Source organism: Halonotius pteroides, from assembly GCF_003605635.1.
GTDB classification, from domain to species: domain Archaea; phylum Halobacteriota; class Halobacteria; order Halobacteriales; family Haloferacaceae; genus Halonotius; species Halonotius pteroides.
On record NZ_QMDW01000006.1, the window covers coordinates 1 to 54,679 of the forward strand.

Below are 54,679 nucleotides of genomic sequence, written 5' to 3' on the forward strand. Positions count from 1 at the left end.
CTCGCTGATTACAACCTCTCAACCTCTGCATCGGTCACTCCAAATATTCTAATATCAAATCTCAGGCATTTTTTCACCAGATTAGGCAAGAGCCTCTTCAAATTCCGCTTGAATATCTCCTTACTCCCCTCCCCCGGGTGTGTAGTGAACTCTACCAAAGAACATTCTGGGTGCGATCTTCTATATGACACCCCCGGGGGGTGTCGCGAACTATCAACATTCAGGCCCAACAGAAAGATCGAGGATCAATAACTTCACTATACACCCGTAGGTTCACGATGATAACTATACACAAGTTATAGATTGGCAAGGTGAATACACCCACCTTACTGAGAGGAACGAGCGTTACGACCGCCTCGGTCGGAACCGAGTGACGAACAGGCGGGTAATGAAACCGACATGAGCGAGTCACTAACCACACCACAATAGCATGGCCGGATATTCCACGTCTAACCACACCTTTTATAATAAAAACAATTATAAACGATTATACAGGCATTCAGAATGCTGGAAGTCCACCGCACCCACCGAGCGAAAATCTGTAACCGTCCACAGGTTGCAGAGTCGCTTGACCGTCATGGGTGGAGTGCCAGCAAACTCTGGAACGTCGCCAACTACCACTCCCGCGAAGTCTGGGAGGAGACGGGCGAGATTCCTGATCACGAGAAGTTGAAAGACGAGTTGAAGACCCATCCAACCTACAAGGGACTGCACTCACAGTCCAGTCAGCGGGTTCTGGAGGAACTCGCTGAAAGCTTCAACTCGTGGTACTCCTCGGACGACGACCGAGACAATCCGCCCGGCTACCGCAAAGAAAACCACTACGACGACCAAGGCCGCCGCGTCCACGAAGAACACCCGCGTTCGACGGTGACGTGGAAGCAAAACGGCATCAAACACGACACGAAGAACAACCGTGTTCGACTGTCAAAAGGTGCGAATCACAAAGAACACCCGAAAGCATGGGAGTACATCCTTGTCGAATACGAGACACGCCCCGGCGTTGAGGTTGATAACCTGCAACAAGTCAGAGCCGTCCACGACCAGCAGAAAGAGCGATGGGAACTCCATCTCGTCTGCAAAAACAAGATCGAGACCCCCAACCCTCCTGGCGACGAAGCAGCGGGTATCGACCTCGGAATCAACAACTTCGCGGCGGTCGCCTACAGCACCGAAGACGCCGACCTGTACCCCGGCAACCGCCTGAAACAAGACGGCTACTACTTCCCGAAAGAGATTGCTACGTGCGACAACAGCAATGGCGAAAGAGCCTCGGGACTCCACCACAAGTGGTCGGAACGCCGCACTCACTTTTTCCACAGTCTTGCGAAACACATCGTTGAACGCTGTGTTGAGAAAGGTGTTGGTCGCATCAACATCGGTGATTTGGCGGGTGTCCGAGAGGATGAAGACGGTAGCTCGAAAAACTGGGGCAAACATGGCAACCTCGACCTGCATGGGTGGGCGTTCGACCGCTTCACGAAGATTCTCACATACAAGGCGAAGGGTGAGGGAATCGAGGTCGTGGAAATATCAGAGCGTGACACGAGCAAGACGTGTTGCGTGTGCGGGAGAGAGGATGATAGTCAGCGCGTCGCCCGTGGATTGTACGTCTGTGAGTCGTGCGATGCAGCGTTCAACGCTGACGTGAGTGGAGCGGAGAACATCCGTCTCAACACCAACGATCAAAGTAACTCCGAGTCTTCGGCCAGTTTGGGCCAGGATAGGAGTACCGGCTGGTTGGCACAGCCAGCAGTCTATCTACATGACTTGTCCCACGGATTCTCACCGCGGGAACAAGTGGTAGACTGCAAACCCTAATATCCCAATCCAGCGGTGCGGAACCGTGGGATTCCTCCGCATTCAGGCGGATGGAGGATGTCAATTGTATGAAACTGGTGAGATCGCACTGAACCAAAGCGATGATCGCGTGACAGATAAGCATGCTCAGCAAGCTGAGGCAAAAGTCGACCGTCGTTCAGTAATGCGAAGTATCGAAGGGCTCACCCTATAGGATCATTTGGGACTTCTCGCACTCGTTCTGTTGGAATCCCAAGGAGAGACACCGGCTCGAACGAGGCAAGTGTATGCGACGTATCGGGATGTTTGTACGGAACTTGGGACGAACGACATCTCGTTGGATCGTGTCCGTGACCATCTCAAAGAGTTGGATTTACTGAGCGTAACGCAGTACTCAACGCGAACGGCGGGCTCCGAAGGTGGTCGCAAATACTTCTGGGAGCTGAATACCGATTTTGAGGCAACGATTGAGATGCTTGATTCGATCGATCGGCTCGATGGGGTGTTCGGCTTGGTGGATTGGTTCACGACGCACCCGGGGGTGGGAGGAGTGTATTTATTAAATAAGCATAACATCACTGCACTGAGGCTGTAGTGAACGTGTGGTATCTATGACGATCGTTGCCCGCCGTCGGTATATCAGAGCTTACCTGATTTGCTCCTGCCATCCAACGATCGAATATTTCTGGTGTGAGAACGAGTTGATTGACGTTTGTAAGATCTTTATGAGTCGTCGGTTCCGATTGAGTGTCAGAACGCCCATTCCTTGCGGGAAGAGAAGAAGTCTCTCGATGAACAAAAATAGCTATTTCTCGTGAACTGCCTTGGGGCAGTCGCCTTGACCGCCCGTACATCTGATCGCTCTCTGATTTGAGTGAGATTTTGGACTGTTTGTCGCCTTCCCCCACACTGCTATCACATGTACCTATCCTTCTTGTTATTATTATAAGTCGGTCTCTCGAACCCATTATCCGTTGTTGTCCTGCAATTATTTACATATCCACCGGTAAGTGGTAGAATAAAATACCAGGTGCACTATTAGGTACACATTATACTACTACTGACCGGTGTTCACAGCGAAAACTGTGGGTGTGACCCGAAAATTATCCACTAAGAACAGACACATTCGTACTGCAGTGACGCGTAGTCCAGAATGTATCGGTGGACTGCATCAGCAAGCGACAGCATTGCGTCGGCCTGTTCAGCACTGGCGACCGTTTCCCGATAGTACACTTTAGCTCGGTTTTGCTTCCACAGCTGTGCGAGGCAATCGGCAAACGCTTTGCTAAACAGATTTGCCGCTCTACCCTGTTGGTAGACCTCTGTATGTTCATATCGCAAGTCTTCCCCAGATGCGTGTCCACGGTATAAGAGATAGAACTGGATACTATGCTCGACAGCTACGAATGACGCCTCGATAACGACGGTATAATACCCATTCTGCTCACGAAGGGTTCGTGCGGCTTCGAGCAGCCGGCAGGCCTTCCGCAACTGAACGAGGGCAGCAGTAGAGACATCCAAGTCGGATTCGGCTGTTTGCCCACGAGTCTGTCTGAAGGCTGTTTCAGCATCAGTCAGTGCCTCATCCACGTAACTATTGTCCATCTGTCAATACCTCCGATTTGAGCTGTTTGAGGATATCAGAGTCATACAGCGTGATCCCAGTGGCAAAGATTTCGCGTAGTCGATCCCCGTACTCGTGGGCACTCTTGACGGATTCGACGAGGACATGGAATTTGTATCGGTCACCATGAAAATTCTCTTCGTTCAAATCAGATGTCAACTCGTCAGCGGTTTGCTGGGCTCTTGCCTGCATTCCCTCAACGAGAACGAAACAATCGATATCACTTCGCCGGTCAGCATTTCCACGGGCGACACTACCAAACAGGACGACACCGTGAATATGGGCAATCTTGTCAGTCAGCCCCGTGAGAAGTTCTCGTACTGGTGAATGAAATTCGTCCTGTGGAATCCGAATAACTGGATCGTCAGGCTTGTTGAGTCGACTTCGATTAATCCGAACGAGCTTTTTTCGCCCGGTGTACTCAATGTCGACGAAGCCAACCGTCTCAAGATCATCGACAGCCGACGAAATACTTCGGTGAGGATGATCCGTTGCCCGACTTAGATCCCGAATTCCAAACCCCGTGAAGGGATTGTCGACAAGTAAGCCAAGAACTTCCCCAGTACAAGCGTGACTGAAGATATCTGTCGACGGGACAGGAACCGGTAGCTCAAGTGATGCGCTATTCTGGATATTTTTTCTGCCCATAGATAGTTTATCTCCCCAATATCAAAGTAACTTGTGGAGGTTCCTATCGACTGTTTTGCATACGTCCAGGAGCTGACTCACATAGTGGCTGAGTACGAGTCAGAGATGATTTTTGAATCCCGGTCGTAGGTGGAGTCGTGTTTGGATATTCTCGGTCGGATCGAACAACGAGTTAACCAAAGTCGTAGTCGCAGGCTGGTGCACTAACATAGTCGTCACGACCAGTTCGATCCGGCACATAACAGGGTGGGTCGGACGGACGCTCGAATGCCGGGCCGCTCAGGAAGTCCCGATAAAACCACTGCGTCTAATGCGTCAAATGATCCCAAAATTGGCAAGTGTATTCGTAACAACACTCGACAGGGTAGGATGTGAGAGAACTCGTGGATCGAGTTTGCCCACTGCCGTCGATACAGAACACTCGACACGGTGGGGTGTGAGACAACTCATGCGATTGATTTTAATCACCGCCATTGATACAAGAACACTCGACATGGTGGGGTGTGAGAGAAGGAGGTTGATGCATGGCTTCTAATCAGCAGGAGAGCAGCTGTCAAAAGACATATTTGCAGTAGAAACAATATATTAACTACGAGTCGCAAACGCGCGGCCGACCAGCAACGCAACAACCACAAACCAACGGAGGTTACAGATGAAAATAGACCCACCACCAGACTACGAGGATGTGAACCAGGCGGCGATTGAGGACTGGAAAGCAGAGACAACGACACGAGAACGAATTCGCACTGTTGTCCAGCGGATCCAAGAGCCAACGTCAGCGGCTGCCATTGCTGAACAGGCATATGCGAGTGAACCTGTAGTTCGTGATGCACTCGCGGATCTGGCTGATCTCGGAGTCGTTGAGACACTTGAGACTACCCAGGGGACGCTGTACAAGCGCAATGATCACATGTACATCTATCGGCAGGTAGTCAAACTCCACGAAGCATACGACGAAGATGAACTCGTGACAGAACTCCAGACCATCAAGGAGACGGTTAATACGTGGAGAGACAAGCACAATGTCGAATCTCCTACCGAACTCGCCCAGAAACTAGAACCGGATGATACAGAGGGTTGGGAGGATCACACCGCTTGGCAAACCGCAGAACAGAACCTGTATCTCACGAAGGTAGCGATCAGCTTCTATGATGCCAATAGGGTTCTTGCTTGACGATGGCTGATCTGAGAGGTGATACCGGCCCAATCGACTACGACGCGCTCGTAAACATTCGAGACATCTTCCTTGACACTGAACCACTCGTCAGTCATCACAGTCTCGACGGTCGGCTTGATCCACAGCCTGAGTTGACCGTTACAGTCGATGCTGGATTCGGTTCGAGTCCGTGTGGGCGTTTTGATGTCGTCTGGACAGAAAACGAGTGTTACAATTTCCATTACCGCGGAGATACTGGGATGGAGTTTCGATTCGATCGGCATCCCGAACCAAATGCCCCACCAAAGCATTTCCATACACCTCCGGATGCAACATCGCGGGTTCCATCATGTATCGATGTTGAACCGCCAGAGCTGGTCACGAGGGCCATACTAAAATGCTGGCGCACAGCGTTGAGTGTGGACAATCCCTCAAAACTCAACTCCGTCTCAAACCCACCCTGAACTGTCTTGAGGATAAGATCTACTCAAGTTGACGGACTGTCTGTGAGGAGAACAATTTCAGAATCGACAACACCAGTATTTCCAATGGCATCCCCACTTTGGCGAACAGCCACACCCCCACCCCACCGCTTCCGCTGTTAGACCACAACAAGAGCTGGTCTCAACAACAGACTCACCGAAGTCATCGATTTAATTGGAGTCTAACAACGTCGACAATCCACTTCGGATCGCAGCAATAGACTGCTCCAGCCGATGTTCTTTGTACTTTCCACCGCCTTTCCCGCGATTGTGCTCAGCTGAACTGGCGATCCCCAGTTGCGCTAATTCGCCAATATAGTCACGTACCGACCGTTCCGAAACGGGACTCATTCCTTCTGAATGAGCTACATTTCGATACGCATCCACAACCTCCCGTGTCCGTGCTGGCGTCTCACCGCGTTCGTGGAGTAGCGTCAGTGCGTACAATACGAGCTTCCCGTGCTGGGAATAGTTCTGTATGCCCTCTACCACCTGGTCTGTCTGGACACGTTCACGAGCGTCCTCGACGTGTTGTTCAGTCACCGTCTCTGCCCCATTTTCCCGAGCGACATCACCAGCCTCCAACAGTAGATCCAGTGCCTTCCGTGCGTCACCGGAATCCTTGGCTCCGTAGGCTGCGCACATTGAGACGACCCCGTCTTCAAGAACATCATCCTGAAACGCGACACGTTCGCGTTGTTCAAGCACAAGCCGAAGTTCATCGGCATCGTAAGCACTGAACGAAACCTCCTTCTCACAAAGTGACGACCGAACCTTCGATGACAGTTGATTTCGGAAATCAAGGTCATTCGAGATACCGATTACGCCGAGTCTCGCATCGGTGATATCCGCATTTGAACGCGCACGCGGCAGTTTGTAGAGAAGTGAATCATCCTCAATGTGGTCGACTTCATCGAGAACAATGAGCACTGTTCCCTCACAGGCATCGAGTTCATCGAAAAGGAATTCATAGACACTTGCCTGAGGATATCCCGTGTTCGAAATCTGTCGGCCAGGTTCCCGAAGTTCGTTGACGAGTTTCACCGCCACCTGGTAGGATGTGTTCAGCCCATCACAGTTGACTTCGATCATCGTAAGCGCAAGTCCTGGGACGTTTGTAGCATCTGTTTGAAGCGTACGGAGAAGGTAGCGAGTAGCTGCTGTCTTTCCTACCCCGCTTTTTCCGTAGAGAAAGATGTTCGAAGGGGTCTCTTTATTAATAACCGGTTGAAGCGCGGCGTGATACTGACTGAGTTCTTCATCGCGGCCGACCAGATCATCCGGCGTCCACTCCTCAAGAAGTGCTTCGCGATTCTTAAAGATGGAGTTGTTTGGCACGAACGAGAAATCGCCCATGATACCGACAACTCCTACGATATTTATAAAACCAATGGTTCCGTTGTTTCTGTTGTTAGCGTTTCTTTATATAATTTTGACCCCACCGCTTCCGCTGTTAATCGAAAATAGCCCCCTCAATAATATGAGTGAGTGATTTGAGCAAGTGTAAAACAGTATTCACGATGCTATAACAGCGGAAGCAGTGGGGTGGGTGTACCCGCGTCACGGAAAGTTGTCACGCTAACAGCGGAACCACTGGGGTGTGAAAGTTCACCAGGCCACGAGCCCTGGTGCGCTAACAGCGGAAGCAGTGGGGTGTGAGTGTTCCTTACACCGCATGGATTCGCGTTCTGTGAGCGGTATCACAAAATTCACTTCTTCATTATATACCAGCAAGGAGCAGATCAGCTGATTTCGAAGATCGCCGTGTCAGACAGACTCCACAGCAAGCTCCCACAGCAACACATTTCCAATCTTTTTACTTTCTACTTTATTCTCTTCTTCAAGAATATTGAGTTTAAGATAGGCCGTACGGCGGTCACAACCAACGGATTCAGCTATATCGGTCGTACCAGTTGATTCGAGTTCTTTCAGGGCCTTGATAAAATCTTCTTTTGGGTATTCCTCGGTAAATTTCCCACTTTCTTCGTCTCGCCCTCTCTCGGCCATGTATTCTCTATTATCATTGCGCCACATATGGTTGCTGGACTAAACCCATTAGTCGATTAGCCAAAGGTATTTACCAATAGACAATCGACTAATGGATGGAAGCTGAGTCCGCTCGGGCACTAACCACGAAGAAGTGCCCTAGTGCTGAGACACTAGGACTCGGTTCCCGTTCCAACGAGAACCATGAGAACATCTACCTCAAGACTGGAAGATAGTATCGAATTCCAACTAAAACAGAGCTTATTATACCTTGATCTGCAGTCGGTCGTTGGAGAGGAAGCGGGCTGTCAGGTCTGCAAGAAGACACTGAACGAAGACGATCATATCACGTTGTACCTCTACCGTCCAGCTGATCAAGGAAGGTACGCCATCGGCCAGTGTCGCTGCAGTGATCACAACGAAGACCTGACGACTCTCTTCACACTTGGTGTCGACGAACTCATCATTGACGGACAGGTCGGCCGCGGCAGTAACCACACCAGCCAACAGATATGGCCAGTCCTGTTGGCACCCCAACTCCGTCTCGTCTCTACGGCAGCAACGACGACTGCACAAAAAATCACAGTCAACTGTGACGATTCGACAGATCCACTGCCAGTACTTATACCACAACCCAACAAAATACCCACCCAACACATCACACCCACTGCTGAGAGTCCTTCGGTCGGCCAAGAAGCTCCACTACAAGCCACATCCAACGCACCATCAACAGTCACCGCATCCCTCCCAGCAGTTCTCGATGGGCAACTGCTTCCGGCCAACACACCAGTCACCTGCCAAGCGTGTGGCGACCCGCTACGGGAAGGCAGTCAGGTCATCGCTGAGCAGACACCCCCACAACACACCACCTGGCAACCCACAGCATGGTACTGTCTGGACTGCCGATTAAAAGCACCTCACCAACCACACCCACTACTCTATCGAGTCCTTGCGACCGTTGGCATGCGTTCCTTCAGTTCCCGCCAACAGCACCAGCCCTGTCTCAACGATCCAGTGGTGCTTTCGATCGACGATGCGGTGACTGATTCCACTGATTGCTCCCCCGAGATCACTCCATCCGTGCGTAAGGCAGGCATCAATCTCCACACCCAGTGCCATTCTATGAGTAACCATCCGAACAACCCGACCACTCCCACCGCCAACCCAACCAATGACTGACGCTACTGACCCCGACAACAAAACGGAGCCACCCAGAGAAACGACTCCCGGCCGTGGGCAAGGCAACGGCGAGTGGCTCGAAAACCGTCTCGCTGAAACGCTTGAATCGTGGGGGTATCTAACAGCCCAACGACAACAGTTGCTCGAACTGACCGCCGATGTAGTCGCCAAACGAGACTCTCATCGTGGCGAGCCGAGCGATTACCTCGTTTGTGAATGCAAAGACTGGGCGAATAAGCCAATTGGTGAGGAAACGATTATCAGGCTCTGTTTGTTGGCACACATCGGCAGTGCAATGCCTCTACTTTGTCACACCACGTATCTCACCGACCGCGCCTGGAAGCTGGCACAGGTCTACGATGTCAGATTACTCACCCATGATGATCTGCTTAAAGATCGACTGCCACCACTAACAAAACTCCGACCACCGCGTGGAACCCTCAGTCACAGACATGAACGCGATCTGCTCTCATTTCGATCGTCACTGACGACGATGCTTCGCCGCCACGCAGTCGACGACTATCCAGACCACCTCAGGGGGCCTGCCTTCGAGCATCCGTCCGACCCACCCTGTTATGTCCCGGATCGAACTGGCCGCGACGACTACGTGAGTGCCTTGGTCTGTGACTACGATTTCAGCTGAACCCTGAACCCACTGGAATCAGCTCTTGAATTAAGCGCACACTCGACGTTCTGGCTTGACATCCTCCCCGCGCTGAAGCGCGAGGCTTGCGCTCGAAATCCAGTCATCATCTTCGAGATTCTTTTGATTGCTCTTGAGCGACTCTGGAGGGAATGGGTATCGGTGCTCACAGCTCACCCGGAAGCAACACAGATTTCTATTCCCATTGTTCTCCCGTGACACGGTTATGTATGGATCAACCTCCTCGATCTATATCGTTGCTCTCGTGACTCATGGAAAGCTACTATACGCGCAAAGTGTATATACAACAGTTTCGTATACTAAAAAAGAAAGATGAGCACAACCGAGCACACATCACTCTCCCGGAAGCAACTCCAAGCAATCGGAGCGCAGTTAGCGAATGACCGGAAGCTAAACATTTTGACCTACGCGGCGGCGCATGAAGAGCTTACAGTCAGCGAATTGAAACAGGATCTCGATTTACCGCACTCGACAGCACACGAATACTGTCGTGAACTACACGAAGCAGGATTACTCGACCGACTTCAGGAGAAGCCAGCCACATATGCAGCGGTGGATTTCAGTATCGAACTCTCCCTCGACGAGGTCGTATCTGCTGTCGAGGAGGAAACCCAGACACTGGAGTATGCATCCCAACGGTATGGTGACGAGATTCTCGACGAGATTATGGCCCGCTGGGACGAGATCGAAGCTGGTGAGTTGACTTATCGAGAAGCTAGTGCGTCTCTCAAGATGGATCATGCGGACTTTCTGCGTGTTGCATCCGAACTTGATCTTCTCAATCGATGAGGAGGATTGTCCTTGACACGAACGCCGTCATCATGCACGGCCGCTCGTTCCCTACTCAAGCTCGGACTGCCGCAAGACAAGGAGAAAGGATCATTCTCCCTCGTGCAGTAAAACAAGAACTTGTGGATGATGTCCTATCGAGAGAGGACTCACCAGCAAACCACAAAAATTCTGCACAGACGATTCAAGAACTCATTGATCAAGGAATACTCAAAGTCCAGGTGCCTGATTTCGAGGCGTACAGCGATGTCATCGATGAAGCGAGGCGACGAATTGCCGACGAATCGTTACCAGAACACGCTGTGCAGGCCGACCAATATATTCCCGCGTTGATCTGTGAACTCGCCACCGATGGAACCGTTTGTCTGGTCACTGCTGATTCCAAGCTTCGAAATATTGTCGACGATATCACCACACGGCGTGGCGTAAACGAGCGAGTCGATCTTGAGAACCCGACGACAGTGTTGTAACTGTTTGATAGAGATACGAGCGCACACCTCTCCCTCTTCGCGGGTGGCAAATACCCCGACGATCTGTATTTCTTCTTGACATGTGGTCGACCCATCCCTCCTGAGAAACCACCGCTAGTATAAAGTACACAGACTTCGAACTAAGCATATGCCACCTGCTCGCGATCATGTTCGTCCGGATGGTGGAATCGACACCTCAGATCCACCACCGATCGATACAATGGACAAAGAAACACTTGAACCGGAGACATTGGCCCAGAATGCCTCCCAACTCGAAACAGTCGTCGAACTACTCAACCGCCCTGCACTCGCCCGCGTCTACATCTATGTTTGCTACTGGGCCCCAGTCACTCCGCCGCAAGTCATGGACGCACTGGATCTCTCGAAATCGACGACATACGAGTACATTGATCAACTGGTCGAGTTGGGCCTCATCAAACGTGACGACTCTACGCGTCCCCAACAATTGAGTGCCGAGCCAGTCCTCCTCGTCGAACAGTACGCCCCAATCGTCATCACGCCGACCGTTCTTCATGCCCTCTCACTCCAAGAGATCGACGAGGACGTCGAGTACTTCATAGACCGATACGGTCTCGGGAAGCTTATTGCTGCCCTGCGCGGTGCCGGACTCCATTTCGCAGGAAAAACAACCCAGCGGATGGTCGCCACTGATATCGACGTTCGTGCGACAGAAGCGATGATGATCATCTACGCACTCAAACCGGCACTGGCCGTTGGCCGAGACCATGATCCATTTTTTGAATATCTGTTTCCAGACGTGGATGACGAAATGGATCTCCCGACTCTCGATACCGGCCAAAACGGCCCACCACGATCGTCGGACACTGAAAGGTGAGTCTGCTAGATGGGTACCGACAGTCCATTCTCTGCTGAGGAGGATGTCCTTGTCGACGCGAATATCTTCTTCGCGATTGGGCGTCCATCGAATCCACAGTATCGGCAATTCCGAAATGCAGTGCGGAATGCCGACGTCGTCTGCAAACTCCCTCGGCGCGTGATCGGTGAGCTCGGTGGCCCAGAGATGGATCGCGTCCAGACGGCACTTGAGGAGGGCTGGGCCGAAATCATCGATACACCCTCTCCAGCTGATGGGGATGCTGTCACAGCGAGCGATATTGCCAGACGAACCATCGCGAGTGAAACCAACCAAGCCGAACACGAGGTCGAAAAAACAGATGGAATATTGGCAGGGTTGGCCATTCAGTACGTTAGAGACCGCTCAACCATGGGTGTCATCGTGCTTACCGACGATCAGCCAGCAAAGAAAGGAATCGAAAATGCAGTTCGAGCGCAGGGATACACAGACTCGATTACGATATATGGCTTGACAGATATCATTGGAGACGATCCCGGTGACTCACTGGAAATAATCTAACGTTTCAGCATTGTTATTCAGCTGCTGGCTGTACGCTGTCGGCGGTGAATGGAGGGACTGCTAGGCTACTTCTTCCAGCTTCGAAAGCAGCTTTGAATAGAGGCTTGGTGAGCAGTGCCACCCCGCCTCAAGCATCGCCTCAAGTGTCTCCCGTGCGTCATCCGCTTCGAGTTCTCCGTCCCGAACCAGTGAGAGAACAAGATAGGCGGTTCCTCGTGTTTCGATGCCTTCCACATCGGCGATATCCCGACCGTACGCGTCGTCCATCACGGCTGTCGCTCCGTGGTCAGCTGCGAGTGCCAGTACTGCAACGTCGGCATCACTGACGTTTGGGCTTTCCCTGAGTCGTTTGGAGAGCGCATTTGCAGGTGCTGAAACCACATCGAACACACCTTCCGCTACTGATTGTTCGATATGACGGGCATCCGGATAGCCGGCGTCGAGACCGACCGTCACAACCTCCTTGTATACACGCTGTGGAATCAGTCGAGATGCATCGAGACGACTGAGCAAAGAGAGTCGCTCTGTTTTGGCGAGGTATATGAGCGGCGTCGCATCGAAGACATACATTAGATATCGTCGAGGTCGGATTCAAGGTGGTCGCCGCCGACCCACGTGATGTCCCGTTCGTGGGCGAGGCGGGCGAGTTCCCACGTGTCCACGCCCACAAGTTCAGCCGCTTTATTGAAACTCACCTCACCGCGCTGCAGCCGTTCGAGTGTCTGTTCCGTTCGCCACTCGTCTAATCCTTCTGAGAGCAGTTTTCGGATCGCCGTGCTCGTATCCAGGCGTTCCTCGTCGATGAACGTCTTCAACTCCTCTTCTAAGTCATCAGGAACGCGTGCGGAGATCGATCCCATATGTATACTGTGTTTTCAATGTATACAAGTACTTCGGTGCATCCGCCTTGGAATTCTCTATGCTTCCCCACGATGTGGTCTAGTGGAGCTTCTGTCGGCGGAAATAGTGGCTCTGTCGTCGCCTTTGACAAGCGTAATGACTGCGCTGGCATCACTTTGATAAATTGATAGCTATTCCGACGGCTGAATGCGATATGTCTGAATGCGATATGTCTGAATATAACTTGTAGAGTCTGAGCTATGGTCAATCGATTAAAACAGCGGGGAATCCTGAACGTAGTATATATACAAACTATTGGATATATGGTTCTACATCGCATAGGAGGATCTATGACCAAAGACACAGGTGATCGTCGTGAAAGGCCTTCGAGAACACGAGGAGAACGCGTGCGAACCGCAGCACGAACGCTTCGAGAGCCTCAAACTGCCTCGTGGGTTGCCGAAGAGACGGACGTGTCAGTGAAAACTGCACAAAAGTACCTCGATCAACTCGTCGAAGACAATGTCCTCCGAAAACTGAAGCAAGGAGAGCAGACTCTCTATCGTATCGACCAACTCATGGCAACCTATCGGGAGGTTGCCACCCTCCAGCGGGAACATGATCGCGAAGAGCTTACCTCAACACTGGAGTCAATGCGAACGCAAGTCATCGATTGGCGGGACACATATGACGTCGACACGCCGAGTCAGTTGCGTGCGAGTATCGCAGATCTTGATGAAAGAGACGAGATTGATCAGCGACGAGAAGTTGCCAGTGAGTGGGAACACATTGCAGATCGACTGTCGGTGGTTCGAGCAGCACTCAACGAATACGATTGGGCGACCGAACGAGACGCCCTTGCTACCAGATAGGAGTTACTCAATGGGGCTCTCAGGCGTTATCGACAGCACAGTATACGAAGGGCTAAAAGACGTTCTCCAACGACAACCCGAAGTGAGAACGGTCAATTACGAACCTAACAGTATCAGTAAGAAATTTTTGCGAGCACAGATCGACCCCTCGCGAATCAATCCACCTACTGGCCCCGAGCAGCCGAAACTCGATGTCGAATGGCGGTTCGATACCGAAGAACAGTACTACCAGATCCACTATGCTGATCCGAATACGGGGCTCAGTTGCGGCTGGTACCAAGACGATGACCATCCAGACCTCGGCCCCGTTCATTTCCAATACACTCAACCGGAAACCCGAGGTAGTAGCCATGAACAGGCCTACTTTTCGAAGACTATCCCGTCAGAAATTCTCTGGACTGCTGTTGAACGACTTTTTGAGGAACGGATACCAGCACTCACAGAAGACCCGTGAAACACGTCCAACAATACGACTGGGATGCAATTGCCGAGCAAGCGGAGGCCGTCTGTCAATGAAGCGTCGACAACGGGTGATCACATCGAACCGTTCGGATATTTTCCACGAGAGCATTGTAGAAGTGGATCGTATCGCTGCTTACCAGTGGTTTCACCGCAGGACAGAGAACTATCCGGCAGCCGCTGTGAGATTCATCGACTCAGATGGATTCAACATGGCTGCTGAGATTTCGGTTGGGAAGTACCGATTATGTATAGGATAATATTATCATCTGTATAACAACTGTTGGGTCGTCTTCGACAGGGAAGTCTAATTTGATATGTCGATATTTCTATTTTGGTAAAGATATATATCGATATAGCTCAAAGGAGGATACATGTCTGAAGAAACATCAACGAAGCAGTCACCACCGAGCGACACGGAGACAGCACAACAACAGTGGCGTGAAGATCGAACGACATTCCAGCGGGTATATGACGTGCTTACCGGCGTTACTGAGTACGAACGGGCAAATACAATTGCAGAGCGTGCGCAATGTTCGGTGGATGGGGCTCGAAATGCACTCACACAACTAGTCGAAATGGAAATCGCTACAAAGCGTGGAAGCCGTCCGGCAGAATTCCGGCGGAACGGTTCATACTTCCGGTGGAAACAAATCGAAACGCTCGCCGATGAGCATCCACCGGCGGAACTCCGAGAGCGGCTCACGGAATTAATTGACGAAGACACACAGTTTCAAGAACAATTCGAGGTTCCAGATCCGAATGCTGTCCCCTCCACACGGCTGGCCGACACTAATCATGAACAGGTACACGAACAGCTTGCGTCGCTGTCCCGCTGGCGAACCGTTCGATACGATATCGAACTGCTCCAAGATGCCATCACACGAGCTGAGCGTTCCCAACACGATGACGGCCAAACTGAGGCTTCTGCGTAAATAGATGCTCGATAGATGACCGATGAACATGACGGCACACAAGGTGGTGGTCGGCTTGACAGAACAACGATGGAGACACTTGCCCGCCGTTCCGAAACACACCCATTAGTCACATCGTGGGCGTTTCGCCCGGATCGGTTGTCACCACGAGTGCTGGAGATCACACTCGATTCATCAGCATATCCTGCATCCGTTGATGCCGCACGTCTCGATATCCACTGGTTTGTGACCGGTGACTACTACGTTCACTATCTGGAAACCCACGACGAGACACAGTACCAGTGCCGATGGGATCGACATCCGAAAACAGACCTCCCACGAACACATTTTCATCCACCACCGGATGCTGGCGATGCGGAGCCCGCGTCCGCCGGAACCCACCATCTCGACGTACTGTTTACGGTACTCGATTGGGTTGCTGAACGGGTGTCGACACTTCACGATTCTTGAGGCAGGAGCAGGTAGCCTTACCACCCGGATGAGTGGAATCAGAAGTGCGATCACCTCGACGGCGTCGACATTCCACAGAAAGCATTTACTGTCATCGCTGGTACAGACTAACATGATCTCTCCGAGCACAGATGAACCTCACTGAACACACGGTATACCGACACGAAGAACTCGGAGAGGTACTGGTACTTGGCGTTCACCACATCTTCGAAACGTACGACACAGAGTCGGCAGACGGCCGTCTTCGATCGAGAGTCGTCCGGTATGCCACTGAGTGGGACGACTACGGGCCCATGCCCACAAATGTCCGTACCACTCCTGTCGAAGAGTTTCAGACTGTTATCGGAGACGCCGTCCGAACTTGGGATGAGGCTAAATCCAGGACTGATAGTGATGTCTGATCGATTGCGACACTCCTCCGCCAACCGATGAAAGTATATCCGAAGATTCCACGATACGACCACCCTGTCGTTCCGGAATCGTTCTTCGACAGCGAGGACTTGGTGATTCTTGAGAAATTCGATGGGAGTTCGTTCCGCTTCACGCTCTACGACGAGCGGTACACAACTTCGTATCCCGATCCCGTTGTGAGTGCCGCTGATGGAGATGGAAGTCTCGTCTTCGGCACACGCCGCTCGATCAGGGGCTGTCATCGCGACACGCTTGCGAATATTGATGGGGCACTCCACCGGGCCGTTCGGTGTCTCCGCGATGGGATCGAGACGGACGCCCTCCGTCAAGTCCACGACGAACACGGCAGCCCCCTCATCGTGTACGCAGAGAACTTGGTGTACTCCACGTTGGACTACGGATACACTGAACAGAACCTTCCCGCACTGGTCGGCTTCGATATTCTTCCGTACGGAGCCATCGACTCGATGACGCCACCAGGGAATCCATACGCCGAGACGTTCGAGGGCTTCCTCTCGACCAGGGAGGCTTGGGATGTCTTTGACCGAATTCAAGTCGGGAGTACACCCCCTGATCGCTCGTTCGTTCCCGCGACAATCATCACCGAGCCAACCGAATTTGATCCCGAAAGCTACGACGTTCCGAACTCATCGCTTACAAACGATATTCGTGCTGAAGGTGTCGTCATTCGTAGTGACAGCCACAATCGCCGTGTCAAAGTGGTTCGTGACGACTTTGAGGAGTTGAACCGTGAGCAGTTCGGGCGCGATCCGGCTGACGCAGAAACGGGGGCTGAACAGTTCGTTGCAACGTACTGTACATCTGCCCGAATCCGGAAGACGGTTCGGTCACTCGTTATCGAGGAGAACCGAGAGTTCGGGCTTCATCTCGTGGAGGATCTGTATCCGCGGGTGGTTGAGGATATGTGGGCCGAACACTGGCAAGAGATCATGGAGCTTGAGTTTGCGTTTACGCCCGCAGAGGTCTACCCGCTTGTCGCCAAGCGATGTGTCACGGAACTCCGGAAGATGGAGACAAACGCCGAACTGAACGACGCCGATCCAACGACTGTCTGGCAACACCTTTCATGAGGTTCACCGTCAGCTACCAACGAGTAAACTCGTTGTCTTGTCGGTGGACTCCCGTTCTGCCGACCAATTGTGGTCGGACGCCACGTGAGCGGGGAGTACAACCGATATGCCACGTAGGTATTGGAACCACATATTTTCGTCTGAAACATATATATGTTTCAATCTTCTACGCTATCGTAATGATGGATGATTCGATACCAGAGGACGAATCAAACGGGCCGGACGTGTATCCAACCGGTAACGAACTCCCGGACGAGGAATTCTCGCCGGACGACATTGCTCCATTCGTCGGCAAAACGAGTGGAATCAGCGACATCAACGAACTCGCTACCGCAGAGTGGAAAGAATCAACAACAGCAGACGAACGAATCCGAGCCGTTCTCAAGCGGACTGTCTCAGCGAAAACAGCACATGAGATCGCCGACACTGCTGCCGTCTCGGAGACCAAAGCTCGAAACGCACTCAATTCACTCGCTGAGGAGGGGCTTGCCTGTATCGAGCGAACTGAGTCTGGAACCACATACCGGCGTGACCCGGATCGGTACCTGATCGAACAAATCCACCGCTTATCGATGGCCGATGACCTCGTCGATCGAATACAGGCTGCGAAAGGCGAGATCGCCGACTATCGCGAGCGATACGACACGGACGCTCCCAACGAACTGCTCGTCTCTGACCGGACGCTTACAGCCGAGGAACTGACTGATATCTCCCACTGGCGGACAGCCGTCAGGGATTTGGAGTACCTTCGCGCCGCGTATCGAATCCAGCAGGCGAAACGCCGAACATCCACATCGAGTTTGGAGACGTTAGGAGAGAATTCCGATCCTGCGTCCGCAGGATAATGGTACTCGGAAACGGAACAACCCTCGACCCGGATGCAACTCTCGTGAGCGTGAACACGGCGGCGGATCAACTCGGACGAGGGTTGCTCCGAGCTCGGTACAAGAATACGCGCCACGGGGCCTACGAGGATGCCCCATCCAGGCCACGAGAGGCGAGAATTACGGTTCAACCGGGTATCCATCAGGAGGCGGGGTACTTCGACATCCAATGGTGGACAAACGAGGATTACAAATACCACTATCGAGAGCAAGGGCTGGAATTCCGGTTTGGATGCGAAAGCACAAACGAGAGCACTGCATACCCAGTCTATCACTTTCATCCTCCGAATAATATAGACACGCATGAGCAGTCGTGTATTGGGGCAAATCACCCACCTGAACGGGTGACGCGTGCTGTCCTTGCGACGTGGTGGGCTGCTGTTCGGAGCGGCGACGAATCAGTACTAAACACACAGGATGAGATCCCCTGAGTTACCGTCAGCAGTGTTCGCTCGAGAGTATTGGAACGCCGACACTGGAGACAAGTGGTACCAACTCTCAGCAGAGACCTATACTCGTTACCCACACTGGATGCACCGTAGGGTTTTCTACACTATTACGCTAGTGTGCTCGTATGGATCAGAACCGCGACGAGGACAGGCGGTTCACCGAACAAGTTGGACTCACCGACGTGCTTGACGTATTTGATACAGTCAGTGGTCCGGTTGTCACCTCTGATGACGTCGCCAACGTTACCGGCTGTTCACGAGACTCCGCCCGGCGAAAACTGAACCGACTACACGATCAAGGTCGACTCGGGCGTCGAAAAACAACCGGGCGCGTCGTCTACTGGCGTCGTGAGAACGCCGCTCCAAATCGGGTCAACACAGATGATACGATATTCACCGATCGACCGTCATTTTCCTCGGGTCACGAAGCCCTGTCCGAACAAGTTGATGAACTCCTCTATCAACCAGGTTCGTGAGCGACCCGAAAACGGCGTTCGTCGATACTATCCCGTTCGTCGCACTATTCTGTCAAGAGGGCAGATATCATGACTGTTCCATGTCGTGAGGGCGTGCTACAGACAAGATTCCGCGGCCTTTTCACTCGTTGTCAGATAACCCGGAGCAATGACCGAGAACACTGTACCCGCTGACCTCACGTGGGGTGAGAAGCTGTCCGCCCTCCTTCGGGTCGCCCGCTATCGCCCAACGTTCACCGCCGGGCTCATCCTCCTCGGCGGGTTCGTCGCCGGCCTCGAAGGCGTTGGCCTCGGCTTTATCCACCCGATCATCGAGGTCGCACAGGCCGAGGGCCCCGTCGACGGCGGCGGACCGGTGTTGGAAACCTTCCTTGCAATCTATGAGTTTCTCGGGGTTCCCTTCGAACTCGGCTACCTCCTCGTCGGTGTCACCGCGGTGATGACCATCCGGTATACGCTCTCGTTTCTCGTCGCGTGGCTGAAGGCGTGGCTCGCAACCCAGTACGAAACAGCCCTTCGAACCCATGCGTTCGACGGCGCGCTTGCGGCGAGCGTCGGCTACTTCGATGCGGAAGGCTCCGATGACATCCTCAACGCGATCATCACCGAAACACGGTTTTCCGGCCAAGTGATCGAAAAGGGCGTGATGACCATGGAGCGGCTGTTTCTGGTCGGCATGTATCTCGCCATCATGTTGTACATCACGCCGGTGATGACCGCTCTTGCGGTTGGCATTCTCGGGACGATCACGGTTGTTCTCCGGGTTGGCATCGAGCCCGCTGTCACCGTCGGGACGCGCGTCGCCGAGGCTAACGAGCGCGTCCAGACCGCTGTTCAGGCCGGCACACAGGGGATCCGTGACGTGAAACTATTCAGGATGTCCGGGGAGTTGTTCGAAAGCTTTCGTGGCGCGATCGACCAGTACGCCGACGCCGAGGTCGCCATCTCCCGCAACGAGGCGGCGATCACGAACTTCTACCAGCTCGCCGCGGCGGTCACGATCTTCGTGTTGATCTACGTCGGCTTCGTCTTTTCGGGGCTCGAACTTGGCGAACTCGGGATCTTCCTGATCGCCATGTTTCAGCTCGCTCCACGGGTGAGCACCCTTAACAGCCAACTCTACAGCCTCGAAGGCGCGCTCTCACATCTTGTTCGTACCCACGAGTTCCTCGATCAACTCGACGAACGACGAGAGTCCGACGGCGATCAGCCTGTGTCGTCGGTCGGAGAGATCACCTTCGACGATGTCGCCTTCAGCTACACCGACGACGAGCAGGTGCTCGATGGCATCTCCTTCGACGTTGCTCGCGGCGAGTTTGTCGCTTTCGTCGGCCAATCCGGGGCAGGCAAATCGACGATCGTCTCGCTGCTGGCTCGCTTCTACGAGCCCGATACCGGCGAGATCCGCGCCGACGGCACGCCGATCGAGGCGTTCGATCTCCAGGAGTGGCGCAAGCGGATCGCCGTCGTCCGCCAACGACCGTTCATCTTCGACGACACACTCGAAGGCAACCTGACGGTGGGCAACCGTGAAGCGACCCGAAGAGAGGTCGAACGGGTCTGTGAGATCGCCATGGTCGATGAGTTTCTTGAAGAGCTCCCAAACGGCTATGACTCACAGCTCGGCGACGATGGCGTCCGGCTCTCCGGTGGCCAACGCCAGCGGATCGCCGTCGCCCGCGCCCTGCTGACCGACGCTGACTTTCTCGTCCTCGATGAGGCGACCAGCGATCTCGACTCAGGGATCGAAGCCGACCTCCAAGCGTCGATCGAGTCGATGGATCGGGAGGTTGGCATCATCGCCATCGCCCACCGGCTGTCAACGATCCAGAACGCCGATCGAATCTACACGCTTGAAAGCGGTCAGATTGTCGAGTCAGGGACACACAGTGAGTTGATCGAGGCATCGGGAACGTACGCCGCACTAAATGACATGCAGTCGAGACGCTGATCCTCTCAGCAGGAGGTATTTCACCTAACGCAGAATCAACATAGTCATTACTCGCGGTGGTAAGATGCGAGTATGCAGAACCAACGCGTTCTCGTCACTGGTGGCGCGGGCTTTATTGGCTCGAATCTCGCCAACCATCTTGCTGCGGACAATGAAGTAATCGCCGTCGACGACACGTATCTCGGGACACCGGAAAATCTCGACGACACTGTCGAGTTCGTCGAAGCCTCCGTGCTCGATGACGACTTGCCGGCCGATGTTGATGCCCTGTTCCATCTCGCCGCGCTTTCCTCGCGGAATATGCACGAGGAAAATCCACAGCGGGGCTGCCGCGTCAACGTTGAAGGCTTCGTCAATACCGTCGAACAGGTCAAAGAGCACGGCTGTGAGACCGTTGTGTATGCCTCGACCTCCTCAATCTACGGGAGCCGAACTGAACCCTCCCCGGAGAGCATGGCTGTCGAATCCCAGACTGCCTACGAGGCCTCAAAACTCGCCCGCGAACGGTACGCCGAGTACTACGCGCATCACCACGACATGAACATGGCCGGGCTTCGCTTCTTCTCTGTGTATCAGGGCTTCGGCGGCAACGAGGAACACAAAGGCGAGTACGCCAACACAGTCGCCCAGTTCGCCGACGCCATCGCCAACGACGAGGCTCCGGAACTGTTCGGCGACGGTAGCCAAACCCGGGATTTCACCCACGTCGAGGATGTCGCCCGCGCCTGTGAACTCGCCGCTGACCACAAACTGACGGGCGTTTATAACGTCGGTACCGAGGAAGCCTACAGCTTCAACGAGATGGTCGAGATGATCAATGACGCACTCGGCACTGACATCGATCCTGAGTACATCGAGTGTCCCTTCGACGGCTACGTCCACGATACAATGGCCGACATCTCGAAGTTCCACGAAGCAACCGGCTGGGAGCCACAGATCAGCTTCGAAGAGGGCGTTGAACGCGTCTGTGAGCCGTATGACGACTAAGCCAAATACGAGCTAGGTGTCATATAAATCATCACGAATTCTGATCGTGTGAGTCCCAGACATCGGCAATCCGTTGACGGATATTTGCGATAGTTCTTGTGAAGAGGTCATTTGGGTGACAGGCAGATAGCTGGTCAGGGATCGCGTCGGCTGAATTGGCGCTTGGTGGTGGGTGAAAATGAGTTCTCGTTGTGTGGGGGTTCACGTGTTTATCCCACCGACATTGCCAGATTTCATCGGAGGTGTGTGTTTCAATATAGTGAAAATTATAATCGCCGTTCGTATACCATCGTATTTCGATCCGAGCATCCTGAATCCACTCGGGATATCGATCACAATCAAGTTCGACGACAACAAGCGAGAGTATGCCGCCGGTGTATTGTGTACGGACGGTTTGGGCCAGTGGGTGTGTTCGTGCTCTCTCAGCGAGTAGTTCGAGGATCGAATCATCAATCGGTGCTGCCGACCCATCCATATCTATGCTGTGAGTCGGTCGTCTGTCCGGCGAGCAATCCGAACAGCTTCCTTATGCCGGTCGATAGAAGTTCGAACTGTTGCCCATTCTGAGAGTGCTTCGAGCCGCTCTTCGAGATCAGTATGGCTTAGCTCCGCAGATAACTCGACCATTTCAGGGGCTGACTCGTCAAATTGTGCTTGGAATTGTTCGTCTTGATCTTCAAGCTCGGCAAGTGTGGTCAGCAGCTCTTCAGCTGTGTTGGTTGTCGCCAGTTTGTTGGCTCGTTGCCATCGAATATACGCCTCATTACGGACATAACGCGTTCCAGAGGGGTCATCAACTTGATGAACCACTCCAAGAGCAGCGAAGTCTTTCAGATGTTTTCGAGCTGCATTTTCCGAACAGGCTGCCCGATCAGCGATCGCCGTGACGGGTGCTGGCTCTTGGAGACCAGTAACCACCGACTGAATTCGTCTTCGTGTGTCCTCCGTCTCCGTCCACACCGCTTGTTCCTCGGAGAGTGTGGCCGCCGATGGCTCCGGGTCAAACTCGCTCATAGTATATATTTGAGTTATGTGCTCAAATAACTTATCCCGCCTCCACAGCCTCAGCAGACTACAACTTGATACGAGAATACCCATGAGATACAATTATTTCTGTGAGAGCAGAATAGTTTTGCCGGCTGCACCGAACGATCAGCCATGCAGACAGTCGTCCTCGCAGCCGGTCAAGGAACACGAATGCGACCGCTGACCGACGCGACACCGAAACCGATGCTGCGGGCCGCCGGCAGGCCCCTGCTCGAACACACCCTCGACCGCGCGGCCGACGCCGGAGCCAGCCGGTTCGTCGTCGTCGTTGGTTACGAGGCCGACCAAGTCCGCGATCATTTCGGCGACAGCCACCGCGGGCTCGACATCGCCTACGCCGAACAGACCGCCCAGCGCGGCACCGCTGACGCCGTCCGGGCGGCCGCACCCGAACTCGACGACGCCCCGTTCGTCGTCCTCAACGGCGACGCGCTCTACGATCCCGAGTCGCTGGCGACACTCTACGACAGCGGCCCCGCCGTCGGCTCCTACCGCGTCGATAATCCCTCGAACTACGGCGTCCTCCAACTTGACAGCGACGACAACACGCGCGTCACTGGTGTCGTCGAGAAGCCCGCCAACCCCGAGTCGAACCTGATCAACACCGGCTCGTACGTCTTTCCGGCCACCGCCAAGGATCGACTCGACGTCTCAACCTCCGAACGCGGCGAGTTGGAGTTGACAGACGTGCTCGAAACCGTCTGCGGGGAGACCACGGTGACGGCCGTCCCCTTCGACCGCTGGCTGGATGTCGGCCGGCCGTGGGAACTACTGGCCGCCACCGAGTGGCTCTCGGAGTCGCTCTCGCGGCGGCTTGACGGTACCGTCAGCGACGGCGCGACTATCGAGGGCGACGTTGTCGTCGAAGCCGGGGCGACGATCAAAGCCGGCGTCACCATCGAGGGGCCAGCCTACATCGGTGAGGACGCGACCATCGGGCCGAACGCCTACATCCGGGGGGCGACCGCCATCGGCGCGGGCGCGAACGTCGGCCACGCCGTCGAGATCAAAAACAGCGTCCTGCTGAGCGGTGCCACGGTTGGCCATCTCTCGTATGTCGGCGACAGCATCCTCGGCCGCGGCGTCAACTTCGGCGCGGGGACGACAGTTGCCAACCTCAGACACGACGACAAACCGGTGGAAGTCACAGTCAAAGGCGAGCGCGTCTCAACAGGCCGCCGAAAGTTCGGTGTTGTCGTCGGCGACAAGGCGAAAACCGGGATCAACACGAGCCTCAACGCAGGCGTCGTGGTGGGCACAGAAATGACGACGACACCAGGGGAAGTCTTGACACGAGATCGACGAGAGTGACACGGTGACCAAGTCAGCCCCGTGAAACAATCATCGCCTGCGGTTACGACAGCCGGCTTCCTGAGGAGTAGAACTTGAACATCCCAGGCATCGGTGGGAGTGGGCTACTGGTCAGTTCGCCGCTCGAGCACTGCAACAATATCGGGAAGATCGAACAGACGGAGATCATCTCGCTCGGCTGCAGCATCTTCAACCGAGGCGGTGAATCCAGACCGGCTGAACAGAGCGAATTCATATGTCGGCTCACCACCAGTGGGAGGCGTCCAGTCGATGTGTCTTACGTCGTCCTCAAGTTTTGCAAGCACATCATAGCGAAGCGGCGTGGTAGTGAATTTCACCTCGCCAGCGATAAGTGTCGATTCGTCGGTCGGAGCGACAACGTCTATTTCCCGGCCTTTGTACCACCATTGGCTTGGAAACTGTGTGATCTGGTAGTTGTCATACAGTGTTGGCAGTGTCTGCTGACAGAGTGATTCAAACGTCTCACTGGCGAAATCAGCCAGCTCCGGTTCGATGAGATCATCGTAGGCAGACTCACCGTACAGTTCATACTGACCACCCCGCCCGTAGAGGAACTGAAAATAAAACCGGAAGACAGGATCTCGGATTCGATACCGGGTTCGCTTGCTACGGGCCGGATCGGCAAGTGCTGGATGCTGGGTTTCGATAATCCGGAGTGTTTCCAACCGGTCAAAATAGTACGATGTATTTGTGCTCTCAATGCCGGCACCCTGGGCGATTTCGTTCCGGCTGCGATTCCCGCTGGCCATCGATTCCAACACTGAAAAATATGTGTCTACTTCCGTGAGTTCCATCTGTAGAACAGTTTCCGGTTCGTCGTGCAGTGGGCCATCAGGAGCATACAACAACTGCGTGATGTTTGCTCCAAGACTTTGTGAAGGGTCAATCGGGTTGAGATATCTGGGCGTGCCGCCAAAGACCCCATAGACGAAGACTCGTTCTTCGGGATCGTAGGTCGGCACAAACTCCTTGATAGCATGAAATGGCAGTTGGGTGAGCTCAATCCGACCGTTCGGTGTCTGGGAGACTCGACCGTAGAGTGGTGCACCGCCATCGAGGACGTGGGTATGCATCATCCCGATTGCGGAGCCGGTGAGTACGAGGGTAGCCTCACGTTCGTCGACAGCTGTGTCCCACAAATGTTGTATGATTGAAGGAAGGCTTTCATCTGAGGCGATGAGATATGGAAATTCATCGATGACAATGATCGCATCTCTCTCTACGAGATGCCCCAAAAGCGGTTCCCACTCTTCTTTGACACTCGTGATGCTCGGGTAAGTTGTGGATGCGGCCTCAACAAACCGTCTGAGTTGGGTCGTTGCTGTTCCCTGGACTGCTTGGTAGTACACAGCACTATCACGGTCGGCGATTGACTGGCGGACGAGTTCGCTTTTCCCAATTTGTCGGCGTCCATAGACTACTGCAAGTTCTGCACTAGCACTGTTATAGAGGTTCTGTAGCCGTTGTAGCTCTGTGGCACGATCAACGAACTGATCCATACCATTAGTTATCCTGTAGATGCGAAAATGCTTCGATGTTATAGTCCAAACTATTATAGTTTCAGCAATAATAGTTTAACCAGTAAAAAATAACCTTTGACCAGCCACATGACAAAAATACGCTGCTTGTGGACTGTCTTAGCCTCGAGGCACTCGCCTTGCCTATATATAGATTAAAAGACACTTCACTTACGAGCGGCTTCAACACGCTCGACGGTCGCAGCAAGCAGGTCATCAGCCACGTCTTCGGTCTCGGCTTCGGCCGTAATCCGGATCAACGGTTGGGTACCGCTTGGCCGCACCAACACCCACCCGTCAGCCGTTGAAACGCGAACCCCATCGATCGTCGTGACACCGTCGTAGGCATCTCTGAGCTTTGCGGCAACCCGTTCCATGACGGCTGTCTTGTCGTCGACCTCGATGCTTCGGCGTTGGATCGGGTAGGTCGTCACCGAGGCAACTTGCTCGGCGAGTGACCCCTCAGCGGCGACAAGTGCGGTCAACTTCGCGGCTGCCAGCGAACCGTCTGGACAGAGGGTTTCATCGGGCCAAATCCACGCCCCGGAGGGTTCACCGCCGAAGACAACCTCCTCGCGTGTCGCGGCCTCGGCGACAAACACATCCCCGACCTTCGTTCGCGTGACGCGGCCCCCAAAGGAGTCGATGGCGTCGTCGACACAGCGGCTGGTGTCGACCGGTGCGGCGACGACACCGCCACCGGCACGGGCGACAGCGCGGCGGGCAAACAGCGCGAGCAGCACATCCTTCGGCACGAACGTCCCGGTTTCATCGACAGCGACCATCCGGTCAGCGTCGCCGTCGTGGGCGATCCCGAGGTCGGCATCGCCGTGTTCGACCTGCCGACAGAGCGTCGTCAGCGTCTTGGCGGTCGGTTCGCTGGGTCGGCCGGGGAAAGAGCCGTCAGGTTGGGCGTTGAGCGTCGTTACGTCGACGCCGAGTTCACCGAGTGCGGCGGCGGTCACACTGCCAACACCGTTGCCGACATCGACAACCACAGAGAGATTATCGATCGGTGCGTCGGTCTCGACCGCCTCAACGACGGCAGCGGTGTGGGCTGCGGTCGCTCGGTCGTCGCTGCGGCGTGTTCCGGACTCGTCCCACGCCGCGAACGTGTAGGACTCATCCTCGACGATCCCGGCGATCCGGTCGCGGCGGTCGGTGTCGAAGGCCTGCCCTGACGGCGTCCAAAGCTTGAGCCCATTGTCTTCCGGGGGGTTATGCGAGGCCGTCACGACGATCCCGGCGTCGGCATCGAGTCGTGCGATACTCCGGGCGACTGTCGGCGTCGCTACCATTCCGAGATCGATCACGTCCGCGCCACATTCCCGACAGCCGGCGGCGACGGCGTCACGCAGAAAGCCACCACTCTCTCTGGCATCGCGACCGAGGACAACTGTTTCGGCTCCATCCGTGGCAACTGCCCGGCCGATCGACAGCGCGAGGGCGGCTGTGACAGCGTCGCCAACCGGCCCGCGAATCCCGCTGGTTCCGAACATATGGCGTGGGTACCGCTACACGGATAGAAAACTACCGAAGGGGGTCGCTTAGTCGTCGGTGCCGAGAATAACGCGGTGGGTCATCGATTCGGGATCAAGCACCTCATCGGCTTCGTCCTCGGTGAGATACCCCTCGTCGACGGCGACCTGCTTCACCGTCTTGCCCTCAGCGAGTGCCTGCTTTGCCACCTTGCTAGCCTTGTCGTAGCCGATGGCGGGGTTGAGCGCGGTTGCCAGTGCCATGCTCTGTTCGACCTGTTCGGAGCAGTGCTCTTCGTTCGCCTCCAGTTTCGCAACAAACCGCTCGGCGAAGACCTCCGAGCCGTTGGCGATGAGCTCGGCCGACTGCAGGAAGTTGTGCGCCAAGACGGGTTTGTAGAGATTCAGATCGATCTGGCCCTCAGCCGCGCCCGCAGAAACGGCGGCGTCGTTGCCGACGATCTGTTTGTGGAGTTGGTTCACGGATTCGGCGACGACGGGGTTGATCTTCCCCGGCATGATTGAGGAGCCCGGTTGATTCTCTGGCTGTTCGATCTCCCCGAGGCCGTTGCGCGGCCCCGAGGCCAGCAGCCGCAGGTCGTTGGCGATCTTGTTCAGCGAGCCGGCGACCGTCCGGAGCGCGCCGTGGGCCTCGCTCATCGCGTCGTGGGCGGCCTGGGCTTCAAAGTGGTTGTCAGCCTCGCGGAACGGGAGGCCGGTTTCTTCGGCGATGTAATCGGCCGCGCGCTCGGGGAACTCGGGGTGGGTGTTGAGCCCGGTGCCGGTCGCGGTACCGCCCAGCGCGAGTTCGGCAAGGTGATCCTGCACGCTCTCGACGCGGTCGACGCCTTTCTCGATCTGGGTGCGGTAGCCGCTGAACTCCTGGCCGAGTCGAACGGGCGTCGCGTCCTGGAGGTGGGTACGGCCGGTTTTGACCACGCTATCGAACTCATCTTCGTTTGCTGTGAGCTCATCAGCCAGCGTTTCGAGGGCTGGCACAACGTCGTTGGCAACGGCTTCGAGACCCGCGACGTGCATCGCCGTCGGGATCACGTCGTTGCTTGATTGGCCGTAGTTGACGTGATCGTTCGGGTGAACGACGCGGTCGCCGATCTCGTGGCCAAGCAGTTCGGCGGCGCGGTTGGCGATCACCTCGTTGGCGTTCATATTCGAGGAGGTGCCGGAGCCGGTCTGAAAGATGTCGACCGGGAACTGGTCGTCGTGATCGCCGGCGATGACCCCGTTCGCGGCGTCGATGATCGCTTGGGCGATCTCGTCGTCGACGAGGCCGAGATCACGGTTGGCCTGCGCGGCGGCCTTCTTCACAATGCCGAGCGCGCGGACAAACCGGCGGCTGAAGGAAATGTCAGAGATCGGAAAGTTCTCGACGGCGCGTTGGGTCTGAGCTCCCCAGTAGGCGTCGGCCGGGACATCCATCTCACCGAGACTATCGGATTCCGTGCGGTAGTCGTCTGCCATACCCGAGCCAACGGTCGAATCCGGGGTAAAAGCTACTGATCGGTTGTGCGGTCGGCCGTGCAACTGTTTATTACCGATGGCGCGTGTATGAACGCTATGGGCGAGATCGTCTCTACAGAGGGCGTCCTCGGCGGCCAACCTCGGATCGCGGATCGGCGGATCAGCGTTGTGCAGATCGTCGAGTGGATACAGGAGGAGGAGATGGAGCCGGAGACGGTCGCCGCGGAGTTCGATCTCAACCTGTCGTCGATCTATCGAGCACTCGCCTACTACTACGAGCACGTCGAGAAGTTATCGGACTACCGCGAGCAACGGGAGACTCGTCGCCGCGAGAGTCGAGCCGAACAGCCCACCCCGGAAACTGTCGAACGGTCATGAGGTGCTGTTGTGACGAGAATATCAAGCGGTCGATCAGCGTGCTGTTGGGACAGGAAGGCCACGATGTCGTTCGTGTCCAAGACGAATTGGGACTGAGCACCCTGACAGTGAGATTATCGCCTACTGCAACGAAACGAACCGCGTGCTCCTGACCAATGACGACGATTTCTTTCGGTTTGATTCACACCCGGGAGTCTGTTTTCTCGAAGCACAGCGAACCCCGCCACGGGATGTTACGACCGTGCTCCGCCGACTCGAACGGCACGTTGGCGACCTCTCCGATACGGTGTGGCATATTCCGAACGGATGGATCTAAGCCCGCCCTTCCCTGCGTTTCGCTCTGTCACTCGCCGTGTTCGTCGTACTCTTCGGGCGTGTACGTCGTCAGTTCGATGGCGTGGATGTCGGTCGTCATATGCTCGCCCAACGCGTCGTAGACCTGCTGGTGTTGATCGACCAGCGACTGGCCCTCAAAGGCCGGCGAGACAACAGTTGCAGCGAAATGTGAGTCCTCATAATTCTCGTCGACGACGCGTGGGCGGCTGACAGTTGCCTCACAGTCCTCGATTCCGGCTTCGATCGCGGTCTGGATGTCGGTGGTGTCCATACCGGCTAACACACGGGGATCGACAAAAACGCGCGGACTTCGGGAGCGGCTATCCCGGGGCTCAACGCCAGCGATCAAGGCCGGTCTGGACGACCGACGACTCGATCCGCTCGAAGCCGCGTTCGACCTCGTCGGCGTCGACTTCCCACCGGTCGGTCACGTAGGTTTGGGCCGCGTCGAGATCGGGGTTGATTGCGGCGTCGATCTCGTAGTCATCGGTAACCGGCGGATCGAAAAACAGCTCCCGGATGCGGTCGGCGAACTCGATGTGTGCGTCGCGGGCCTCAAGCACGCCGAAGAGATCACCGTGCTCTGTGACGAGTTTCACGCCGGTTTTCGGGCCGATCCCGTTGATCCCATCGTTGAAATCGGTGCCACAGAGTAGTGCCACGTCGACCAACTGCTCGTAGGTGAGGCCATGATCGGCAAGCGTCGGTTGAAGTTCCATCAGTTCGGGATGGCCCTTGCTCGTCAGCCCTCTGAGCGTCCGCGGCGCGCCGAACAACAGCGTGTCGTAATCCTCGCTGCCGACAAAGTCGGCGTCGCCGACGCGGTTCATGTAGGCCGCTTGGGCCTCGCCCTCGGCGGGGGCGTCGATGTATGGAACGTCGAGCAGATCGAAGATATTGCGGGTCGTCTCCTGGATCGTTTCCGTGAGTCGCACCGTTCGGGCCGACAGACGGGCGGCTTCAAGCTGGTCGCCAGCTTCTTCAGCCTCAGCTAGCCGTTCTTCGGCTTGCTCACGTTGCTTGCGGCGTTTTTCGACCTCGTCGTCCTTCAGGTCGGTGACGCCGCCGTCAAACACGAAGATCGGCGTCAGATCGTGTTCGAAGAATTTTGGCAGACCCTGCACGACACCGATCAGATTGGCGACCTCAGTGCCGTCGGCGGTGGTGTAGATCGCGTCGTCAGTCCATTTGACGGTCGTCGTCAGATACCGATACAGCCAGTTGTGGGCGTCGACAGCGACGGTGCTGCCCTCGATATCCGCGAAGGGACACTCCGAGAGGGCCGCCAGCGAGCGAAGATCCGAATTTCCCATACAGAGCAAACGGCTGCCGGCGGCTTGAAACTCCCGAGTCGATATCGCCTGAACAATAGAGAGTTAGTACGACCGGACTTCGAGGCTGTCGATTCGGTCGAAATGCGCCGTGTTTCGCGTGATGACTGGCTCATCGATCAGGAGTGCGGTCGCCGCAATGATACAGTCCTCGCGGTCGATCCGTGCACCCTCACTGATCAACTCGCCGGACAGCGTTCCTGCCTTCTGCATGATCGTCTCGTCGGCAGCAACGACTGATTTCGAGTCGAGAACCGCAAGAATCCGATCTCGTTTGTCATGTGGCGTCTCGGCTCTGCCTACACCCTCATACAGTTCGAGGACAGTGACAGAGGAGACCTTTTGTGGCTTGCTGTCGCGTTCGATCACATCGAGGAACGTCGCCGCGAGGCAGATCAACGATGAACGAGGTATCCTGATTGACCTCCTCCTCCGCGTGAACGCCGAAGAATCCCGCCACGGGATTTCAGACCAAGCGAAGCGGCCTGTGGGTTTCAAGACGCATGCGTTCCGCGCGTCGTCTGCTGGGTTTCAGCATCGGCGTGGCTGTCTTGTGGCCCGGTCAAAGAGGCCCCATCCGTAGCCGAGTCATCGGCACCAGCCTTCTGACCGGAGGTTCGGCCACTTCGGCGGTGACTCTCTCCACTACGGTAGCGGTCTGCAATGTTTATCGCCCCGTTCACGTCGGCTTGATATTTACTAACCCAACAGCTGTCGTTTGAGCAGCTGAACGTCGCCTGTCGTGGTCTGGAGCCATGTTCACCGCAAGCATGACACGCCTTCGACGTGTTCCGGGGATTCACTGTCTCGACTGGAATCCCCTGCTCGGCGGCTTTGTAGCGAATCTGGGCATGGAGTTTGCCAAAGCTCCATCCGTGCAACCGCCGGTTCATGTACTCGCCGTAGTCCATGTTCTCGCGGATGTGCGTCAGGTCTTCCAGCACCAGCACCGGGTTCTCAACAGACTCGGCGTATTCCACGACCTCGCGGGTCACGCGGTGGAATACATCATCTATTTGTTTCCACAGCGACTCGCCGTAGGACGCTGCGATTCGGTCACTACCACGCTTCTGAAGCCGTCGCTTCGCGGTGAAGTAGGTTTTGCGGAGCCGACGAACGGTTTTGCCTTCGTCGGCCCACAGCCGGGGGCGAACCGGAGAACCCGAGTTGTCACGGTGACACACCGTGACGAGGCTCGCTTCTCCAATGTCCACGCCTATCGGCGTCCTGTCGAGTCCAGCGAGACAGGGCTCGCCAGACTCGTCTGGCGGCGTCCGCTCGTCGGCGGACACCGCAGATTGATCCTCCACGTCGCGGGTAACGGTGATATGGAGATACCACGTCCCGTCACGCTCGAACAGCCGACTTTCACCCATCTCGGCGTCGGCTGCGTACACCGCTTCGAGCCACTCCCGCTGTTCTGGGTTGGCGCGTGCCGGAATCCAGAGGTGGTAATCCTCGTGGTGCGGGACTTTGACGTACCACTCGGTGGCGTTCTGTGGCTTGTGATCGAGTTGTAGGCCTTCGTTGGTGAACCGTACCGGGTGATCGTCATGCAGCTCGTCGGCATCGTAGCTGTTCCCACAGAGTTGTGGGACGTACTTCTTGAGGGCGTTTTTCGCGTAGCCACTCAGGTCGTACTCAACAACCACGTCGTTGGCCGCTGCCTGTGTGTCACAGCCAGCGGCGAAGGCGTCCTGCAGTGCCTGCTGGTAGGCGTCCCGCGTCTCACGAAGCTTCTGTCGCTTGTGGGTATTTGGGCTCACAAGCTTCAGTTCGAGCGTTTTCGTGAATTCAGCCATCGGTGGCGTACTACATTGTATGAGTATATTGGGTAAATATCTCAGCCATCCAAAGTGAAAGTGAAACGGCGGGAAATCCAGCAGTGCAATAGAACGGTGGCCTGTTACACCCTGCTGTCCGCTCAACCTCCGCCTGTTCGCTCCTCGGTTCCGACTGCAGTCGTGACACTCGTCGCTCACAGGAAAACAGCGATATGCACTCGTATCTCTAGCATTCCGTGGCCTTATCCGTCGCGTCCGCCAGTTCGTTTGCCAGCTGATCACGTCGACGATTTGAGGCTGAGCGGCCGCCCGTGATCGATGCTTCGAGCGCATCCGCCTCCGTGTCGGTAAGGATGCCAGTGACCTCGCTCCACGACTGTTCGCCGGCCAGTCGCTTGACGACATCGCTGAAGCTCTCGCCCGCCTTTTTTCGGGTTTTCAGCTGTTCGTAGGCCTCCTCGTCGAGTGAGACCGTTTTCGAGGACATACGTACACAGTTGTCTGTGTATGTTTATATAATATAGGGTCAGGACTGCCGCAGAGCCGGGAGCAACCGCGGTGGCACAGCGTCAGTATGAGCTGCGAGAAACTCGGTTTCCGCCGCCGACAACCCCTCACGTTCCCGAAACACGTCGAGACCGCGCTGGTAGCCCGATTGCGACGCGACGGCTGGCTCGCTGATTGGGCGAGCAAGCACGAGTTCGGCCAGCCCGGTCTCCCGATCAGTGTAGGTGAAGCCGGCCTTGTAGAGTGCGTGATACGAGAAGGCGTTGTTGACCGCGATGGCGATCCGGTCGTAGCCCGCCGCGGCCGCCCGCGAGGTCAGAAACGTGACCAACTTCGGGCCGAGTTGCTGGCCGTCACCGCGGAGATCGTCACGGACTGTGAGATACCGAATTTTTAGCGTCGACGGCTCGGTTCGATCCGGGCTGAACGTGATAGCGGCGAGGATATCGTCGGCGAAATCGCTCTCGGCGACGCCGTCCGGCAGCGACGCCAGCGACTCGGATTCGGCCGCACTGTCGTCGCTCTCGCCACGGATCACCGCGACGCCAGTCCCGCCGGTGACGAACTTCCCGGCGTAGCTGAATCGCCGGTAATCGAGCCGCACGGTGGGATCGGCCTCGGCCCACCCCAGCAGCGCGAACTCCATACACTGCGGTAGCGGCGGCACCGACAAGAGTGCTTTTGCCGACGGCCGCCGAGGACAACGTATGCACGGCATCGGCGATGTTCGCTTCTTCGACCGGTTCGCCCGCATCTACGACTGGGTGATGCCGGCAGCCGACCGGGACTCGCTGGCGGCAGCCCTGTCTCGGGCCGACGGCGAGATCGACCGCCTGCTCGACCTCGGCGGCGGCACAGGCCGTGCGAGCATCGCGGTCGACGCGGGCGAGCGAACTGTCGTCGACGTTTCCCGCCCCATGCTGGCGCGTGCCCGAACCCGGACAGCGAGCGGGCCGGGTCGACCGGCCGATCCGCCCGGCCCGCTGAGCGCGATGCAGGGCGACGCGGGGCGACTGTCAGTCGGCGACAACGCGGTCGACGCGGCGATCATCGTCGACGCGTTCCACCACATGCCACAGCAGGCGGCGGTCGTCGCCGAAGCCAATCGCGTGATTCGTCCGGGCGGCGTCCTCGTCGTTCGGGAGTTCGATCCAAGCCATCCGCTCGGCTGGCTGCTGGTTCGCGCCGAACACGCTATCGGGATGCAATCGACGTTTTATACGCCGGATGATCTCGCCGACCTGCTTGCCGACGCCGGGTTTTCAGTCAAGGTGCTCGATTCGGGCTTCGAGTATACCGTGGTCGGAACGACTCGCTGAGCCGTTGGGCCGAATCGCTGAAGGTTTTACCCCACAGTCGAAGGGGTGGGTATGCGCAACGACCGCGTCGATACGGCCGGCCTCCCGCTGGCCGTCGGCGATCTGCTGGCGATCCTCGGCGTGTTGACAATCGGGATGATACAGCACAGTACGCTGACGCCAACGCGGGCACCCGGCGTCTACGCGCCGTTCGTGATCGGCTGGCTCGTGGGTGCCGTCGTGATCGGAGCGTACTCCGCGGGTGCCGGCGAATCGGCAAAGGCGGCGATCCCGCTGGGGCTTCGGGCGTGGGTGGTCGCCGCGCTGATCGGCTTCGGCCTGCGGGCGACACCGGTGTTTCCGGGTGGTCTCGCCCCCGCGTTCGTCGGTATCGCACTCGTTCTCACCGGCGGGCTGATCGCCGGCTTCCGCTGGCTGTTTTTCAAAGTCGTCGGCTGACGAACCGCGGCCGTTTTTATTCCATTCGGTAGTTCTCGACCGTACGGCGCGCATAGAGGAACGAAAACAGGCCGAACGCGACGCCAAGCACCGCCGTTACCGCGATCCCAACGCCGCCGAAAACGACCCGCGAGATGCCGAGGGTGTCGGCAACGAGGTGGGCGATGAAACCGGTGTGTGTGAGCAACAGCGGGAGGGCGACGATAGAAACGATCAGCGAGTAGACGACAAACGCGACCGTACTCGGGATGATCGCCTTCCGGCTTCGGGAGACGCTGACGGCCTCGTGTCGCGGGAACGCCGCGCCGATCCCCGTCGCTATCGGGCCGGCACAACCCCCGGCAACGACGGTTCCGACGGTCAGCGTGGCAACTGTCGTGAGCGACTGCGGGCCGGCGATCCCGAGTACGGTGACCGCCAGCACCGTCGCGGGGAGGCCGGCAAGCGCGCCTGCGGCGATGTGACCGCCGACAAGTGCGCGCTCCGGGGCGGGGCTCAACACCGTCGCCGGCAACACCGCCCCCTCGTTACCGACGACGTTGAGCGTGAACAGCGCGCCCGTGATCCACGCGCCACAAAATGCTACCAACACCGGGAACGAGCCAGCAACGCTGCCGGTCTGAACCGTCTCCATGATCGGCGTCACCAACACGAACACCGGGTAGATCGCATACGACAGTGAGATCGGCGCGCGGCGGGCTCGCGTCCAGTCGACGGCGACCACACCGGCGATTGGCGGGGGGAGCCAGCTGAGAAGCCGCCCGCCGGTCGCGTCGGTCGGTGTCGCCGTCGATTTCGTCGTTTCGAGCCCATCGGCATACCAGAGCCAGCCCGCCAGCCGCGTCAGAACGGGCGCGCCAACGACAAGCCCACCGGCAACGACGACCAGTCCGACGGCGGCGCGGGCGAGCGAAGCCGCAGCACCGGCTGCGAGCAGTGCGACCTCGCCAACCCAGCCGATGGGCGTCGGCGTCAGAACCCCGATCAGCGGGCCGAGCACGTCCGACGTCGAGTTCGAAAACAGCACCGCAAAGTACGCCAGAAAGCCGGCGACGAAGACGACCGTTCGAAGCCGGTAGAGCAGCCGTGAGCGAACACCGCCGTTTTTGACCAGTAAGGCGACACCGACACCGGTAGCAAAGCCGGTCGCCGCCAGCAGCGTGGCCGCCACAAAGACAACCGGTGCGGCGATAAGCGAGCCGGAACCGACGGCAAAGGCGAGAGCCGCGAAGGCGAGCACGACGACCGCTGGAACGCCGAGTACCGTCGCCTCGGCGACGAACAACCCAGCCAACAGCTGGCCGTGAGAGATCGTCGTCAGCAGCCCGTCGCGGTTGTCGGGATCAAGCAGCGACGTGTAGCCCCGAATCCCGCCGAAGACGGCGGTCAGGAGCCAGATGCCGACGGCGGCCTGTCTGGCAAGAGGGATCGGCGTCGACACATCGCCGGTGAGCGCGCTGCCAGCGAAGTAGGCACCACCGACGAGGACACCGACAGCAGGGAGGAGAAACAACACCATCAGCGCGATTCCGAGCAGTTGGCTCGGATTGTCCCGGAGCGTCCGCCAGCGACGACGAAGTTCTGTGCGACCGACCGTTCGGGTTCGCTGCCAAGAGACCGCCATCTATCGCTCCGTCGCCGCCGCGTCGGGCTCGCCAGCGACCTCGCCGTCGTTGCTGTCGGCGACAGCTGTTGTCGCTGTCGATGACTCGGTTGTTACCGACAGGAACACATCCTCTAACGTCGAATCCGCGCCGGCTTCGGCGGCCGCCGTCAGCTCATCTGGCGCGCCCTCGGCGACGAGTTCGCCCTCGTAGAGCACCCCAACGCTATCGGCGAGTTCCTCGACAACTGAGAGGATATGCGTCGAGAGAAAGACCGTTTGGCCGTTGTCAGTAAGGGCGTTGATGGCGTTGATCACGGTGCGGGCGGCACGGGGATCAAGGCCGCTGGTCGGCTCATCGAGAAAGACGACTTCGGGTTCGTGCAGCAGGGCTTGGATCAGGCCGATCTTCTGGCGCATTCCCTTTGAGTAGTCGTCGAGCCGGCGGTCGGCGTCGTCGGTGAGATCGAAGCGGTCAAGCCACGTCTCGATCCGGTCGGCGGTCGGCTCCGGCGGGAGGTCACGGAGTTGGGCGAAGTACCGAAGCTGTTCGCGGCCGGTAAGTTCATCAAAAACCGGTGGTTCCTCGGGGAGATAGCCGACATGGCTGCGGACGCCGTCGCGGTCGGTGATCGATGTATCGAGAATCGCGGCGTCGCCGCTGGTCGGCGCGGTCAGCGTTGTCAACATTCGCATCGTGGTCGTCTTGCCCGCGCCATTTGGGCCGAGAAACCCATAAACCGAGCCCTGCTCGACGGTAAGGTCGATCCCGTCGACGACCGGCTCGCCGTCGAAGGCCTTGGTCAATTCGCGGGCGGTGATCGCCGGCGGCTCGTCGGTCATTGGTGACCTGTCGACACGAGGGTAGTTGCCAGCAACGGCGGCGATACTGGACGCTCGGAGGTGGGAGGGCCGAACATGCTAGTAGGTGTCTGTTTCGGAAAGAATCGCATAAACGCTGTGGTGTGAGCGATCGAAGCTTCCGCACGGTCGTGAGCCGTAGGATCAACATAAGTTATGTTGAAGTTCGGTGTGGCCACGTAGAAGTCACGAACAAACCACGGGAAAATTTATTAGTGATTTCGCCGTAGTATAAGGTAGCTATGGTACAGTACTACGACTACGTACTCGGCGTGATTCCGCTGGTGTTGGTCGGCCTCACCGCCCTCCTCACGCTCGCCGGGCTTGAGCTCACCGCCGCGATCCCGGCCGGAGCTGGCGTTGCCGCGCTCATCATCGGCCACGCACTGTTCATCAACGTGCCGACTCACCCGACAGCGGAGTCCGCCGACACGTCCCAGCGAGTTAACACAGAATAGCCCCACAACTAGCCCGTGACTCTTTTTGACCGGGCAGTGCTGAGATGAGCGCGTGACGGAAACGCTGTTTCTCACCAGTGACGATATTTCGGGATTGGCAACACCGGCCGACTACGTTGACCGCGTTGCTGACGGGTATCGCCAACGCGGCGACGGCGCGCCGGCTGACCCTCGTACCGCGCTATTTGCCGACGACCCGACAGGCATGTTGACGAGCTACACCGCGATCCTTCCTGAGGACGGCTACATGGGTGGCTACACCTACAGTGCCGGCTTCGGTGCGGGCGACGCATGGTTCATGACGCCGCTGTTTGATGCTGACAGCGGCGAACCACTGGCCCTGTTGGACGGCGCGAGCATGAACCCGTTCAAAACCGGCGCGATCGGTGCCGTTGGTATCGATGTGCTTGCCAGAGAGAACGCAACAAGGGTAGGCGTTATCGGTTCCGGGGCACAGGCCCGCGGACAACTTCGCGCAACAGCGACAGTGCAGGAGCTGACTGCTGTTGAGGTGTACTCGCCGACAGCGGCAAACCGTGAGGCGTTTGCCGAGGGAATGACCGAAACACTCGGCGTCGATGTCACCGCTGTTGAGTCAAGTATGGCCGCTGTTGCCGATGCCGATATCGTGATCACGGCGACGAGTGCCAGCGATCCAGTTTTCGATGGCGACCAACTGGCCCCTGGGACACACGTCACCGCGATGGGCCAATACAACCCAGACAAACGTGAACTCGATACCACAACCATCGAGCGGAGCACCTACGTACCAGATCTCCGTGATCGCGCCACACAGGACGCTGGCTCGTTTCTCCACGCAGTCGACGGAGGCGTCGTCGACGAGAGCCATATCCACGCCGAACTCGGCGATGTTGTCGCCGACAACGCGGCGGGTCGGACGAGCGACGACGAAATCACCGTCTTCGACAGCGGCGGGACGGCCATCGAGACGGTGGCCGCGGCGGGCATGCTCTACGAACGTGCCCGCGAGCAGGGCCTCGGCTCGACGATCGAGTTCGCGCCGGCCAGCGACGCGCTGACAGGAAAATAAATCGCGGGAACAGGGTCGTTACTGCAATCGATACCGCAATAGGGCAGCAATCCCACCGAAACTATCGAGCTGTTGGCCGGGCTGGAAATCCGACGAGAAAACGGTGATCTCACCACCCTGCTGTTCGACGGTTTCGATCACGTCGTTGATGTCGAGGGCCCAGTCGCCGTCGCCCTGTCGTTCGTCCCGCAGGCGGTCGTCGAGGATCAGCAGTTCTGCGACCGCGCCGAAGTCGGCGGCCTTCTGGACTTCGTCGATCCCGTAGGCCGCCTTCGCGCCGTCGGCGATCCGCTCCATCAACTCGTCGATGGTCTCGGCCTCGCGGGCGATCCGGGTCTCGTCCTGTACCTCCTCGACCGCGCCGCGTTTCAGGACTTCGTGGACGCCCCGGCCGCCCGCGCTGGAGGTGTCGACGACGGTGATCAGATCGGCGAGGTTGCGGTACTCCTCCTCGATGTAGTCGCGGGCATCCTGCTTCGTGAAGCCGGGGCCGGCGAGGATGATCGCGTCGGTATCGAGGTGGCTGAGGGCGTCGCCCAACTCGGCGAAGAGTTCGTCGCGCGGCCGGGAGTATTCGCCCTTGCCAGTGGGTTTGGTGAATGAGGCGTACTCGTCGACGCCGTACTCCTTGACGAGGTGGATGTAGGCCTCGCCCTCCTTGACGGTGGCGATGGCGACATCCGGGCTGTCGGCGGCCGCTTCGGCCTCCTCGATGCGCTCGATCTGGTCGGGTTTGAACTGCTTTTCGATGGTGAGTTCGTCGTGGGCCTCAACGTTGAGCGTGTGGTGGTGGCCGAGCTGGTCTTCGCGTGAGCAGCCCGTGATCTCGCCGCCGACGCGCAGGCGGTTGGCGAAGCGGGCGAACTCCACGTCCGAGATCTCGATGGTCACCGAGAGGTGTTCGCGCTGGCCGCCGGTGTCGCGCATCTGGTCGTCGTCCCGCTGGATGCGCCGGGTGGTGTCGCCGGAGACGAGATCGCCCGGTTCGAGGACGTAGGAAAGATGCCAGAGATCGTCGACGGTTTCGGGCGTGAGCGTCAGCCGCTCGCGGCCGGCCTCGCCCTGTCCGCGACTCGAAATTCGCATAGCGAGTGTTCAGGGGGCGCGGTAACAACGCTTGTGTTCTGGAGTTCAATATTAACAGTGGGAAAATATTTTGATTTATTTTGAAAATGCACTATTATTCATAAATAATTTATATAAAACCATATGCAAGTGGATAATCCCATCTTTCACCCCCATATGACTTTATTGTAGCTAATACACAGAAAATAATACTGATAAGACCAAATAAAATCATACCACCACCTCCAAGCAATATAAATGTCAGAACAATTAGGTCGTTTGAAGAATTAAAAATATAAACTGGAAAAAACACAAGAGATGCAAATAAATTCCATATAATAAAAAAAGATAGTTGCCAATTGAACGATTTTTTCGAGTTCTCTTTGTTGAATTCGTTATCAGATAGAATATATATAATACCAGAGCATATAAAAGAAAAAAAGAACCCAATCAAATGAACAATAATTCCTAACGTATGCTTTTTGTCGAACAACATATTTATTTCTATGGTCGGATATGTTAAAAATTATCTAAGTTCAGGAGGAAAATCGAGATATGTTTCCACATTTTTACATTCTTTCCCTTTAGAAGGGTCATACCAGCATATCTCTCCTTCAATTATAAAAACTAACCGATCTTGATTAAATATATAACCCTCGAATGTGGCATCAATTGGAATGGTGGAGTCACCAACTGATATTTGAATTTTTTCTTCACAATCATATAGCACACCGCTGGCACAAGCAAGGTAGCACCCTTCGAGTTCAAAATTACAACCTCCATAGTGACAAACATTTATGCCAATTGAATATCCAAAAGCAGAATATTGTGTTCCTAAACAAACGCCTTCTTGTTGTTGTGTTGATATTTGATCCGACTCCTTTCTAATTATGGAGGATTGGGGATTATGTTTTACTTCGTCTTCCGATCCGATTTTGTACCAGTCAGGAGTCTTGTTATTATCAGTCGTGAATTCATCTGTTCCAGTTGATCCTGATTCCTGTGTTGCTGCAACATTATTAATTGCGAGAGTTCCAGCACCAACACCGCTTAGGACTCTTAACAGGTGACGGCGTGATTTCACCATGTCAGTACATTATATTTTTCTAACATTTAAGTGTTTCTAAATATTAATTATATTTAAAACATATTGTTTTTATATGGCTATTTGTTGCACCGTCCAAGGTTGGTACTGTCGCGTAACGACCAACACAATTCACCTATGTTAAATTGATCAGCGTCATTCAACCCTTAGCGGCATCCACAACATCATTGAGCCCCATCGCTACCGACCCGCTGCCTAATCGCCTTTAGAATCTCGGCCTCGTTGAGCGTAATCCCACTCATCGAATACCTGCTCGATTCGATCATGTGACACCGCTGAGTCTCGCGTTTCGACGACGATATGCGGTTCGTAGCGGTCGCCGTCGAACCGCTCGTCGGCCATTTCGTCCTCGATAGCGTGGGCGGCGCGCTGGGCGGCCATGCGCTCGTCGTCAACGACAACGAAGATATCGAGATCGCTGGCACGGTCGGCCTCGCCGCGGGCAACGCTGCCGAACAGCACAATACCTGCGTCGTCGCCGATGGCGTCGATGAGTCGGTCGCGGACAGCCTGGACTGGCGAGCGGTATTCCGACTGTGGAATTCTCGCAATCGGATCAGTAGGCGAACCGGATTTTCGCGGATCGACATCGGAATCGGCCCAGCCGGTGAAATCGTCCTCGGCGTATCCATCCTCGAACGCTTCCATGCTGAGCATTGTGGCACCAACAGCGGCGACGCGGTCGTCGTCGCCGACAGACCAGTATGGTGGCTCGTGTTCGACGAGCCCCTGTTCCTCCAGTCGTGAGAGTGTCGGATTGAGGCTCCCACGCGGCACCTCGGTTTCCGCGCCGATTTCCGCTGGCTTGAATCCGAGTTCAGGGTGTTGGGCGAGAAACGAGAGGATCCTGTAGGCGTTCGACCCCGGATCGATTGGCAGTGCTTCGACTGCCTCCCGAGCCTGTTTGTACTCGTCGAACTCTACCGGCATATTCGAATATATCTGTTGTATGCGTTTGTATGCTTCCACGCGAGTAGCAGGAGAACATCACTGCATCGAATCTGCCAGTGGCGGTCGAATCAGTCGTTGGTTCGACTCAACGACCTGCTCGCCGAGCAAAATAGCAGTCTGAACTGCCCGATGTCGCGTAGCGTCGCTCGCGCTGGCGACACATCTAATAGTACCACCTGAGTACCACGAAGATATGAACACGGAGACGCCCGAAGACAACGAGATGGTGAAACTCAACGTCAAAGTTCCAGAGCCGCTGCTTGAGGAGATCGACGAACTGGCCGGCGAACTGAACTACACGAATCGCTCGGAGTTCGTACGCGAGGTACTGCGCGATACGACCGAGCCGATCCTGACACCTGGCGCAAAAGAGGGGATCGCCCAGGGGTATGCCGACGTGGCAGCCGGCCGCACGATGACCCACGAGGAAATGAAAGAGAAGTACGACGTAGACGATTGAGAGGGCCGACAGGTGGCTCACGATATCGTCTACGCTGAGACGCTCGATGAAACTCTCGAGGATCTAGAAAAAGAAGACGCCCAGCGCGTCATCAGAAAACTCGGTGACATCGCTGATTTTCCCGATCATTTCCTCGACGGTCTGAAGAATCATCCGGGCTACAAGCTGCGTGTCGGCGACTTCCAGATGCTGGTCGACTGGGACAAAGACAACGAAACGCTGTACGGTATCGATGTGTTCGAGCGAAAACACGAGTACCGCGAACTCGGAAACTATCGGGAAGTGTGGGGTTCGTGGCGCGACGATAGCTAACCCACACGACCACCCAGTATCTTAGTCCGACTCGGCGACCTGCTCGATACCCGACTGCGACACACCAGACTCCACGAGCACGCCGTGAGCACTCTCGCGATCCTTCGCGCCGTCGGAGAGTTTCACGAACACCGCGTTCTCGCGGGCCTCAGAGATCGTCTGCCCGCTGCAGTAGCTCAGCCCCGAGCGAATCCCAGCGCAGAACTCCTCGGTCAGCGGCGCGAGCGGGCATTTATACGGCGTCAACGCCTCAACGCCATCGCCGGAGTCGACATCGATCTCCTTGTCTTCGCGGTCGTCGTTGGCCGCGGTCGAGGCCATCCCGTGGGAGCGTTTGAACCGCTTGCCGTTGTGTGTGACGACGCGGCCCGGCGTCTCCTCAGTATCAAAAAAGCCGCCTATCATCACTGCCTCCGTGTCGGTCATGACCGCAACCCCCGGTTCGTCGGCGCGGCCGACCCCGCTCTGCTCGCAGCTCGTGTATCGGTCGTTCAGGTAGGTAGTGACAACGCTTGCGTTCTCTCTGCACTGTTGACCGACTCCGTGCGGCAGCGAGAGGACGATCTATCTCATCAGATATCATATAAGAACGACTTTGCATCGCCATAGTGAAAACTGATCACATCCCGGATAGTCGGTTAAGATGGCTTATTAATTGGTTTATAATGAGTAATCGTATATATTCAGTCGCTGGGTACCAACCATAATTAGGCTGGTGATTTGTAGAATCACACCAGATAGTTCATACAGCAAACGCACGTATAATCTGCTACAGTACGACGACCGCTTAGACCATGACCGAAGAAACTCAATCTACCGCGTTGACGACATACAGAGAGCAGTTTGCGGCTATTGACACACGGGCCACGGAGCTAATGGATCGATGGAGCATCCCCATGTTGCGTGGTTCTGTTGCGATCATCTTTATCTGGTTTGGCGCGCTCAAACCACTGGGTATCAGCCCCGCGGCTGAGCTCGTTGCCAACACCGTCTACTGGATGCCACCGGAGATCTTTGTACCGATTCTTGGTGTGTGGGAGGTTGCAATCGGGATCTGTCTTCTCTATCGGCCGCTGATTCGAATCGGCCTCCTGTTGTTGTTCCTCCAGATGGTGGGCACGTTTCTCCCGGTTGTGCTGCTGCCGGATGTTGTCTTCGCCACGTTCCCGTACGGTCTCACCCTTGAGGGACAGTATATCGCAAAGAATCTCGTTGTCATCGGAGCCGCCCTTGTCGTTGGCGGGACACTCAGAGAACAGTAGCCGGTCACCACGGAAGGCGTTGATATCGATGTGTTTGCAATACCGTTGACGGGCTGGGAGGAATTTGAATCCTCGATCTTCTGGTTAAGAGCCAGACGCTTTAAACCTGCCTAAGCTACCAGCCCAACACTGAATCGAAACAGTTGCACACTATTCAAGCTGGCTGTTTCGGCCGGCGGATCAGTCCGACTCAGCGACCTGCTCAGCGCGTCCCTGCTCAACACCGGACTCCACGAGCACGCCGTGGGCACTCTCACGTTCCTTCGCGCCGTCGGAAACCTTCACAAACACCGCCTTCTCACGGGCCGCCGGGATCGTGTGCCCGCCACAGTAGCTCAGCCCCGAGCGAATCCCGGCGATGAACTCTTCGGTCAGCGGCGCGAGCGGGCCTTTGTACGGCGTCAACGCCTCGACGCCCTCACCGGAATCAACGTCGATCTCCTTGTCCTCGCGGTCGTCGTTGGCCGCGGTCGAGGCCATCCCGCGGGAGCGTTTGAACCGCTCGCCGTTGTGTGTGACGACGCGGCCCGGTGCCTCGTCGGTGCCGGCGAAAAATCCACCCATCATCACCGTCTCCGCGCCGGCCATCAGGGCCTTGGCGGCGTCCCCGGAGTTTTGAATCCCGCCGTCGGCCATGACCGTGATCCCGAGTTCGTCGGCACGGTCGGCACACTCGTCGACCGCCGACAGTTGTGGGTAGCCCGCGCCAGCGACCTCGCGGGTCGTGCAATGGGAGCCCGGCCCGACGCCGACTTTCACGCAGTCCGCGCCCGCATCATAGAGATCCTCGACGGCATCAGGCGTGACGACGTTGCCGGCGATCAGTTCCGGATCGTACTCCGCGCGGATTTCCGCGACCGCGTCGAGTGCGCGTTCCATGTGGCCGTGGGCGACATCAAGCACGACCGCGTCGCCGCCAGCGTTCAGAATCGCCTCGGTGCGGTCGAGATAGTCCTCGTCGATGCCGACCGCCGCGGCGACGGGGCCACCCTGCTCGACGACCTCGTAGACCGCCGCGGCCTGTTCCTCTATCGAGAGGAAGCGGTGGATAACACCCAGTCCGCCGAGGTCGGCCAGTGCGGTCGCCGTCTCGGCTTCAGTGACGGTGTCCATCGCCGCGCTGACGATGGGGATGTCCAGCGAGAGCGACGGCGTCAACTGTGCGGTGAGGTCGATGTCGCTTCGACTATCCACAGCTGATCGCTGTGGAACCAGCAATGCGTCTCCGTACGAGAGTCCGGTGCGGAACTCCATGTGTAACCTTCGTCAAACAGGAGCGACACGGTATTAACCCTGTTTGTCTCGGATGCTACTACCGCAGCGCAAACGATTTAATCGCTGGCGCGTTTATCTTGAGGGAACACACGTCACGCTTGCGGGACTCCATGTGTAACCACCCCCGTTTTGTGACGTGTGTCTCCAGTTCGTGAGCAACAGGTCTCCTTTAGCCGCCAGCAACACAGTCCTCAGCCTGTGAGTGACGCGCTGGCGGTCGATTTCTAAAGGTTGAGGCCGCGAATCGAGACACCAGCCCCGGCGTCGTGGTCACCGCTCGCTTCGACGTGACCGATCACGCGGCCATCGGTCGCGGCTGCGAGATCAGCGGCGGTCTCGTCGGCGGCGACGGCCGCGACAAAGCCGGTACCCATGTTGAACGTCGTGTGCATCTCGGCGTCGGAGACGTTGCCCTGCTCTTGGACAAAGTCAAAGACCGGCTGCGCATCGAAGGGGTCGTCAACGACGTAGCGATGCTCGCCGAGCCGCTGGAGGTTCCCCCAGCCGCCGCCGGTGATATGGGCCGCGTCGCGAACGCCGTGGGCGCGCATCGGTGTCAACAGTTCGGTATAAATACGGGTCGGCTCCAGCAAGGCCTCGCCGATGGTCTCGTAGCCGTCGAACGGACAGGGGTCGGTGTACTCGTGATCGCGGGTCGTCGCCGTCCGCGCGAGTGTGAGTCCGTTGGAGTGAATCCCGGAGGATTCCCAGCCGACGAGCGTGTCGCCCGGCTCGGCCGCGCCGTCGAAGAGGCCGTCCTTGTCGGCGAGGCCGACACAGGCACCCGCGAGATCGAGGCCCTTGACGACCTCCGGCATCACGGCGGTTTCGCCGCCAACGAGCTCGATATCGGCCTGGTCGGCACCGGCGGCCAGCCCCTCGCCGATCTGTTCGGCGAAGTCGTCGTCGGGCTCATCGACAGCGAGATAGTCGACGAAGGCGACTGGCCGGACGCCAGCAGCAACGAGGTCGTTGACGTTCATCGCAATGCAGTCGATCCCGACCGTCGAGTAGTCGCCGAGGGCGTCGGCGACCAGTAGTTTCGTGCCGACGCCATCAGTAGCTAAGGCGAGATATCGGTCGCCGATGTCGAGTAAGCCGGCGTAGTCGCCGTCGCTGTCGCCGACCGCGTCGATCAGCGCGGCCGTCGCCGACTCGCTGGCTGCGATATCGACGCCCGTATCGGCGTAGGTGAGTTCGTCGTCCGCGTCGTCAGTCATACCTCACAGCGCGGGCAGCGAACACAAAAGCGCGGTGATTCGGCGGGTCGCTTAGATGATACTGATGTCGAGCGTCGTCCACGCAATGTAGGTCAACACCGCACTCAGCAGGAACGTTCCGCCCCAGACCGGTTTGCTCCACGCGATGACAGTCTTCCCGTCGAGCGGGCCGAACGGCACAAGATTGAACGCCGCCAGAAACAGGTTGACGATGATCCCGAGTTGGCCAAGCAGGACAAGCAGCCCCAGATTTAGCCCGATGCCACCGAGATACACCGGGAGGAAGACCGCCGCCAACACGAGGTTCATCACCGGGCCGGCGATGGCGATATGGCCGTGTTCACGCTCGTTGAGGTAGCCGCGGTGGTGTACCGCACCGGGTGCGGCGAAAATGAATCCAAGCAGCGCGCTCATGACCGCCAGAAACAACATGTTGTAGTCGGCCCGAAACTCCGCGATCTGGCCGTAGTTGACGGCGACGACCTTGTGGGCGAGTTCGTGCAGCAGGAAGGCGACACCGGCGGTCAACAGGCTCACCCCGAGCAGCACAACGATGCCGGCCCCAAGTGCAAGAACGTTCGGCCCGCCGCCGGGGAAAAAGATCGTGAAGGCCAGCCCCAAGGCGGCCCAGGCGACCAGCAGATCACGCACCTCACGGCTACTGAACTCGTAGTCGCCGATCCGATAGGCGGTGCTCACGTGATCGTCCTCCAGATCAGCTCCGCGCTGTTGGCCGCGCCATCGAGCATAAGCTGTGAGATCCCATCGACACCACCGAGTTCGGCCCCAAGCAGGGGCAGGATGTAGCTCACAAACAGCGCGCTGGCGACGATGCTGCCGACATTCGTCAGGGCAACGACCATGATCAACTTGAACAACGGGACATCAAACATCTCACCGAGGATCTCGCCGATCGGTTTCGTCTCATCGGACAGCAGATCGTTGAGCGTCCCGATGTCGCCGACATTGACCGTCAGATGCCGAAGCTCAACGTAGCCGGCGAACCAGCCCGGCGCGAGGGCGGGGTTGATTGAGGTCATCCACGCAACCGCGCCGCCGACGCCGGCCGACAACCACCGCGCGCCAGCCAGCTTGGCAAAGCCAGCGGCGAAGACGGCGTTGATCAGGAACCACGCGCCGAACACACGCAGCAGAAACCCGTTTTGGACGCCCGCCATCGCCAACAACACAAAGAAACTCACAAACGCGACCGAGAGGGCGATCCCGATGATCTTCCCCCACGGGATCCCGCGGCCGGTTTCCTCGCCGACCAGCGTGTCCATCGGCGGCAACGAGGCCGGATCGTCGAGATACCCCTCGATCCCCGCACGGTGACCCGCGCCGACGACCGCCAACACGTCGTAGCCAGCATCCCGAAGCCCGACCAACTGGTGGCCGATGTAGGCGTCGCGCTCGTCGATCAGGGCCTCCGCGCCGCCAGGGCTGAACTGCCGAAACTCCTCCATCATCACCGTCACCACGTCAGCGTCGGTCAGCTCCTCGATCTCCATCTCGTCGATGCCGCCCTCAGGAGCTGGGCCACTCGGGCCCAACAGGCCGATCACCACAGCGGCGACCAGCCCAAGGGCAAGCCCGCCGACGAGGCCGAGGGTCAGGCTGCCGATAATCGTGACGGCGAATCCGCCGAGCAGCGAGCCGACAGCGGCGTCGGCAACCCCGGCGGCGGCGACAACGGAGGCAACGGCCCAGCCACCGCCAAGCGAGGCAACTAAACGGCGATCAGCACCAAGCGCGAGGCCGGCGAGTTGATCAATGAGGAGGGCAGCAGCGAGGCCGAGCAGGCCGCTTGCGGCAGCGCGAAGATAGACCGCCTCGGTGATGCCGACCGCACCACCGAAAAGCGCGAGAGCAGGGCCGGCGACCAAACCAACGATGAGGCCGACCATCACGCCGACGACGCGGCTGTCGGTGACGCCGAAGGCGAGGCCGCCGACCATCCGCAGCTTTTCGGTGATCGTCATCCGCGCCCAGAACCGCTGGATCGTCTCTTGGATGTCGCGGTCGACGAGGGCGACATCGATGCCGTATTCCTCGGCGGTTTCGACGGCGGCCAGCATATCCGCGCCGGGATCGATATCGAACTGCTCGCCAAGGCGGGTTTGGACGTACGACAACATCCAGTAGGCGAGAAACTGAAACACGGTGTTGCCCTGCAGCAGGTCACCGGCCTCGAGGTCGTCGGGCTCTTGGCCCTTCAGTTGGCGATATCGGCCGTCATCGAGTTCGACGGCGACGACATCCGGCTGTTCGTCGGCGATCGCGGCTTCGACCTCCTCGACGCTGGCCTTCGAGACGTGGGCGGTCCCGATGACCGATACCGACCCCTCGCCGTCTGTCGGCTCGGGTGGTCGATCCGCGGGCGTGCTCATTGGCCGCGTTTGTCCACCGGCGGGTTTATTCGTGTCGGAGTCAGCGTTTGGCAACCACAACAGTCGGAACGTAGAGCCACCGCGGGAACAGCTATTCATACGTCCCACCCAAAGAGTGGGTATGTCACACGATGCAGCGGTCGAGGGGATCGGAATGGGCGTCGGTCCCGACGGAACCAACGTCCCCGCCGTCATCCTCACCGCACGCGAGGAGTACCTCCCGATCTTCATCACCAGTGATCAGGCACAGTCGATCCGCCACTCGCTGTCGGGCGAACCCTTCGAGCGGCCGCTAACCCACGATCTGCTGGTCGAGATGGTCACCGAGTTCGGCGGCGCGATCGACGGCGTCCGGATCGACGAGCTGGCCGACGGCACCTTCTACGCCAAGGTTGACGCCGAGCGGTATGTCGACGGCCAACCGGAAACGTTCGCCTTCGATGCCCGCCCCAGCGATGCCATCGCCCTCGCCGTCCGCAGCGAGTGTCCGATCACAGTCTCCGATGAGATTCTCGATGCTGCCGGGCGCGATCCAGACGAGATCGAGGTCGAAAAGCCGGAACCTGACCGCGACGATGAACTAGTGCCGGATGACCTCTTTTCGGACGACCCAGAGGAGTAGCTACGCGTCCGGCAATGTTCCGAGCGTTACGTCAACGACAATCGTTTTGCCATCTCGCAGTACTCGGATCGGGACGGTCTGTCCGGGGCGTGTCTCCAAGGCGAGTACCCGGCTCAACTCGTCGGTATTGTTGATTTCGCTACCGCCGATGGCCAAAATTACGTCGCCACCGGTCGGAATCGCCGGCGCGCCGGATTGCGGTTGCTCCGGGGCTGGATCATCGGGCGAGGGTGGTGTCGGCTCGGTGCCGTTTGCCGGCGGCTCTTCGGTGTCACCGTCGTCAGCATCGGCGTCCGCGTCGCCGCTGTCGGTGATACTCGGCTGTAAGATCCCGTCGCTGGGGCCGCCGTCAGTTGTTTCGACGACCAACACGCCACGCGGGCGGTCGAGGCCGTTGGCGTCGGCGATCTGCGGTTCGACCGTGAGGATCGTCACACCGAGATAGGAGTGATCGTAGCTCCCTGTCGAGCGGAGTTCGGGGATGACACGGGTTGCCAGCTCCGCTGAGACCGCGAAGCCGACATTGCCGCCCTGGGAGGCGAAGACGACGCCGGCAACATCGCCCGCGAGATCAACCAGCGGGCCGCCGCTGGAACCGGAGTTGATCTCGGTGTCGGTCTGGATCGCCGCCGGGATCGAAAACCGGCTAAGCCCTTGGACGGAGCGGCCCCGGGCGCTGACAATCCCCCGCGACAGCGACTCACTGAGGCCGAAGGGCGCGCCGATGGCGACGACCTCAGCGCCGACCGGCGTCGGCGCAGCCACGAATGACAACGTCTCCGGCACCGACACCGAGGAATCAAGTTCAAGCACCGCCAGATCGCTGTGTCGATCCGAGCCGACAACGCTGGCGTCAGCCCACTGACCGTCGGCCAGCCGAACCGTGACCGCAGAGCCGGGGTCGACGACGTGGTGATTCGTGACGATCGTCCGTGGATCGATCGCAAACCCGGATCCTTGGCCCACCTTGCGGTCGTTTTCGGCGGTATGGACGACGACGATAGCAGGCAGTGCCTCGTTGTACACTCGGGTGTAGGGGCTCTCGCCGCCCTCGCTGTTAGTCCCTCGCGGCGCGGCACAGCCGGCACCCGCGGCCACGCCCGTCGCAACCGACGCCAACAGCGCGCGTCGCGTCTGTTCCATACATCGGGAGGTGTCGCCGCCGGCAAAAACAGTCCGATCACCGGCGCGGGGCCGACGACCACACTTATTCGTCGCGTCGGTATAGCTGAGGTATGCCAGTCACCGCCGACCCGCCGGAGCCGCCGACGCTTGAATCGGTCGATCCAAACGAGTACGAGGACGCCGAGGTCGTCGGCGACACCGATTACCGACGCGAGGAAATCGAGACGTTTCTGCGGGAAGGCGCGTGGGCCGAGGCCTTCACGCTGTGGGCCACCGACACCGATCTCGACGACGCAGGCTTCGAGATCGTCGTCGACATCGAGATGCTCCAGGCCTTCGATTTCTTCTGGGACGGGTTTGCCGACCGGGTCGGCTACCATGCCCCCGGTATCCCCGAAGATTGGAAACAGCGCGATCTCCACCCCGATCTCGACAGCTGGGCGACAGTGTCGGCGATCAACGCCGGCCTGACCGAGCTTGGCCAGCAGGTCTGTGAGGTGCTGTACGACGAGTATATCGATTGGGAATCGGAGTACGAAGCTCCAGACGATCTGCCGGATTTTGATGACTAACGGGTCGACATCGGCTGAGGATGCCGATCCGATCGCGGTATCGATTCCACCGCTGGACGAATCGGCCCGCGAGACCGCACAAAATCGACAGGCCGAACTGCTCAAGCCGCCCGGCAGTCTCGGTCGCCTCGAATCGATGGCTGTCGACATCGCCGCCATGCAGGCGACGCCGACCCCAAGTGTCGATCCCGCGGTGATCCTCACGCTGGCGGCCGACCACGGCGTCACCGCCGAGGGCGTCAGTGCCTACCCGAAATCGGTGACCGCCACGATGGTCGACGCTGTCGCCGGCGGCGACGCCGCGATCAACGCGCTGGCCGGGGCCACCGATATCACCACCCACATCGTCGATATGGGTGTCGACGGCGACGTGCCGGCGAGTGTCATCGAGCAGCATATCGCCGACGGAACCGCGAACATGGCAGTCGAGCCTGCAATGACGACCACGCAAGCACGCGAAGCGATCGCTGCCGGGCGGGCACTCGTCGAGGAGCACGCCGCCGAGGCAGGTGTCATCGGCCTCGGCGATCTCGGGATCGGCAACACGACCGCCAGCGCGGCGATCACCGCCGCGTTGACAGAGACCCCGGTCGAGGAGGTGACGGGGCACGGCACCGGGATCGACGAGACAACCCGACAGCAAAAGATCGAAACGATCGAGCGGGCACTGGCGGTGGCCGATCCCACCACCGACGACCCACTCGACGTGCTTCGGTGTGTCGGCGGCTTCGAGATCGCTGGGCTCGTTGGGGTGACGCTTGCGGCTGCCAGTCGACGGATTCCGGTCGTCGTCGATGGCGTTGTGACAGGCGCAGCCGCCATCGTAGCCGCCGAAATCAACGAGGGAGTTAACAAGTATCTGCTTGGCTCCCACATGTCGACGGAGCCGGCCCATGCGATCCAGCTTGCTGCCCTCGACGTTTCGCCCTGTCTCGACTACGAGATGGGGCTCGGTGAGGGCACCGGCGCGGCGGTTGCGATCGGTACCTACCGGGCGGCCTGCCGAGCGCACAGCGAGATGGCGACGTTTGCTGAGGCCGGCCTCGACAGTGCTTAGGCGTGGTGGTTGAGGTGATCAGCCACCGCCAGTCTGGTAAATCTGTGTCTCGGTGCCGTCCTCGTAGATCGCATAGACCTCGATCTGATCCTGATCGACGGTTTTCTCCTGGCCGGAGACCTGCAGCGTGTCGAGGAGATTGCCCTCGGTATCACGGATCTCGACGTAGGCGGCGTCACCGGGGTTTGTCCATGTGACAGTCGTTCCGACCGCAGTCGACTGGGTATCGACCGAGACATCTCTATCAGGAGTGTCATCGTCGGCCTGATTTTGTTGTAGGCCGCGGTCGTCAAACTCACCGCTAAACACCGCCGCACCGACGACAGCGGCTGTCGAGGAGGTGATAACCAGCAGGATCGCAACGCTCAGAATGTTGATGATATCGATGACCGCGCGTTCTGACGAACGGTCGGCATGACTGGTACTCATAGACAGGTGTGCTCCCCCGAGCAGCGGCGATTGGTTGATGTGAGAAGGCTAGGAGTAAAAACCCACCGGCACGGCTGAACGGGTGGAAAACGGCGAGTCAGCCGTCTTCGGCGTCGATACACGGAACTGCTGGATCATTGCGCGAAAACGACAGCCGCCGGCATCGACACAAAGGGAACTGTCATTACCCCGGCGGGCGATCGCCGACACATGCGAGGCGCGCTCATCGTACTTGACGGCTGGGGACTCGGCGATCACGACGGCCGCGATGCGGTGCAGGCGGCCGAGACACCGACATTCGACCGACTGCGCGAGACAGGCGCGTTCGGCACGCTCCGCACCCACGGCCGACGCGTCGGCCTCCCTGAGGGCCAGATGGGCAACAGCGAGGTTGGCCATCTCAACATCGGCGCAGGCCGAGTCGTCAGACAGGCCTACACGCGGATCGTCGACTCGATCGACGACGGCAGCTTCCGCGACAACGATGCCCTCAACGATGCCCTCAGCTACGCCGACGATCACGACGGCGCGGTACACCTGCTGGGCTTGGTCAGCGACGGCGGCGTTCACTCGGATATCAGCCACTTCCAAGCACTCATAGAACTCGCCGCCGACCGGGGTGTTGAGGCGGTCACCCACGCCTTCACCGACGGCCGGGATACAGCCCCGAAATCCGGCGCGGGCCATCTCGAAACGATCGCCGAAACGGCCGCCGATCACGACACCGGCGGTGTCGCCACCGTCTCCGGCCGCTACTACGCGATGGATCGCGACGAAAACTGGGAGCGGACGAACCGCGCCTACGATGCGATCGTCAACCGCGAGGCCGACCACGAGGCCGATACAGCGGTTGCGGCAGTCGAGGACAGCTACGCCCGCGGCGACACCGACGAGTTCATCGAGCCGACGCTGGTGGCCGACCAGCCGGCACTGGCCGACGGCGATGCGATCATCTTCGTCAACTTTCGGGCCGACCGCGCCCGCCAACTCGTGCGGACGCTCGCCGACATCGAGCCGGAGTGGTCGGTCGAGACCAGCCCGCCGGAGACCAAGCTGGTGACGATGACCCAGTACGACAAGACGTTCGGCCTCGATGTCGCCTACCCACCGGAACAGCCCGCGAACACCCTCGGTGAGGTCGTCGCCGACGCCGGCCTCGATCAGCTGCGACTCGCCGAGTCGGAAAAATACCCCCACGTGACCTACTTCCTCAACGGAGGCCGGGAGATCGAGTTCGACGGCGAGCGCCGCGAGATCATCAAAAGCCCCGACGTGCCGACCTACGACCACCAACCCGAGATGCACGCCGAGAGGGTGACCGACACCGCAATCGACAACATCGAGCCCGACGACCCCGAGCTGCTCGTTGTCAACTACGCCAACCCGGATATGGTCGGCCACACCGGCAACTACGAGGCCGCCATCACCGCCGTCGAGACGGTCGACGAACAGCTTGGCCGGCTTGCCGAGACGATTCAGGCCGCTGGCGGCCATCTCATCGTGACGGCCGACCACGGCAACGCCGACGACATGGGCACCGACGCCGACCCCCACACCGCTCACACGTTCAACCCCGCGCCTGTCATCTACATCTCGCCGGATGGCGACGATGGCGGGCAGACGATACGAGACGGCGGCGCGCTCTGTGACCTCGCGCCGACACTGCTGAAGCTGATGGCACTGCCGACGCCCGAGGAGATGACCGGCGACTCACTGCTTGACGACGCCTGAGAGCACCGCCGGCAGCACAGACTGCCCTGAGAGACGGTACGGTTTTGCCGACCGGCATGCATCCACCTGTATGCCCGATTTTGCGCTCAGTTTTAACGAGTTTGTTCTCGCCGCCTCGACCGATAGCCTTGCCGACGAGCCGGCGGCCCGCGCACACGCCGACGCCGTTGAGTTCCGACTCGATC

66 protein-coding genes and 1 tRNA gene (1 of these 67 cut by a window edge) are annotated in these 54,679 nt (G+C 57.8%); 34 read left to right on the forward strand and 33 right to left on the reverse strand.

Annotated features, from left to right (window positions below):
• Window positions 1-504 precede the first annotated feature (504 nt).
• Window positions 505-1,821 (forward strand): RNA-guided endonuclease InsQ/TnpB family protein, encoded by a 1,317-nt coding sequence (locus DP106_RS05210; RefSeq protein WP_120083870.1) that lies wholly within the window; start codon window positions 505-507, stop codon window positions 1,819-1,821.
• A gap of 199 nt (window positions 1,822-2,020) precedes the next feature.
• Window positions 2,021-2,395, forward strand: a complete 375-nt coding sequence (locus DP106_RS16530; RefSeq protein ID WP_120083872.1) for a Cdc6/Cdc18 family protein — start codon at window positions 2,021-2,023, stop codon at window positions 2,393-2,395.
• Window positions 2,396-2,910: 515 nt separating this feature from the next.
• Here DP106_RS16530 and DP106_RS05220 read toward each other — a convergent pair.
• Complete coding sequence (locus DP106_RS05220) at window positions 2,911-3,405, reverse strand: hypothetical protein (protein ID WP_205738889.1); 495 nt, start codon at window positions 3,403-3,405, stop codon at window positions 2,911-2,913.
• Window positions 3,395-4,072, reverse strand: coding sequence for a nucleotidyltransferase domain-containing protein (locus tag DP106_RS05225; RefSeq protein WP_120083873.1), 678 nt, complete (start codon window positions 4,070-4,072; stop codon window positions 3,395-3,397). Before DP106_RS05225 ends, DP106_RS05220 begins: the two co-directional genes overlap by 11 nt.
• A gap of 652 nt (window positions 4,073-4,724) precedes the next feature.
• On the opposite strand from DP106_RS05225, the gene DP106_RS05230 reads away from it, so the two are divergent.
• Window positions 4,725-5,246, forward strand: coding sequence for a DUF7342 family protein (locus tag DP106_RS05230; protein WP_120083874.1), 522 nt, complete (start codon window positions 4,725-4,727; stop codon window positions 5,244-5,246).
• Here the strand turns inward: DP106_RS05230 and DP106_RS05235 are convergent.
• The 5 genes from DP106_RS05235 to DP106_RS15495 all read right to left on the reverse strand — a co-directional run bounded on the left by DP106_RS05235 (window position 5,219) and on the right by DP106_RS15495 (window position 8,830).
• Window positions 5,219-5,545, reverse strand: coding sequence for a hypothetical protein (locus tag DP106_RS05235; RefSeq protein ID WP_133305102.1), 327 nt, complete (start codon window positions 5,543-5,545; stop codon window positions 5,219-5,221). The two genes, DP106_RS05230 and DP106_RS05235, sit on opposite strands and share 28 nt — an antisense overlap.
• Before the next feature lie 336 nt (window positions 5,546-5,881).
• The gene (locus tag DP106_RS05240) at window positions 5,882-7,066 is read right to left on the reverse strand and encodes an orc1/cdc6 family replication initiation protein (protein ID WP_120083877.1); all 1,185 of its coding nucleotides are present in this window, start codon (window positions 7,064-7,066) and stop codon (window positions 5,882-5,884) included.
• 411 nt (window positions 7,067-7,477) lie between these two features.
• Entirely contained in the window at window positions 7,478-7,717 is a 240-nt protein-coding gene (locus tag DP106_RS05245; RefSeq protein ID WP_120084080.1) for a transcriptional regulator, read from the reverse strand.
• Between the two features lie 243 nt (window positions 7,718-7,960).
• Window positions 7,961-8,194, reverse strand: coding sequence for a hypothetical protein (locus tag DP106_RS05250; RefSeq protein ID WP_120083878.1), 234 nt, complete (start codon window positions 8,192-8,194; stop codon window positions 7,961-7,963).
• A gap of 435 nt (window positions 8,195-8,629) precedes the next feature.
• Window positions 8,630-8,830 (reverse strand): hypothetical protein, encoded by a 201-nt coding sequence (locus DP106_RS15495; RefSeq protein WP_165857827.1) that lies wholly within the window; start codon window positions 8,828-8,830, stop codon window positions 8,630-8,632.
• 37 nt (window positions 8,831-8,867) lie between these two features.
• Here DP106_RS15495 and DP106_RS05255 point away from each other — a divergent pair, with 37 nt between their 5' ends.
• The 5 genes from DP106_RS05255 (at window position 8,868) to DP106_RS05275 (ending at window position 12,194) form a co-directional block, all read left to right on the forward strand.
• Complete coding sequence (locus DP106_RS05255) at window positions 8,868-9,518, forward strand: restriction endonuclease (RefSeq protein WP_120083879.1); 651 nt, start codon at window positions 8,868-8,870, stop codon at window positions 9,516-9,518.
• 333 nt (window positions 9,519-9,851) lie between these two features.
• Complete coding sequence (locus tag DP106_RS05260) at window positions 9,852-10,328, forward strand: helix-turn-helix domain-containing protein (protein WP_120083880.1); 477 nt, start codon at window positions 9,852-9,854, stop codon at window positions 10,326-10,328.
• Window positions 10,325-10,798: a PIN domain-containing protein gene (locus DP106_RS05265; protein WP_120083881.1), complete on the forward strand. Its 474-nt coding sequence runs from the start codon at window positions 10,325-10,327 to the stop codon at window positions 10,796-10,798. The genes DP106_RS05260 and DP106_RS05265 overlap by 4 nt, the downstream gene beginning before the upstream one ends.
• Before the next feature lie 148 nt (window positions 10,799-10,946).
• Window positions 10,947-11,654: a DUF7437 domain-containing protein gene (locus DP106_RS05270; protein ID WP_120083883.1), complete on the forward strand. Its 708-nt coding sequence runs from the start codon at window positions 10,947-10,949 to the stop codon at window positions 11,652-11,654.
• Between the two features lie 9 nt (window positions 11,655-11,663).
• Entirely contained in the window at window positions 11,664-12,194 is a 531-nt protein-coding gene (locus tag DP106_RS05275) for a hypothetical protein (RefSeq protein ID WP_120083884.1), read from the forward strand.
• A 60-nt stretch (window positions 12,195-12,254) separates the two neighbouring features.
• Here the strand turns inward: DP106_RS05275 and DP106_RS05280 are convergent, their stop codons facing one another.
• Both DP106_RS05280 and DP106_RS05285 read right to left on the reverse strand, forming a co-directional pair.
• Complete coding sequence (locus DP106_RS05280) at window positions 12,255-12,764, reverse strand: DUF3368 domain-containing protein (RefSeq protein ID WP_120083885.1); 510 nt, start codon at window positions 12,762-12,764, stop codon at window positions 12,255-12,257.
• Window positions 12,764-13,054 carry a UPF0175 family protein gene (locus DP106_RS05285; protein ID WP_120083886.1) on the reverse strand — a complete coding sequence of 97 codons (291 nt, stop codon included), beginning with the start codon at window positions 13,052-13,054 and terminating at the stop codon, window positions 12,764-12,766. Before DP106_RS05285 ends, DP106_RS05280 begins: the two co-directional genes overlap by 1 nt.
• 330 nt (window positions 13,055-13,384) lie before the next feature.
• Between DP106_RS05285 and DP106_RS05290 the strand changes: the two genes are divergently transcribed.
• The 11 genes from DP106_RS05290 to DP106_RS05340 all read left to right on the forward strand — a co-directional run bounded on the left by DP106_RS05290 (window position 13,385) and on the right by DP106_RS05340 (window position 21,999).
• The gene (locus tag DP106_RS05290; RefSeq protein ID WP_205738890.1) at window positions 13,385-13,906 is read left to right on the forward strand and encodes a DUF7342 family protein; all 522 of its coding nucleotides are present in this window, start codon (window positions 13,385-13,387) and stop codon (window positions 13,904-13,906) included.
• 10 nt (window positions 13,907-13,916) lie between these two features.
• The gene (locus DP106_RS05295) at window positions 13,917-14,360 is read left to right on the forward strand and encodes a hypothetical protein (RefSeq protein WP_120083887.1); all 444 of its coding nucleotides are present in this window, start codon (window positions 13,917-13,919) and stop codon (window positions 14,358-14,360) included.
• 379 nt (window positions 14,361-14,739) lie between these two features.
• Complete coding sequence (locus tag DP106_RS05300) at window positions 14,740-15,300, forward strand: DUF7342 family protein (protein ID WP_165857829.1); 561 nt, start codon at window positions 14,740-14,742, stop codon at window positions 15,298-15,300.
• Between the two features lie 15 nt (window positions 15,301-15,315).
• Window positions 15,316-15,750 carry a hypothetical protein gene (locus DP106_RS05305; RefSeq protein ID WP_120083889.1) on the forward strand — a complete coding sequence of 145 codons (435 nt, stop codon included), beginning with the start codon at window positions 15,316-15,318 and terminating at the stop codon, window positions 15,748-15,750.
• A 131-nt stretch (window positions 15,751-15,881) separates the two neighbouring features.
• Window positions 15,882-16,151, forward strand: a complete 270-nt coding sequence (locus DP106_RS05310; protein ID WP_120083890.1) for a hypothetical protein — start codon at window positions 15,882-15,884, stop codon at window positions 16,149-16,151.
• Between the two features lie 27 nt (window positions 16,152-16,178).
• Window positions 16,179-17,252: an RNA ligase family protein gene (locus tag DP106_RS05315; protein WP_120083891.1), complete on the forward strand. Its 1,074-nt coding sequence runs from the start codon at window positions 16,179-16,181 to the stop codon at window positions 17,250-17,252.
• Between the two features lie 182 nt (window positions 17,253-17,434).
• A complete protein-coding gene (locus DP106_RS05320; protein WP_205738891.1) occupies window positions 17,435-18,097 on the forward strand; it encodes a DUF7342 family protein in 663 nt (220 codons plus the stop codon).
• Window positions 18,097-18,567 (forward strand): hypothetical protein, encoded by a 471-nt coding sequence (locus DP106_RS05325; RefSeq protein WP_120083893.1) that lies wholly within the window; start codon window positions 18,097-18,099, stop codon window positions 18,565-18,567. Before DP106_RS05320 ends, DP106_RS05325 begins: the two co-directional genes overlap by 1 nt.
• 143 nt (window positions 18,568-18,710) lie before the next feature.
• The gene (locus DP106_RS05330) at window positions 18,711-19,061 is read left to right on the forward strand and encodes a transcriptional regulator (RefSeq protein WP_120083894.1); all 351 of its coding nucleotides are present in this window, start codon (window positions 18,711-18,713) and stop codon (window positions 19,059-19,061) included.
• Between the two features lie 148 nt (window positions 19,062-19,209).
• Window positions 19,210-21,012: an ABC transporter ATP-binding protein gene (locus DP106_RS05335; protein ID WP_120083896.1), complete on the forward strand. Its 1,803-nt coding sequence runs from the start codon at window positions 19,210-19,212 to the stop codon at window positions 21,010-21,012.
• A 72-nt stretch (window positions 21,013-21,084) separates the two neighbouring features.
• Window positions 21,085-21,999 (forward strand): NAD-dependent epimerase/dehydratase family protein, encoded by a 915-nt coding sequence (locus tag DP106_RS05340; RefSeq protein WP_120083897.1) that lies wholly within the window; start codon window positions 21,085-21,087, stop codon window positions 21,997-21,999.
• A 477-nt stretch (window positions 22,000-22,476) separates the two neighbouring features.
• Here the strand turns inward: DP106_RS05340 and DP106_RS05350 are convergent, their stop codons facing one another.
• Window positions 22,477-23,013 (reverse strand): DUF7342 family protein, encoded by a 537-nt coding sequence (locus tag DP106_RS05350; RefSeq protein ID WP_120083899.1) that lies wholly within the window; start codon window positions 23,011-23,013, stop codon window positions 22,477-22,479.
• A 144-nt stretch (window positions 23,014-23,157) separates the two neighbouring features.
• Here DP106_RS05350 and glmU point away from each other — a divergent pair, with 144 nt between their 5' ends.
• Window positions 23,158-24,357 carry a bifunctional sugar-1-phosphate nucleotidylyltransferase/acetyltransferase gene (gene glmU / locus DP106_RS05355; protein WP_120083900.1) on the forward strand — a complete coding sequence of 400 codons (1,200 nt, stop codon included), beginning with the start codon at window positions 23,158-23,160 and terminating at the stop codon, window positions 24,355-24,357.
• Window positions 24,358-24,461: 104 nt separating this feature from the next.
• Here the strand turns inward: glmU and DP106_RS05360 are convergent, their stop codons facing one another.
• From DP106_RS05360 to DP106_RS05370, 3 genes are all read right to left on the reverse strand, one after another.
• Window positions 24,462-25,877: an ATP-binding protein gene (locus DP106_RS05360; RefSeq protein WP_120083902.1), complete on the reverse strand. Its 1,416-nt coding sequence runs from the start codon at window positions 25,875-25,877 to the stop codon at window positions 24,462-24,464.
• A 185-nt stretch (window positions 25,878-26,062) separates the two neighbouring features.
• On the reverse strand, window positions 26,063-27,394 hold the full coding sequence (gene glmM, locus DP106_RS05365) for a phosphoglucosamine mutase (protein ID WP_120083903.1): 1,332 nt from the start codon (window positions 27,392-27,394) through the stop codon (window positions 26,063-26,065).
• Window positions 27,395-27,442: 48 nt separating this feature from the next.
• Window positions 27,443-28,852 (reverse strand): class II fumarate hydratase, encoded by a 1,410-nt coding sequence (locus tag DP106_RS05370; RefSeq protein WP_120083904.1) that lies wholly within the window; start codon window positions 28,850-28,852, stop codon window positions 27,443-27,445.
• Window positions 28,853-28,948: 96 nt separating this feature from the next.
• Between DP106_RS05370 and DP106_RS05375 the strand changes: the two genes are divergently transcribed.
• Both DP106_RS05375 and DP106_RS15780 read left to right on the forward strand, forming a co-directional pair.
• Window positions 28,949-29,230 (forward strand): DUF433 domain-containing protein, encoded by a 282-nt coding sequence (locus DP106_RS05375; RefSeq protein ID WP_165857830.1) that lies wholly within the window; start codon window positions 28,949-28,951, stop codon window positions 29,228-29,230.
• Window positions 29,231-29,315: 85 nt separating this feature from the next.
• The gene (locus DP106_RS15780; RefSeq protein ID WP_165857831.1) at window positions 29,316-29,546 is read left to right on the forward strand and encodes a DUF5615 family PIN-like protein; all 231 of its coding nucleotides are present in this window, start codon (window positions 29,316-29,318) and stop codon (window positions 29,544-29,546) included.
• Between the two features lie 27 nt (window positions 29,547-29,573).
• Here the strand turns inward: DP106_RS15780 and DP106_RS05380 are convergent, their stop codons facing one another.
• From DP106_RS05380 to DP106_RS05405, 6 genes are all read right to left on the reverse strand, one after another.
• Window positions 29,574-29,837 (reverse strand): BolA family protein, encoded by a 264-nt coding sequence (locus DP106_RS05380; RefSeq protein WP_120083906.1) that lies wholly within the window; start codon window positions 29,835-29,837, stop codon window positions 29,574-29,576.
• 61 nt (window positions 29,838-29,898) lie between these two features.
• Complete coding sequence (fen, locus tag DP106_RS05385; protein WP_120083907.1) at window positions 29,899-30,879, reverse strand: flap endonuclease-1; 981 nt, start codon at window positions 30,877-30,879, stop codon at window positions 29,899-29,901.
• A gap of 63 nt (window positions 30,880-30,942) precedes the next feature.
• Entirely contained in the window at window positions 30,943-31,266 is a 324-nt protein-coding gene (locus DP106_RS05390) for a PIN domain-containing protein (protein ID WP_120084084.1), read from the reverse strand.
• A gap of 125 nt (window positions 31,267-31,391) precedes the next feature.
• Window positions 31,392-32,699, reverse strand: a complete 1,308-nt coding sequence (locus tag DP106_RS05395; protein ID WP_120083908.1) for an RNA-guided endonuclease InsQ/TnpB family protein — start codon at window positions 32,697-32,699, stop codon at window positions 31,392-31,394.
• Window positions 32,700-32,907: 208 nt separating this feature from the next.
• Entirely contained in the window at window positions 32,908-33,168 is a 261-nt protein-coding gene (locus DP106_RS05400; RefSeq protein ID WP_120083909.1) for an antitoxin VapB family protein, read from the reverse strand.
• Between the two features lie 39 nt (window positions 33,169-33,207).
• Window positions 33,208-33,834, reverse strand: a complete 627-nt coding sequence (locus tag DP106_RS05405) for a GNAT family N-acetyltransferase (protein WP_120083911.1) — start codon at window positions 33,832-33,834, stop codon at window positions 33,208-33,210.
• Window positions 33,835-33,895: 61 nt separating this feature from the next.
• On the opposite strand from DP106_RS05405, the gene DP106_RS05410 reads away from it, so the two are divergent.
• Together DP106_RS05410 and DP106_RS05415 are read left to right on the forward strand one after the other, a co-directional pair.
• On the forward strand, window positions 33,896-34,507 hold the full coding sequence (locus DP106_RS05410; protein WP_120083912.1) for a class I SAM-dependent methyltransferase: 612 nt from the start codon (window positions 33,896-33,898) through the stop codon (window positions 34,505-34,507).
• Window positions 34,508-34,558: 51 nt separating this feature from the next.
• Entirely contained in the window at window positions 34,559-34,945 is a 387-nt protein-coding gene (locus DP106_RS05415; RefSeq protein WP_120083913.1) for a DUF3054 domain-containing protein, read from the forward strand.
• A gap of 16 nt (window positions 34,946-34,961) precedes the next feature.
• On the opposite strand, the gene DP106_RS05420 is transcribed toward DP106_RS05415, so the two are convergent.
• Window positions 34,962-36,569 (reverse strand): hypothetical protein, encoded by a 1,608-nt coding sequence (locus DP106_RS05420; protein WP_120083914.1) that lies wholly within the window; start codon window positions 36,567-36,569, stop codon window positions 34,962-34,964.
• Window positions 36,570-37,391, reverse strand: coding sequence for an ABC transporter ATP-binding protein (locus tag DP106_RS05425; protein ID WP_120083915.1), 822 nt, complete (start codon window positions 37,389-37,391; stop codon window positions 36,570-36,572).
• Between the two features lie 260 nt (window positions 37,392-37,651).
• Between DP106_RS05425 and DP106_RS05430 the strand changes: the two genes are divergently transcribed.
• Together DP106_RS05430 and DP106_RS05435 are read left to right on the forward strand one after the other, a co-directional pair.
• On the forward strand, window positions 37,652-37,867 hold the full coding sequence (locus DP106_RS05430; RefSeq protein WP_120083917.1) for a hypothetical protein: 216 nt from the start codon (window positions 37,652-37,654) through the stop codon (window positions 37,865-37,867).
• A 52-nt stretch (window positions 37,868-37,919) separates the two neighbouring features.
• Window positions 37,920-38,918: an ornithine cyclodeaminase family protein gene (locus DP106_RS05435; RefSeq protein ID WP_120083918.1), complete on the forward strand. Its 999-nt coding sequence runs from the start codon at window positions 37,920-37,922 to the stop codon at window positions 38,916-38,918.
• An 18-nt stretch (window positions 38,919-38,936) separates the two neighbouring features.
• Here DP106_RS05435 and DP106_RS05440 read toward each other — a convergent pair whose 3' ends face one another.
• From DP106_RS05440 to DP106_RS16060, 4 genes are all read right to left on the reverse strand, one after another.
• Window positions 38,937-40,004, reverse strand: coding sequence for an mRNA surveillance protein pelota (locus DP106_RS05440; RefSeq protein WP_120083919.1), 1,068 nt, complete (start codon window positions 40,002-40,004; stop codon window positions 38,937-38,939).
• A gap of 109 nt (window positions 40,005-40,113) precedes the next feature.
• Entirely contained in the window at window positions 40,114-40,479 is a 366-nt protein-coding gene (locus DP106_RS16535) for a DUF4870 domain-containing protein (RefSeq protein WP_120083920.1), read from the reverse strand.
• A 30-nt stretch (window positions 40,480-40,509) separates the two neighbouring features.
• Window positions 40,510-41,070 (reverse strand): hypothetical protein, encoded by a 561-nt coding sequence (locus DP106_RS15500; RefSeq protein WP_133305105.1) that lies wholly within the window; start codon window positions 41,068-41,070, stop codon window positions 40,510-40,512.
• 213 nt (window positions 41,071-41,283) lie between these two features.
• A complete protein-coding gene (locus tag DP106_RS16060; protein WP_205738892.1) occupies window positions 41,284-42,018 on the reverse strand; it encodes a nucleotidyltransferase domain-containing protein in 735 nt (244 codons plus the stop codon).
• A 214-nt stretch (window positions 42,019-42,232) separates the two neighbouring features.
• Here DP106_RS16060 and DP106_RS05455 point away from each other — a divergent pair, with 214 nt between their 5' ends.
• Window positions 42,233-42,499 carry a ribbon-helix-helix domain-containing protein gene (locus tag DP106_RS05455; RefSeq protein ID WP_120083921.1) on the forward strand — a complete coding sequence of 89 codons (267 nt, stop codon included), beginning with the start codon at window positions 42,233-42,235 and terminating at the stop codon, window positions 42,497-42,499.
• A gap of 12 nt (window positions 42,500-42,511) precedes the next feature.
• Window positions 42,512-42,811 carry a type II toxin-antitoxin system RelE family toxin gene (locus DP106_RS05460; protein ID WP_120083923.1) on the forward strand — a complete coding sequence of 100 codons (300 nt, stop codon included), beginning with the start codon at window positions 42,512-42,514 and terminating at the stop codon, window positions 42,809-42,811.
• A 21-nt stretch (window positions 42,812-42,832) separates the two neighbouring features.
• Here the strand turns inward: DP106_RS05460 and DP106_RS05465 are convergent, their stop codons facing one another.
• The gene (locus DP106_RS05465) at window positions 42,833-43,237 is read right to left on the reverse strand and encodes an IMP dehydrogenase (RefSeq protein ID WP_120083924.1); all 405 of its coding nucleotides are present in this window, start codon (window positions 43,235-43,237) and stop codon (window positions 42,833-42,835) included.
• 368 nt (window positions 43,238-43,605) lie between these two features.
• On the opposite strand from DP106_RS05465, the gene DP106_RS05470 reads away from it, so the two are divergent.
• Window positions 43,606-44,073 carry a hypothetical protein gene (locus DP106_RS05470; protein WP_120083926.1) on the forward strand — a complete coding sequence of 156 codons (468 nt, stop codon included), beginning with the start codon at window positions 43,606-43,608 and terminating at the stop codon, window positions 44,071-44,073.
• 49 nt (window positions 44,074-44,122) lie between these two features.
• On the opposite strand, the gene DP106_RS05475 is transcribed toward DP106_RS05470, so the two are convergent.
• The 5 genes from DP106_RS05475 to DP106_RS05495 all read right to left on the reverse strand — a co-directional run bounded on the left by DP106_RS05475 (window position 44,123) and on the right by DP106_RS05495 (window position 48,958).
• A tRNA-Lys gene (locus DP106_RS05475) sits at window positions 44,123-44,198 on the reverse strand.
• Window positions 44,199-44,253: 55 nt separating this feature from the next.
• Window positions 44,254-45,327, reverse strand: a complete 1,074-nt coding sequence (locus DP106_RS05480; RefSeq protein ID WP_120083927.1) for a guanosine monophosphate reductase — start codon at window positions 45,325-45,327, stop codon at window positions 44,254-44,256.
• 245 nt (window positions 45,328-45,572) lie between these two features.
• Window positions 45,573-46,568: a phosphoribosylformylglycinamidine cyclo-ligase gene (gene purM / locus DP106_RS05485; protein WP_120083928.1), complete on the reverse strand. Its 996-nt coding sequence runs from the start codon at window positions 46,566-46,568 to the stop codon at window positions 45,573-45,575.
• A 51-nt stretch (window positions 46,569-46,619) separates the two neighbouring features.
• Window positions 46,620-47,282: a zinc metalloprotease gene (locus DP106_RS05490; RefSeq protein WP_394343451.1), complete on the reverse strand. Its 663-nt coding sequence runs from the start codon at window positions 47,280-47,282 to the stop codon at window positions 46,620-46,622.
• Window positions 47,264-48,958: a TraB/GumN family protein gene (locus DP106_RS05495; protein WP_120083931.1), complete on the reverse strand. Its 1,695-nt coding sequence runs from the start codon at window positions 48,956-48,958 to the stop codon at window positions 47,264-47,266. Before DP106_RS05495 ends, DP106_RS05490 begins: the two co-directional genes overlap by 19 nt.
• Before the next feature lie 121 nt (window positions 48,959-49,079).
• Between DP106_RS05495 and DP106_RS05500 the strand changes: the two genes are divergently transcribed.
• Window positions 49,080-49,580 carry a bifunctional nuclease family protein gene (locus tag DP106_RS05500; RefSeq protein WP_120083933.1) on the forward strand — a complete coding sequence of 167 codons (501 nt, stop codon included), beginning with the start codon at window positions 49,080-49,082 and terminating at the stop codon, window positions 49,578-49,580.
• Here DP106_RS05500 and DP106_RS05505 read toward each other — a convergent pair whose 3' ends face one another.
• Window positions 49,581-50,723 (reverse strand): S1C family serine protease, encoded by a 1,143-nt coding sequence (locus tag DP106_RS05505; protein ID WP_120083934.1) that lies wholly within the window; start codon window positions 50,721-50,723, stop codon window positions 49,581-49,583.
• Between the two features lie 92 nt (window positions 50,724-50,815).
• On the opposite strand from DP106_RS05505, the gene DP106_RS05510 reads away from it, so the two are divergent.
• Together DP106_RS05510 and cobT are read left to right on the forward strand one after the other, a co-directional pair.
• Complete coding sequence (locus DP106_RS05510; protein WP_120083935.1) at window positions 50,816-51,277, forward strand: hypothetical protein; 462 nt, start codon at window positions 50,816-50,818, stop codon at window positions 51,275-51,277.
• Complete coding sequence (cobT, locus tag DP106_RS05515) at window positions 51,270-52,334, forward strand: nicotinate-nucleotide--dimethylbenzimidazole phosphoribosyltransferase (protein ID WP_120083936.1); 1,065 nt, start codon at window positions 51,270-51,272, stop codon at window positions 52,332-52,334. Before DP106_RS05510 ends, cobT begins: the two co-directional genes overlap by 8 nt.
• Window positions 52,335-52,352: 18 nt before the next feature.
• Here cobT and DP106_RS05520 read toward each other — a convergent pair whose 3' ends face one another.
• A complete protein-coding gene (locus tag DP106_RS05520; RefSeq protein ID WP_120083937.1) occupies window positions 52,353-52,763 on the reverse strand; it encodes a hypothetical protein in 411 nt (136 codons plus the stop codon).
• 210 nt (window positions 52,764-52,973) lie between these two features.
• On the opposite strand from DP106_RS05520, the gene gpmI reads away from it, so the two are divergent.
• Entirely contained in the window at window positions 52,974-54,494 is a 1,521-nt protein-coding gene (gpmI, locus tag DP106_RS05525; RefSeq protein WP_120083939.1) for a 2,3-bisphosphoglycerate-independent phosphoglycerate mutase, read from the forward strand.
• Window positions 54,495-54,564: 70 nt separating this feature from the next.
• Window positions 54,565-54,679, forward strand: the 5' end (the start) of a protein-coding gene (locus DP106_RS05530) for a type I 3-dehydroquinate dehydratase (RefSeq protein WP_120083940.1). 614 nt of this gene lie beyond the right edge of the window; the window shows 115 of its 729 coding nt (coding positions 1-115); it begins with the start codon at window positions 54,565-54,567; its stop codon lies off the right edge, out of view.

Coding starts and splice junctions, on each gene's coding strand:
- DP106_RS05210 (WP_120083870.1), top strand. CDS start 505: ATGCTGGAAGTCCACCGCACCCACCGAGCGAAAATCTGTAACCGTCCA.
- DP106_RS05220 (WP_205738889.1), bottom strand. CDS start 3,405: ATGGACAATAGTTACGTGGATGAGGCACTGACTGATGCTGAAACAGCC.
- DP106_RS05225 (WP_120083873.1), bottom strand. CDS start 4,072: ATGGGCAGAAAAAATATCCAGAATAGCGCATCACTTGAGCTACCGGTT.
- DP106_RS05230 (WP_120083874.1), top strand. CDS start 4,725: ATGAAAATAGACCCACCACCAGACTACGAGGATGTGAACCAGGCGGCG.
- DP106_RS05235 (WP_133305102.1), bottom strand. CDS start 5,545: ATGGAAATGCTTTGGTGGGGCATTTGGTTCGGGATGCCGATCGAATCG.
- DP106_RS05240 (WP_120083877.1), bottom strand. CDS start 7,066: ATGGGCGATTTCTCGTTCGTGCCAAACAACTCCATCTTTAAGAATCGC.
- DP106_RS05245 (WP_120084080.1), bottom strand. CDS start 7,717: ATGGCCGAGAGAGGGCGAGACGAAGAAAGTGGGAAATTTACCGAGGAA.
- DP106_RS15495 (WP_165857827.1), bottom strand. CDS start 8,830: ATGGTTACTCATAGAATGGCACTGGGTGTGGAGATTGATGCCTGCCTT.
- DP106_RS05255 (WP_120083879.1), top strand. CDS start 8,868: ATGACTGACGCTACTGACCCCGACAACAAAACGGAGCCACCCAGAGAA.
- DP106_RS05260 (WP_120083880.1), top strand. CDS start 9,852: ATGAGCACAACCGAGCACACATCACTCTCCCGGAAGCAACTCCAAGCA.
- DP106_RS05265 (WP_120083881.1), top strand. CDS start 10,325: ATGAGGAGGATTGTCCTTGACACGAACGCCGTCATCATGCACGGCCGC.
- DP106_RS05270 (WP_120083883.1), top strand. CDS start 10,947: ATGCCACCTGCTCGCGATCATGTTCGTCCGGATGGTGGAATCGACACC.
- DP106_RS05275 (WP_120083884.1), top strand. CDS start 11,664: ATGGGTACCGACAGTCCATTCTCTGCTGAGGAGGATGTCCTTGTCGAC.
- DP106_RS05280 (WP_120083885.1), bottom strand. CDS start 12,764: ATGTATGTCTTCGATGCGACGCCGCTCATATACCTCGCCAAAACAGAG.
- DP106_RS05285 (WP_120083886.1), bottom strand. CDS start 13,054: ATGGGATCGATCTCCGCACGCGTTCCTGATGACTTAGAAGAGGAGTTG.
- DP106_RS05290 (WP_205738890.1), top strand. CDS start 13,385: ATGACCAAAGACACAGGTGATCGTCGTGAAAGGCCTTCGAGAACACGA.
- DP106_RS05295 (WP_120083887.1), top strand. CDS start 13,917: ATGGGGCTCTCAGGCGTTATCGACAGCACAGTATACGAAGGGCTAAAA.
- DP106_RS05300 (WP_165857829.1), top strand. CDS start 14,740: ATGTCTGAAGAAACATCAACGAAGCAGTCACCACCGAGCGACACGGAG.
- DP106_RS05305 (WP_120083889.1), top strand. CDS start 15,316: ATGACCGATGAACATGACGGCACACAAGGTGGTGGTCGGCTTGACAGA.
- DP106_RS05310 (WP_120083890.1), top strand. CDS start 15,882: ATGAACCTCACTGAACACACGGTATACCGACACGAAGAACTCGGAGAG.
- DP106_RS05315 (WP_120083891.1), top strand. CDS start 16,179: ATGAAAGTATATCCGAAGATTCCACGATACGACCACCCTGTCGTTCCG.
- DP106_RS05320 (WP_205738891.1), top strand. CDS start 17,435: ATGGATGATTCGATACCAGAGGACGAATCAAACGGGCCGGACGTGTAT.
- DP106_RS05325 (WP_120083893.1), top strand. CDS start 18,097: ATGGTACTCGGAAACGGAACAACCCTCGACCCGGATGCAACTCTCGTG.
- DP106_RS05330 (WP_120083894.1), top strand. CDS start 18,711: ATGGATCAGAACCGCGACGAGGACAGGCGGTTCACCGAACAAGTTGGA.
- DP106_RS05335 (WP_120083896.1), top strand. CDS start 19,210: ATGACCGAGAACACTGTACCCGCTGACCTCACGTGGGGTGAGAAGCTG.
- DP106_RS05340 (WP_120083897.1), top strand. CDS start 21,085: ATGCAGAACCAACGCGTTCTCGTCACTGGTGGCGCGGGCTTTATTGGC.
- DP106_RS05350 (WP_120083899.1), bottom strand. CDS start 23,013: ATGAGCGAGTTTGACCCGGAGCCATCGGCGGCCACACTCTCCGAGGAA.
- glmU (WP_120083900.1), top strand. CDS start 23,158: ATGCAGACAGTCGTCCTCGCAGCCGGTCAAGGAACACGAATGCGACCG.
- DP106_RS05360 (WP_120083902.1), bottom strand. CDS start 25,877: ATGGATCAGTTCGTTGATCGTGCCACAGAGCTACAACGGCTACAGAAC.
- glmM (WP_120083903.1), bottom strand. CDS start 27,394: ATGTTCGGAACCAGCGGGATTCGCGGGCCGGTTGGCGACGCTGTCACA.
- DP106_RS05370 (WP_120083904.1), bottom strand. CDS start 28,852: ATGGCAGACGACTACCGCACGGAATCCGATAGTCTCGGTGAGATGGAT.
- DP106_RS05375 (WP_165857830.1), top strand. CDS start 28,949: ATGGGCGAGATCGTCTCTACAGAGGGCGTCCTCGGCGGCCAACCTCGG.
- DP106_RS05380 (WP_120083906.1), bottom strand. CDS start 29,837: ATGGACACCACCGACATCCAGACCGCGATCGAAGCCGGAATCGAGGAC.
- fen (WP_120083907.1), bottom strand. CDS start 30,879: ATGGGAAATTCGGATCTTCGCTCGCTGGCGGCCCTCTCGGAGTGTCCC.
- DP106_RS05395 (WP_120083908.1), bottom strand. CDS start 32,699: ATGGCTGAATTCACGAAAACGCTCGAACTGAAGCTTGTGAGCCCAAAT.
- DP106_RS05400 (WP_120083909.1), bottom strand. CDS start 33,168: ATGTCCTCGAAAACGGTCTCACTCGACGAGGAGGCCTACGAACAGCTG.
- DP106_RS05405 (WP_120083911.1), bottom strand. CDS start 33,834: ATGGAGTTCGCGCTGCTGGGGTGGGCCGAGGCCGATCCCACCGTGCGG.
- DP106_RS05410 (WP_120083912.1), top strand. CDS start 33,896: ATGCACGGCATCGGCGATGTTCGCTTCTTCGACCGGTTCGCCCGCATC.
- DP106_RS05415 (WP_120083913.1), top strand. CDS start 34,559: ATGCGCAACGACCGCGTCGATACGGCCGGCCTCCCGCTGGCCGTCGGC.
- DP106_RS05420 (WP_120083914.1), bottom strand. CDS start 36,569: ATGGCGGTCTCTTGGCAGCGAACCCGAACGGTCGGTCGCACAGAACTT.
- DP106_RS05425 (WP_120083915.1), bottom strand. CDS start 37,391: ATGACCGACGAGCCGCCGGCGATCACCGCCCGCGAATTGACCAAGGCC.
- DP106_RS05430 (WP_120083917.1), top strand. CDS start 37,652: ATGGTACAGTACTACGACTACGTACTCGGCGTGATTCCGCTGGTGTTG.
- DP106_RS05440 (WP_120083919.1), bottom strand. CDS start 40,004: ATGCGAATTTCGAGTCGCGGACAGGGCGAGGCCGGCCGCGAGCGGCTG.
- DP106_RS16535 (WP_120083920.1), bottom strand. CDS start 40,479: ATGTTGTTCGACAAAAAGCATACGTTAGGAATTATTGTTCATTTGATT.
- DP106_RS15500 (WP_133305105.1), bottom strand. CDS start 41,070: ATGGTGAAATCACGCCGTCACCTGTTAAGAGTCCTAAGCGGTGTTGGT.
- DP106_RS16060 (WP_205738892.1), bottom strand. CDS start 42,018: ATGCCGGTAGAGTTCGACGAGTACAAACAGGCTCGGGAGGCAGTCGAA.
- DP106_RS05455 (WP_120083921.1), top strand. CDS start 42,233: ATGAACACGGAGACGCCCGAAGACAACGAGATGGTGAAACTCAACGTC.
- DP106_RS05465 (WP_120083924.1), bottom strand. CDS start 43,237: ATGACCGACACGGAGGCAGTGATGATAGGCGGCTTTTTTGATACTGAG.
- DP106_RS05470 (WP_120083926.1), top strand. CDS start 43,606: ATGACCGAAGAAACTCAATCTACCGCGTTGACGACATACAGAGAGCAG.
- DP106_RS05480 (WP_120083927.1), bottom strand. CDS start 45,327: ATGGAGTTCCGCACCGGACTCTCGTACGGAGACGCATTGCTGGTTCCA.
- purM (WP_120083928.1), bottom strand. CDS start 46,568: ATGACTGACGACGCGGACGACGAACTCACCTACGCCGATACGGGCGTC.
- DP106_RS05495 (WP_120083931.1), bottom strand. CDS start 48,958: ATGAGCACGCCCGCGGATCGACCACCCGAGCCGACAGACGGCGAGGGG.
- DP106_RS05500 (WP_120083933.1), top strand. CDS start 49,080: ATGTCACACGATGCAGCGGTCGAGGGGATCGGAATGGGCGTCGGTCCC.
- DP106_RS05505 (WP_120083934.1), bottom strand. CDS start 50,723: ATGGAACAGACGCGACGCGCGCTGTTGGCGTCGGTTGCGACGGGCGTG.
- DP106_RS05510 (WP_120083935.1), top strand. CDS start 50,816: ATGCCAGTCACCGCCGACCCGCCGGAGCCGCCGACGCTTGAATCGGTC.
- cobT (WP_120083936.1), top strand. CDS start 51,270: ATGACTAACGGGTCGACATCGGCTGAGGATGCCGATCCGATCGCGGTA.
- DP106_RS05520 (WP_120083937.1), bottom strand. CDS start 52,763: ATGAGTACCAGTCATGCCGACCGTTCGTCAGAACGCGCGGTCATCGAT.
- gpmI (WP_120083939.1), top strand. CDS start 52,974: ATGCGAGGCGCGCTCATCGTACTTGACGGCTGGGGACTCGGCGATCAC.